Source organism: Levilactobacillus senmaizukei DSM 21775 = NBRC 103853, assembly GCF_001592085.1.
In the GTDB taxonomy this organism is placed as follows: Bacteria; Bacillota; Bacilli; order Lactobacillales; family Lactobacillaceae; genus Levilactobacillus; species Levilactobacillus senmaizukei.
The window spans coordinates 1-40,820 of the sequence record NZ_BCWD01000020.1 but is presented as its reverse complement, the minus strand read 5'-3'; the positions used below and the strand labels follow the sequence as shown (position 1 = coordinate 40,820).

Here is a 40,820-nt window from a genome sequence, read left to right as displayed (position 1 = left end):
CCGATTATTTCAGTAACTGACTGATGAGTTGTTCATAAATGGTGATGAAGCGGTGATACATGTCAAGATCCACGTATTCGTTGACTTGGTGGGCCGTAATGTTTCCCGGGCCGAAAATGATGACATCAATATTGGGATTGGCGGCCAGGAACGAAGAGGCATCGGTGCCACCAGGAACCCCGATGAGTGGTAGGACCTGCTCCAGGTTAGCCGAACCGATCGACTTAGCAGTTTGAACCAGTGGCGCGTCGGCTGCGGTGTGCATCGGACGTAGGTCGCTGTGGACTTCCAGAGAAAGTTCGGCGCCGTCGGCATTCAGGTCGGCAATGATCTTCTCGATAGCCGCTCGCATGTCGGCGTTTGATAGTTCGGGGATGGTTCGAATCTTGACGGCCATTTCAGCACTGGCCGGCACCGTGTTGATCTGTTCGCCACCGTTGATCAGTGTGACAACGGGCGTAATGGGTCCCAGAACCGGATTGCGGTAGTGTTTAATACTATCGAAGTAGGCTTCTTCCTTCTGGTAGAAGGCCATCAATGGGGTAATCGCGTTCCGGCCAATCTCTGGCATTGAACTATGGGCGGCCACGCCCTTGGAGTGAACCGTGTAGGTCAAAGATCCTTTATGAGCCAACTCGATGAAGTGTTGTTCCGTACTGTGGTTGGCAGCCAGGAGTTTTTCTGCCCCGGCGTTGTCAATTTGCAACATGGCTTGAATGGCGGGTTGCTTCAGTAATTGCTTATTAGCGCCGCTGGGTTCACCTACAATCAGGGTGTCTAGATCGTCGGCCAAGCCGGCCTCGGCTAGTTGTTTAGCGCCGTATTGGCCATATTCCTCGCCAACTGTGGCCATCAGACGGAGGGTGCCGTGAAGGGCCACGCCCTGTTCCTTCAAATGAATCATGGCCAGGACACCGGCCATGAGGCCGGACTTCATATCGGAAGTCCCGCGGCCAAACATGCGGTTATCATTGATTGCCGCAGAGAGGGCGGGAGCTTGCCATTTTGTTTCATCACCTAAGGCTACGATATCGGAATGGCCGTCGAAACCCACGACAGGACCGTTGCCGTCGCCAATTTCTGCAACAACGCTGATCCGATCGGGTGCATATTCAAAGGTCTTACTGGTAATGCCGTGTTTTTGTAAGAGGTCGACAAGGTAATTGGCCACCAGTTTTTCGTGGCCATTGACCGTGTTTAACTTGATGATATCATGCAACGCCTGTACAACTTCATCCATGTTGCTGTCACCTCAGTTAATATTTTTGGTCATTTAAATCAAAACTTTTCACTACTTAACCAACCTGATTACAGCACTTTTTATTCACCGACGCAAGAAGTTCGTGTGGTGAATTGCAGGACTAAAGGTCCTCGCCAATGACGTCAATGACTTTGTAGCTGGCCAATTCCTCCAGCCGTGCCAGAAACGTCGTGAGTTCGCTGCGGGTGGAGAATGCGCCTTCGATCAGGTAGCCACTTTCACCGGTGGTCCGGTAGTGGTGACGCAGGTCGTTACGGTAGTCTCTAATCAGGTGGTCATAGGCGGATCGCTTGTCGGCCTTTAAGGCGACCTGGATGAAGACTTGCCGGTCGAATCCCAGTTGTTCGAGATCGACTTCGATGGTGTATTTCTTGATGACCCCGTCGTCTTCCATCTTCTGAATGCGGGCAGCCACGGCCGGTGCGGTTAAATGGACGAGTTCTGCTAAGCGGTTAATTTTGATCCGACAGTTGCGGTTCAGGTGTTTGAGAATCTCTATATCAGTGGGATCAGTCACGGGTATCCCTTCTTTTCTAAATGTTTTGACGTTAAAGTCTTTATTTAAAATATTAACAGTTCTTGCGAAAAAAGGTACAGTGAATGGTATTGCCTTTTGCTGGCCGTAATTCATGAGGGCCTTTGATAGGAAATACCATTGAAGACAGTATAATTAATGGTTGAAAGCAATTCGGCTTGATTATGTTTGGGTTAAATTGGACTGCCTACGACAGCCAGACGCCGCCCGGTGAGGCAGACCTGAAGCCTGGGAAGCGGTCCTCAGGGCAACTTTAAGCTTCACTAAGACCGTGAGGTTTAAAGCTTGGCCAGTGGGCCTTAGTCGGGAAAGATCTCCGACTAAGGTCACATCCACGGGGCTCTGTCTGGCTGTCTCCGGCGTGAATTGTCGGAATTATTTAAATAGTTTAGCTATGAACTGGTTAATCCTGTGGTCGTTTGTAGCATTCAAATGGCGATTGCCAGGTCATAATAGCTGAGACTATTGGGAGCCATAATAAGTCGTCGAACTAAATATAGAGCATTGTTGACCAATAGATTGGGTCACAACCAGTGTTAGTCAGAGGCGGTTAGGACGGCGTTTCTAACCGCTATCGGCGGTAAAATTAGGAAAACAAAAGATACAAGAATAATTTGAAAATAACAAGTTGGAGGTTGTCATGATAGAATTCAAAAATGTCAGTAAGCGGTATACCACTAATCAGGCCATCGATGACCTCAATTTGACGATCCCAACCGGGGACTTTTTTGTGTTGGTTGGGCCTAGTGGGAGTGGTAAGACAACCACATTAAAGATGCTTAATCGACTGATTGAGCCCACCGATGGCAATATTTATTTCAATGATAAGCGGATTATTGATTATGATTTAAAGCAATTGCGGCTTCAAATGGGCTATGTTCTTCAAAACATTGCCCTATTCCCTAACTTGACGATTCAAGAAAATATTGCCATTCAGGCGGAATCTTTGGGCTGGCCGCGTAAGGAACGAATTGAGCGGGCGCGAGCCTTGTTGAAGCAGGTCGATTTGGACCCCGATAAATATGCCACGCGAATGCCTAGCGAACTTTCAGGTGGGGAACAACAACGGGTCGGGATTATTCGGGCCCTGGCTATCAAACCCAAGGTTGTTCTGATGGATGAACCTTTTAGTGCTTTGGACCCAATTTCACGAAAACAACTCCAAGACCTGGTCTTGCGGCTCCATCAGGAACTGTCGATGACCTTCGTTTTTGTGACCCACGATATGCACGAAGCCTTACGATTGGGGCAGCATATTGCGGTGATGCGCCTCGGCCATATTCAACAGGTGGGGACCAGTCAAGATATTATGGAACATCCTGCCAACGACTTTGTTCGAGGGTTCTTTGAAACGGAACAGGCGATTCAACCGGAAACCATTCAACGATTGTTAGACCAAGGCTACGGAACGGCCACAACAGCCACTCCCAGCCTGCCGGGAACATCAACGATTAATGAACTGGCCGCAGTGTTAAGGACGCCGACAGCGGCCGTAGTGGCGACTGAGAGCGGTTCTCGTGAGCTATCCACTACGGACCTGCTGGATTACTTGGCAACGAAGGAGGTGGACTAGCTTGCAAGATATTTTGCATGTTCTGAAGACGCAGGGGAGCGACATTATCCATTCGATTGGGCAACATATTGGGTTATCCTTAATCTCCTTGTTAATTGCGGCATTGATTGCCATTCCATTAGCTATCGTGTTGATGAATCACCAGCGATCCGCCAAGATTATGCTCCAGATTACGAGTATTCTCCAAACCATTCCGAGCCTGGCTCTGTTAGGGATTTTGATCCCGATCGTTGGGATTGGGACAGTGCCATCGATTATCGCGCTGGTAATTTATGCGGTCATGCCGATCTTTCAAAATACCTATGCCGGTTTGACCACCATCGATCCCAACTTGGAAGAGGCGGCGACGGCTTTTGGACTATCCCGACGGATGAAACTATTTCGAATCGAGTTGCCTCTGGCCCTGCCAATGATTATTTCTGGTATTCGGATCGCCATGGTCCTGATTATCGGAACGGCAACCCTGGCGGCACTAATTGGTGCCGGTGGTTTGGGGACCTATATTCTGTTAGGAATTGAAACCAATAACAATGCTTTACTGATTATTGGGGCGGTCTTGTCCGCCATCTTGGCGCTGGTCTTTGGGGCCGGTATCGACTGGCTGGGTCGGTTGTCTTTCAAGAAAGCGGGGATTGTTTTGGCCACGTTGGTGGTCTTGATCGGCGGCTTTGCCGGCTACCGTAAGATTGCTAGCCCGGAAACCACGATCACGGTTGCCGGAAAGATGGGCAGTGAACCCGAACTTTTAATTAATATGTATAAGGACCTAATCGAGCACGATCATCCACGGATGAAGGTTGCCACGAAGGCGAACTTTGGGGGAACCTCATTTCTATTCAAGGCACTGAAATCGGGCTCAGTTGACATTTATCCCGAGTTTACCGGGACGGTGTTAGAGTCACTGGTTAAGGGAGAAAAGTCCGCTAGTCATGATCCAGCTAAGACCTATCAGGTTGCCAAGTCGGCCTTGAAGTCACAATATCAGATGGCCTATCTGAAACCCATGGCCTACCAAAATGGGTATGACTTGGCGGTGTCGAAGTCCTTCGCGGCTAAGTATCACTTGAGGACCGTTTCCGATCTGGTGGCGGTTGAAGGCAAGATCCATGCGGGTTTTGATCCCGATTTCTATCAACTGAAGGACGGCTATCCGGGTCTGAGCAAGACCTACAACTTGAAGTTTGCCAGCGTCAAGACGATGGAACCTTCGATTAGATACAAGGCGATTGCCAATGGCAAGGTTAACCTAGTCGATGGCTACACGACCGATCCCGAGGTTCAGGAATATCATTTGGTCACTTTGAAAGATGATAAGAATTTCTTCCCACCGTATCAAGGGGCACCATTGATGACGGAAAAACTCCTGACGGCCCATCCGGAACTTCGGCCCACGTTGAATAAATTAGCCGGCAAGGTTACGACAACCGATATGCAGAAGATGAATTATCGCGTCACGGTTAAGCACGAGAAGGCGGCGACGGTTGCTCGCGAATATCTGAAGAATCATGGACTATTAGATTAAATGGGAGTGAGTATGATGAAAGCCATTGTGGTGCGTCATCCAGGAGGACCAGCGGTTCTTGAATGCACGGAAGTGCCTCGTCCGACCGTTAAATCGGGGTGGTCATTGATCGAAGTGAAGGGTCGCGGCGTCAATCATTCGGAAATATTTACGCGGGAGGGGGAGTCCCCTAGCGTTAAGTTTCCGCGAATCTTAGGGATTGAGGCCGTTGGTGTCATCGCTGAGACGACGAATGTCGAGCGCTTACCGGTTGGTCAGAAAGTGGTGACTTTCATGGGCGAAATGGGCCGGGCCTATGACGGCGGGTACGCCGAGTACGCTTTAATTCCCAACGCTCAACTTTTTCCGGTAACGACCACCTTATCTTGGCCGGACCTGGCGGCGGTCCCCGAAACGTATTATACGGCCTACGGGGCGCTGGAAGGCCTACAACTTCATGACGGCGATACGATGCTGGTTCGCGGTGGTACGAGTGGTGTCGGAGTCGCGGCAGCTAAGCTGGCCCATGCCATGGCAGCGGTGACGGTTACCGGTAGTACGCGATCCTTGGCGAAGCGCGACCAATTATTGGCAGCCGGGTTCGATCGAGTCATTCTCGACCAAGACGGCCAGTTACCGACGGACCAATGCTACGATAAGATTCTTGAATTAATCGGTGCCGCAACGGTTCCCGAATCGCTGCAACATTTAAATCCAGCAGGGATTGTGAGTGCCACCGGTGAGTTGGGTGGCCAGTGGGGACTGCAGGATTTCGAACCCGTTGAAAAGATTCCTAGCAATACCTATCTGACGGCCTTTCAATCGGGAAATATTGATGAGCACCGGATTCGGGCACTATTTCAGTTGATCGCCGATCACGACATCGACGTCAGCCCGGTGAAGACCTTTGCGCTGAAGGACATGCAAGCGGCCCACGAGTATTTAGCTAGCCATCAGAGTTTTGGCAAGGTGGTCGTTCTTTCCTAAACTAGCGCTTGACAATTATGAGATATAAGCATAGTGTTATCACTAATTTCTAACCAATCTGTCATAAATCAGCTAGGAGAAGAGTAATGACAACGCCATTGTCCAGTGAGCCCAGTCAAGTGAAAACGGGTCGGTGGTTAGTCATGAAGATGAGCTCCCAGTAGCTATCAAGTGGTTGACGCTACTTGGTCGGTAGGAACCGTTAGCTTTCCGGGTATCAATAGGTACCGTTGAGGCAAAGCCTGTGAGGACTTTGTGAATTAGGGTGGTAAAACGACGCGTTCGTCCCTTGAACTAAGTAAATTAGTTCAAGGGATGGGCGCGTTTTTTTCCGGTTGACGATGGATTGATGGGAAGGTGGGTTAGGTGCCGGTGATCGCTGCTTCGCTGGACTGACAACGGTCAGATCGAGGGTGGCAATGGTCCGACGCTCTGAGTCGTTTGGCGGTGCACGCTAATCGACTGAGAAGAGTTGGCGCATTCCGGCTATGCGGTGAGGATCGCTGCCAGTCGAACGTGGGCAGGGATCGTCGGTTCATCCCAATTGGTGGTCTAAGTTCATGTGATGATATAGGAGGAATGATTAATGACGACAACAACTAAGACTCAGTACCCTTACCGTTATGATGTTGTGGGTAGCTTATTACGACCGGCAGCCTTGAAGGTGGCTCGGACCCAATTTACCCAGGGGAAGCTCACCGCCGAACAGCTTCAGGCCGTTCAGTACCGTGAGACTCAGCGAGTAGTTAACGAACAGGTTCAGATTGGTCTGCGCGACGTCACCGATGGCGAGTTTAATCGGAGCTGGTGGCACCTCGACTTCCTTTGGGGACTGACCGGGGTTGGCCACTATGATTATCAGCAGAGCTATAAATTTCATGGGAGTCAAACGCGAACGGACAATGCCGATCTAGTGGGTAAGATCGCCTGTAATCCGGATCATCCGTTCTTCAAGAGCTTCCAGTACTTGCAAGCCCTGGTGCCAGATGATGTCCTGGTCAAGCAGACGATTCCGTCACCGACGATGCTTTTTCGCGACAATCGGAGCGATAACTGGCCCGACTTCTACCCAACCTGGGATGCCTACCTAGATGACCTGGCTGTGGCCTATCATGACACGATTCAACATTTCTATGACCTCGGATGTCGTTACCTCCAACTGGATGATACGACCTGGGCCTTCCTGATTAGCCAATTGAATGCCACGAAGGATGACGTGGTCGCTCACCAAAAGTTTGTCGATTTGGCGACGGATGCCGTGCGGGTGATCAACCAATTACTGACCGGATTGCCGGCTGATTTAACCGTCACCACCCACATTTGTCGGGGAAACTTCAAGTCGACCTATCTCTTCTCCGGGGGGTATGACGATATTGCTGATTACTTGGGTCAATTGCACTACGACGGCTTATTTCTAGAGTATGATAGTGACCGTTCTGGCGACTTCAGTCCGCTGAAACGGATTTGGAACGGCGATACCAACAAGCGCCTAATTTTAGGCTTGATCACGTCTAAATTCCCCGAACTAGAGGACGTGGCCGATGTGGAGGCCCGGATTCGGGATGCTGCCAAACAGGTTCCGCTAGCTAACCTAGGCTTGTCAACGCAATGTGGTTTCGCCTCAACCGAAGAAGGCAACCAATTAACTGAGGAACAACAATGGGCCAAGCTGAGACTTGTTAAGCAGATCGCCGACGATGTTTGGTCAGACTAAGCCGAAGGGAGTGGCGCACACCTTTCGAGCACATGAAATGGCCTAACAAAAGCAGCTAATCTTTTCCCCAGGTTCTTTTATAGTTGCTAGATTTACGACAACTTTACACAGACTAAATGACTTCGATACGGGAGACGGGTAGACTGGAAGTAATCTTAGGCGTGTGGCAGAATGACTTGTCCACATGTCAGTTAGGCAGGAGCGGGAATCATGACAGGAAAGACGTTAGTGTTTGGACATCGAGGTTATCCAGAAAAGTTTCCAGAGAATTCAATGGCGGGGTTTACCTATGCCGTTGAACACGGGATCGAGGGCATCGAGTTTGATGTCCATTTGACAAAGGATTTGGTTCCCATCATCATGCATGATGAACGAATCAACCGAACAACGGATGGTCGTGGCCGTATTATGGACTACACGTTAGCAGAGTTACGACAATTTCACTTGGCTAATCAGGCGTCGGTGCCAACATTAGCGGAGTTTCTGCAGCTCGTTAGCCATCGCGATGTCCAACTTAATCTGGAATTGAAGACGGATAAACTCCAGTATCCTGGCATCGAGAAGATTGTTCTAGCCATGGTTCATGCCACGCCGTTGGAACACCCCGTCATCTTTTCGTCGTTTCATCTACCTACCCTCAAACGTTGCCAAGCACTAGCGCCTGATGAGAGCTATTGTTGGCTAACGGATAAGCCCGTGGTGAATGCGGCCGCATTGGTCGAGAATGAGCATCTCGCGGGGTTACATCTGAGCCAGTATCAAGACGATGTGCCGGTTGCCGAACGGATTTGGACGGTTGACGATCCACAGCTGGCACAACAGTTGTTTGAAAAGCATATCGCCGGGATCTTTACCGATGATTTCGTCACCATGACGGCATTGCGGGATCGAGTGTTGAAGGCATAAAAAGAAGCCGTTGCGGTAGCCGCAACGGCTTTTAAAATGAGTTATTTAGTCACCGAGTCGATGAATAAATTCAGCGCCCAATTGGTGGGCGTCAAATTCGTAAGGGGCCAGTGCGGTGGCTGGATCGATGAATTGGCCGGCCTCATCCAGGTCAGGCTTTTTCAAGTCAATCCGCAGGTTATTGGTCATGATTGGCATTTTTAAACCTCGAACGACGAGTTGCATGCCAAGTGCCGCTTGAAAGCCACCATGACCGCCGTAAGAAACCAGGCTAACGGGTTTACCACGCCATTCGGCATACAGGGTATCGAGGGCATTCTTTAAAGGCGCGGGGTAGCCCCAGTTATATTGGGGGAACAATAGGATGAAACCATCATATCCTTGGATTAAGGTGCTCCAGGCCTTGGTGTGGTCCAGTTGATAGTTGCCGTCAGAGGGCATGGCTTCCTCGTCTAGAAATGGCAGGTTAACGGTCTTTAGGTCGATGAGATCGATAGTTAGTCCGGGCTGCGCCACATGCGCTTGCAACCAGCTAGCGATGCTGGGACTGATGCGGCTGGGGCGGGTGGACCCAATGATTAAGCCAATTTTCTTTGTCATAAGAGTGCTCCTTTTTAAATTTATTTATTCGTGCAACATGCACACATTATAGCCGGGATCTGGTATAATAACAACTATGGATAATGAAATCTTTGAAGCTTTATTTGAAATTGTGACGTTTTTCAATCAGCCCCAACAGGACCGTGACTTGTTGAAGCGTGCGGAAATCTCTCTCGAACCCGCCGCCTTACCCATTATTGTTCGGGTGGGTCGGCAACCGGAGATCAGCATCGGTGAGCTGGCCAATCAGATTGGTCGGAATCATTCGTCCGTCAGTCGTCAAGTTGATAAGCTGGTCAAAGCAGGCTGGCTCACGGAGGTAGAGCGGCGTGATCAGCGAATTCGACGAGTGACGTTAAGTCCACAGGGACAGCGCGCCTTATTACAAGTGAAAGTCGCCAGGGAGGCCGCTTTCCGACAACGATTAGCGGGTTACTCTGATGTGGACCGTTCGGAATTGGCGCATGTTTTACAGCGATTGGCGGCAACTTTAAATGAACAGGATTAATTAAAGCAGGGTTGAGGAGTTTCCTCGGCCCTGCTTTTTTGGTGTGTTCAGCAACAAAAAAATTAACCCGATTGAATCGAACTGGGATTTAGTCTGATTCAATCGGGTTAATTTATATATTTTGAGGACAGGCCAAGTTAAGGCATTTTCCGGGTACCCTAACGGCGGTCATCAAAAAAGCTTTAGTTTGTCGTCTGTTTGTTAAGCAATTGTTTTACGACACCTTTACTATAACAAAGAAATCAAGACCGATGGGCGATTCTGACGATTTGTAATATTACAAATTGACTGGGTCGGCGGATTCGTTAGTTGGTGATTCAGGCCGATGATTACTTTGGAAAAGAGGTGCAGCGTTAACGGAAAGTTTGGTAGGCTTACTATTTCGAAATTTAACGACTAGCTTAACCATTGAAAAAAGTTCTTAAACTAACTCATGAAAAAGTTTTCAACTGAAAACAGATTTGCATTGGCTTTGTTTCAACAATTGGTATAGTTTTTTCACGCGGAGGAAACTGCTTGGCTACTTAAAGTTATATATAATGGATGAATGGCAAATATCTAATTGGATAAAAATTTTATCGTTTAGGTTTTACGGTTTACCTGGCGGTGTAATAGCAAAACATAAATTATAAATATTCTAATTGCGAACTTTAACCGAAATACTTGTTGTAAAAGTTCTTTTTCCTGCTAGAATTGTAATTGTTCGTGAGAGTACAATACATATACCTGAGGAGTGAACTTGATGCATTTACGAGGCAAGTGGAAGTTGCTTTTTACCGTAACAGCGTTATTGGTATTGCCGGCCTTACTGGTTGGCTGTGGGAAGAAAGATAGTAGTAAAGCGAAGGGCTATACCCCTAAGAAACTAACTGTCGAATTTGTTCCGTCATCTAATGCAGGCACGATTGAAGCAAAAGCTAAGCCACTTGAAGGCTTACTGAAGAAAGAATTAGGAATTCCAGTTAAGGTGAGCGTTTCAACCGACTACAACACGATTGTTGAAGCAATGGGTTCGAAGAAAGTTGATGTGGGTTATTTACCACCTGACGCTTACGTCTTAGCCCACAAGCAATATGGCGATAAGGTTCTGTTGCAGGCCCAACGATTCGGTATCAAGGAACCTAATGATGAGAACACCAAGAAGTTGGTTGATTACTACCGGGCACAAATCTTAGTTCGGGCCGACAGTGGAATTAAATCCATTAAGGACTTGAAGGGTAAGAAGATTGCTGTTCAAGACACGACTTCAACTGCCGGATGGGTTTACCCCGCCGTTGAAATGTTGGACCACGGGGTCAACATCAACAAGAACGGGATTAAGACCGTTCAAGTGAAGGGGCATGACCAAGGGGTTCTGTCCGTTTACAACAAGAACACGGATGCTGCCTTCGTCTTCCAAGGTGCCCGTAAGCTGGTTATGAACGACCAAAAGGACATCATGAAGAAGGTTGTCCCAATCTACACGACCGCTAAGATTCCTAACGATACGATTACCGTACGGGGAGACATGAGTGCTAAGTGGCAAAAGAAGATTGCTTCAGCATTCAAGGATATTGCGAAGACCAAGAAGGGTCATGACATTATCTCTAGCGTTTACTCACATGAAGGTTACACGGACTCCAAGGATAGTAACTTTGATATTATCCGGAAGTACGACAAGGAAGCAGCAAAGCTCGATAAATAATTAGAAAAAACGGACGATATCTGAAAGTAGCGGGGCAAGCTTGGATGAGCACCTGGCTACTTTTTTACGGGGGGCCTACGAAATGGAACAAGCACCAATTATTAGTTTTAAACATGTTAGCAAAGTCTACAGTAACGGGACGGTTGGTCTGAAGGATATCGACTTTAGTATTCCCAAAGGGCAATTCTTAGTGGTGGTTGGTTTGTCTGGCTCCGGTAAGAGTACCTTGATGCGAACCATTAATCGGATGCATGAGGTCACTGAAGGTGAAGTTTACGTGGAAAATGAGGCGGTTAGCGCCTACAAGGGTCGTTCACTCCGGACCTTGCGGCGGCGCATCGGCATGATTTTTCAAAATTTTAACCTGATCAACCGTTCCAGTGTTGAAAAGAATGTGTTATCCGGTCGGGTCAGTTACTATCCAACCTGGAAAAGTGTGATGGGTTTGTTTAGTGCGGAGGATAAGCAAAAAGCAGTCGCCTCATTGAATCGGGTTAATATGTCCGAAAAGATTTATGCCCGGGCCGATGAATTGTCCGGTGGACAGCAACAACGGGTAGCCATTGCGCGGACGCTGATGCAAGACCCCAAGATTATCTTAGCCGATGAACCCATCGCGTCCTTGGATCCACTGACGACCAAAACGGTTATGGATATTCTGAAGCGACTGAATCAAGAAGATGGGCTCACGGTCATTGTGAACTTACACTCGGTGGAATTAGCCCGTGAATATGCCGACCGTATCGTTGGTCTGCGTGCTGGTGAGCTGGTTTATGACGAACCAATTAGCGCCGTGACCGAGGCTGATCTGAACAAGATCTACCAGGCAATTTAAGGGGGGCCAACGATGACAAATGCTAATCTACCCCGTCGCTCGTGGGTGCAACGTTGGCATGTTAAAGGGATCGGTTGGACGGCGCTGATGGTGCTGTTGCTCATCGGTTCCTCGAAGATGACCGATGTGAATGTTGGAATGTTTTTCAGCAACTTGGACCAATTTGCCGACCTGATTGTTCGGATGTCTAATCCTGCTTGGGATTACTTGAGTGTGATTATTCAACCGTTAATTGAAACGATTCAGATGGCAATCCTTGGGACGACAATTGGGACGGTCTTTGCTATTCCATTCGCCCTGCTGGCCGCCGGGAACTTAGTGCACAATAAATTCTTACGCGGGTTTGACCGCTTGGTCTTAGACCTTGTCCGCACGTTGCCTGATCTGCTACTAGCTGCCATCTTTGTGGCGATCTTCGGGATTGGGTCGACGGCCGGGGTCATTACCTTAGCTATCTTCTCGTTTGGGATGATTTCGAAATTATTTTATGAAGTGATCGAAACGATTGATATGGGACCGCTGGAAGCCATGGAATCCGTGGGTGCCAGTAAAATTACCATTATTTGGTATGCCGTCCTACCGCAAATCATGAATCAATTCGTGAGTTATTTTCTCTACACGTTGGAAATTAACGTGCGAGCTTCAACCGTCTTAGGGTACCTGGGTGCCGGTGGTATCGGGGTTTACCTGCAACGGTCACTGAACGAGTTCAATTACGGGGCGACCGCCGTCATTATCCTGGCAACCATCGTGGTGGTCTTGATCATTGATGGTATCAGTAATCACTTAAGGAGGGTGCTACTCTAATATGCAAGCAATGATGTCGAATAATAAACCCCATCTTTCCCTCTGGCGGCGGTGGAACTGGCTGGTATGGTTAATCATCGTCGCGGTCGTCTATGTTTGGGCAATCGGAGGTCTTCAATTCACCGGGCTTCAAGAGTCTGCCGGTTCCGTCTCCAAGTCCATCGTTCACGGCCTAGTGAACCCGGACTGGAAGTATGTCTATAACGGTAGTGGTGAAGACCTGGTCTCCTTAATCTTACAAACGTTAGCGATTGCGTTTTTGGGGACGATTATTTCCTCACTGATCAGTGTCCCCTTTGCCTTTTGGGCCGCCCGGAGTGAGAAGGAACACTACCGTCTGCGTTCTGGGAGTGGGAAGGTTGTCTTAACCTTGATCCGGACATTCCCAGAAATTGTGTTGGCTATCATGTTTATCAAAGCCGTTGGACCTGGTTCTTACGCCGGGGTCCTGGCCGTCAGCATTCACTCGATTGGGATGCTGGGCAAATTATTTAGTGAAGCCATTGAAAACATGGACCGGGGCGCTGAAGAAGCTATTGTCAGTGCCGGTGGGAATAGTCCACAGGTCTTTATGATGGCCACGCTGCCAACGATTATGCCGGAATTTATTTCTTACACGTTGTATCGGTTTGAAATTGCCGTTCGTTCTGCCTCGATCTTAGGGATGGTGGGTGCCGGTGGTATCGGTACTCCCATGATCTTTGCTATCCAAACGCGGAACTGGCCACGAGTGGGAATTATCCTTCTGGGAATTGTGGTCATGGTGCTCCTGATTGATTCTTTGTCAGAACAATTACGAAAGAGGCTCATTTAATGATGCGGGTTAAAATTCTATCGACCAGCGACGTTCATGGTCACGTTTATCCCACGAGTTATAGTAGTCGGGATGACTCTCAACCGTATGGGATGTTGAAGGCGGCCACGATTATTCGCCAGATTCAGCAGCATGCCGGCCCGGATGACGTGGTCATTGCGATTGAGAACGGCGATTGGATTCAAGGAGCCCCGTTTGCTGGTTACTTGGCTAAACAAGCTCCTGACGACCAACCACTCTTTTCCAAATTAACCTCAATTATTAATTATGATGCTGGGGTTCTAGGTAACCATGAATTTAATTATGGACTCGACTACATTCGCAATTGTGAATGCCAGCGAACCTATCCGATTTTAGGGGCCAATATCGGCGGAGCCGAGGACCAAAAGATCGTTGATGCCCCATATCGAATCGTGAAAAAAAAGGGCCTGAAGATCGCCATTCTGGGTCTGACTACCGCCTACGTCCCAACCTGGGAAAAGGCCGAACACATTGCCGGCCTGACATTTGAATCCGCTGTTGCTACGGCGAAGCGCTGGGTGCCTAAACTTAAGGCCCAGGCCGATCTGGTTGTTGTGGCGTATCATGGCGGTTTCGAAGCTGATCTGGAAACGGGTAAGCCCACCGAACGTTTGACTGGTGAGAATGAAGGCTACCAATTAATGACTGCCGTGCCGGGAATTGATGCTCTAGTGACAGGCCACCAACATCGCCAATTGGCGGGGGTCTATCACGGGGTGGCAACCACTCAACCCGGTGAGAAGGGCGTTGTGGTTGGCCAGATTGAGTTACGATTAGATACGAATCGGCAGGTGGTTGAGCGGCAGGCTAAGTTATTGCCGGTGGTCGATGCCGCGCCCGATCCCGAGCTTCAAGCATTGACGGACCCAATCCAGGAACGGGTTCAAACCTGGCTCGACCAGCCAACTGGCCACATCTCTGGGGCAAGTTTGACTGTGACCGACCATATGGCTGCCCGGTTAACCGGGCACCCGTATCTTCAGTTCATTAATCAGGTTGAAATGGCGGCCTGTGATACCGACGTTGCGGCAACGGCGTTGTTTAACGATGGGGTACGGGGCTTTGCCCATGACGTGACGCTTCGTCAGGTCTTGAATAGTTATCCGTATCCCAATACGCTGGTCGTTGAGCGACTAACGGGTCAGGATGTTCGTGAGGCGTTAGAACGGTGTGCTAGCTTCTTTGAGTTGGCCGCTGATGGAACCGTTCAAATTTCCGCAGCGTTCACTTACCCCAAGGTCGAGCTCTATAACTACGATATTTATAGTGGAATTGACTATACATTCGACCTTCACCAGCCGGTGGGCCAACGAGTGACTGAGTTGCGCTATCATGGGGAAGCCTTGTTAGCCGATCAGCCAATCGATGTGGCGATGAATCAGTACCGAGGCAATGGTGGGGGCGAGTACCCCATGTTTACCACGGAAAAGGTGATTCGCGAGGTCAATCGTGACATGGCCGAACTGATTCAAGACTACTTTGAAGGCCATCCGGACGTTCAAGGAACGCCGCAGACCAACTTTAAGGTTGAGTATTAACCTAAGCTAAACATTAACGCGAAAGCGGTCCTCACCAGCGTGGTTGACATGAGAGCAACCACGGTGGTGAGGACCGCTTTTAATTTGGTTAAAGGGTGCCGATGAGATTGTCGGCCCTTGGTTTGAGGACTATGAGACCTGCCTGGGCTCGTTCGATTGACAGAAGCATCCCAATCATTGGGTAAAACTGACTGGTCACAATCTGTTGATCAGTGGTGGTCGCTACTCGTTTACGGGGAATCTTTGGAAATCCAAGACGTTTGTTTGATTTCACCTGTTTTTGGTTCACCCCATAATTAAAAATTTCTTCAATTAAGTCGCTAATAGATGCAATTTGAGGGGGGACTTGGTAAAATGAACTAACTTAATCTTAGATAGGAAGGTGGACGCCTTGGACCGACGTCACGTGACGTTACCCATACCCGATCGCTAATACCCAGAAGCATTTATATTGAAAGGAAGATTTATTTATATGGCGCAAGAACCAGACTTAACCAGCTCTACCCCAACTGAAGCAGAAACCACTGACCCTGGACCCAGCCAGCCGCCGTTATGGCAGCGTTCGACTGAGTCCTTACTTGTCGATTATGCCACGGACCAAGAGTCCGGGTTGACGACCACCGAGGCCCAGAAGCGGCTCCGGCAAAATGGCCCGAATGAATTGACGGCGAAGAAGCAGTCCAACCTGCTACGGTTTCTGAAACAGTTTAACAACAGCATCATTTATATTTTGGCCGCCGCTGCTCTGATTACGTTTCTGATGCACCACTACTCCGATTCCATTGTTATTGGTTTGGTGATTGTGGCCAATGCTTTTATCGGGTATTTTCAGGAACGCTCAGCCGACAACGCACTGGACCGGATCAAGGCGTTACTAGTTTCCGAGGCCGTGGTCATTCGAGACGGTCAAAAGGTAACCCTGCCGGCGCGCGAGCTGGTGATCGGGGATATCGTACAGTTGGAAGCCGGGGATACGGTTCCCGCCGATCTACGACTCATCGATGCCGACAACTTGAAGATTCAAGAATCTGCATTGACCGGTGAAACCGACTCCGTGGAAAAGGGGGAAGATCCCTTATCTGTCGCGAACCTGGCGTTGGCCGAACGGACGAACCAAGCCTTTGCCTCCATGGCCGTGACCAATGGGTCCGGCCGGGGAATCGTGACGGTGACCGGTGCCCAAACCGAGATTGGTCACATCCAGCAAAACGTGGCCGAGGTTAAGCAACAGGCCACGCCATTGATGAAGAACCTGAACCGTTTGGGATTAGGTCTGTCGATTGCTATTTTGATTGCTGCAGTTCTGTTGTTCATCTTAGGGATGATTACCCACGTCTACAGTCTGCCCGTTCTACTGGTGGCTGTCATTACCATGGTCGTAGGTTCCATGCCCGAAGGCTTGCCAGCCAGTACGTCGGTGGTTCTGGCCATGGGGACCCAGCAGATGACCAAGCAAAATGTGATCGTGAAGACCCTGCCCGCCGTGGAGACTCTAGGGGCCGTGGATATCGTGAACACCGATAAGACGGGGACCTTAACCAAGAACGAAATGACGGTGACCGATGTTTTAACCGCCAAGGATACCTATACCGTGTCCGGGGTGGGTTATGATGCCACCGGCCAAGTCGAAACTGACGAGGGTCAGACGGTTGCCTGGCAAACCGACCCCGACCTGGAGTGGTTGGTGCAGATTGCCGGTCAGACCTCCGATGCCGAATTTCATGAAGAAGATGGGCAATGGGTGCTGACGGGTGAGCCAACCGATGGGGCGTTGACCGCGCTTTACCACAAACTAGTGGGGGCCGATCCAGCTCCGGTGGAAATCGATTCACGTCCATTTGATTCGGCGATTCGTTATTCGGCTCGACTGGTCGACCACGCTGGCCAGCGGTACCTGTTGGTTAAAGGGGCGCCACAGACATTGATGCAGAAGATGGCTGCGCAGGGCGAAACGATCGATCAAGCAGCCTGGCAAGAGCGATTATCGCAGCTGACCCGTCAAGGAAAGCGGGTCGTGGCCTTGGGCTATCAACCCGTTGCGGCCGAGGTCACCGAGGTTGATAATCTGGCGATTGGCCGCGACTTTCATCTAGCCGGGATGGCTGGGATCATTGATCCACCACGTCCGGGGGTGGCTGACGCCGTTCGCCAATTACGTTATGCCGGTATTAAAGTTAAAATGATTACGGGGGACGACCCCGAAACCGCCGCGGCGATTGCCCGGCAGTTAAATCTTTCGGAGCAGGCTAAAGCAATCACCGGGCCGGAGCTGGCAAAGCTGTCCGATGAAGAATTGACGGAACAGATTGACCGATATACGGTCTTTGCTCGAACGACACCTGCCGACAAGTTACGAATTGTGAAGGCCCAGCAACAACGGGGGCACGTGGTGTCCATGACGGGTGACGGGGTGAACGACGCGCCAGCGCTGAAGCAGGCCGATATTGGGGTGGCCATGGGGATTCGGGGAACCGACGTTGCCAAGGACTCCGCCGATATGGTCTTAGCCGATGATGACTTTACGTCAATCCTGGGTGCCGTCCGCGAGGGTCGCCACGTCTTCGACAATATTCGCAAGACGATTCGTTTCTTGTTACCAACCAGTTTTGCCGAGGGTCTGATTGTCGTGATGAGTATCCTGATGGACCAACCGTTACCGTTGTTTCCAACGCAATTGTTGTGGATCAACATGGTCTCGGCCCTGACGATTCAGTTTGCGTTTATCTTTGAGCCCGCCGAGAGTGGGATCATGCGTCGAGGACCCCGGGATGTCAGCCAGGGAATCCTGTCCAAGCTGGACATCTTTGAAATCACTTACGTGTCCCTATTAATCTCGGGACTCGGGATGATTGCCTACGATGTTCTGACGGCGCAGGGGCTGTCGGCCGTGGTCGGCAGTACCATGACGCTGAACGTGATTATCTTTGGGAAGGTCTTCTATCTATTTAATTTACAGAATGACCATCCGGTATTCTCGAAATACTTTTTCCGTAACAAGATGAGCTTCGTGATTGTGGGAATCCTGTTGATTCTACAGGCCGGCATTATTTATTGGCCCGCGATGCAGGGAGTTTTCCACACCACCGATGTAAACTTCCACTATGGTTGGGGAATTCCAATTGTCGCCGGAATCATCGTGTTATTGATTACCGAGCTGGCCAAGTGGATTCGTCATCGTTGGGATGCCAACACGATGAATCGTGAACGTCGTCGTTTCTAAAGGTAATGAGCTAAATCCCCGCGTGACACCGTTTAGGTGTGACGGGGGATTTTTATTTGCCGCGAATTATTCTAACCGTTAAGCATTTCACTGAACATTCGGTAGGGCCAAGATCGGCGGAGCCTCAGGGTGGTGAGTCCAGATAATTGAGTGGGATGAATATTTTAAACGTGAATTTTTAAAAAAGGTGGCCCTTAGCACCCGATAATCCTATACTGGAAACAAAGGGGGCGGAACATAAATATGTTGAAGAAAAGTTCCGATTGTACCGAAATTTTAATGGGTAAAGCCGCCAGTATGGATGGCTCCACGATTGTTGCGCGTAACGAGGATGGCTATGGGCCAGTAAATCCGATTAAGGTCGTCGCTCATCCAGCGACGGACCACAAGAACGCAACCTTTACGTCAGGTGTCACTGGCGTTACGGTCCCCTTACCCGATCATGCTTACCGCTACACGGGTACCCCACAAGCCGATCAAAGTGACGGCCTGTATGAAGAAGCCGGCATCAATGAATTGAATGTCGGGATGAGTGCCACCGAAACCACTGCCACGAATGCCCGGGTCTTGGGTTACGATCCACTGGTCGATGACGGGGTCAATGAAGAGGCCATGGTCACGTTAGTCTTGCCATATATCAAGACTGCCAAGGAAGGGGCCCAACGTTTGGGTGCCCTCTTGGAAAAATATGGGACGGGCGAATGTAATAGTATCGCTTTTAACGACCAAGATGAAATCTGGTATTTGGAAACGGCCGGTGGTCATCACTGGGCAGCCATGCGTTTACCAGACAACACCTACGCGGTGGCACCTAACCAAACGGTGATGGAAGAAGTCGATGTCAATGATACCGATAACTTCTTGGTGGCCACGGATTTGGTCGACTTCGTTAACCAAAATCATTTGAATCCCAAGCCGGGCACTTTTAATTTCCGGGATATCTTTGGGACCCACGATGAAAGCGATGCTTACTACAACACGCCCCGGACGTGGTATGGCCAAAAGATGTTTAACCCATCCATTACCGACCAAACCCCAACGGACCAAGATATGCCATTCGCTCGCGTACCCGAAAAGAAGATTGCGATCGAAGACGTTGAATTCTTCCTATCTTCACACTACAATGGCACGCCATACGATCCATTTGGGACGTTTGCCTCAGGTTCTGCCGATGATCAGAAGAAGTATCGGTCAATTGCGATGGACCGGAATCAATGTTCCTCGATCCTGCAAATTCGCAACGATGTGCCGGCCGACCATGCAGCGATCCAATGGATTGCGATGGGCTTCTTCGCCTATGCTCCTTACGTGCCCTTCTTTACCAACATCAACGACACGCCAGAAGATTACAAGAACACGACGATGACGGTTTCCGTCGACAACGTATACTGGTTATCGAAGACACTGTCCGTGATGATTGAGCCGCATTTCCACGAATTCGTAGCGACCATCAACGCCTATCGCGAAGGCTGCCAATCGTATGCACGGCAACGGGTTGCGGCTACGGATGCCGGAGTTACCGGCGATGTGACGGATTACTTGACCAAGAGTAATGCTGAAACAGCCGGTGAGGTTTCGCGCCGGACTCATGGGTTATTTGATGAATTAGTTAAGCAAGGACTCCTGCTTTCTGCCACGACTTGGGAGAAGGGTCAAAACCTTTAGTCTGTTGGGCAGAACACAATTTTGGGGGAGGAACAAACTCATGAAATGGGTCAAACTACTATTAGGGAGTAGTCTTGGGCTGTTACTGTGGGGCACGGGGACCACGGCTCAGGCTGCGAAAAGGATGCAGATTCCCGCGTACCCCAAACAACGGTTATTTACGGCGAAGCACTTGCGAACCAAGGTCTACAGTTATCCACGAGGTTTGCACGCAAACAGTCGTTATTTGGGGAAGATGATGAGTACTAAGAAGAAATGGACCGTCGACAAGGTCGTAAAGGTCCATGGCAAACGGTACGTGCGTATCACGGCGGCCGTTCAGTTCCCGCTTCAACATGGGAACGTACTCAGAAGCTATCCCCAAGCAACGGCAATTGATGGCGGTTATGTGGCGCTGAGCAAGCTGAAGAGTCATCCGCAGATTAGCCGCATGCCGATGATACCGCGGACACCGTATTTTGAGGCCCGGCTGACCAGTGACTTCTGGTGGATGCCGTATGGCACGGTCGGCAGTAATTACGCCGACCATTATGGAACGACCTATGGTTACCGGACGATCTATGCTATTCAGTCGTTAACCACGGTTAAGGGCAAGCAGTACCTCTTGTTTGAGAATACCAAGGGTGAAGTCTTGGGCTGGCTGCCCAAGAGTGTGGTCGTCAAGGGCCAGTACCCCGATCTGATGCAACGTGAGCTCACGCGGGATACCCCGGTGGCCGCGGAATCGACCAAGATCCACGTCTTGGATAGTGGTCGGCACGTCAAGATTGGCATTGCCAAGACCGCCAGTCAGCTGCAACGGGTGGTCCTGTTGGATCAAGACAGTCAAACCACGGTTTACGACTATCAAGATGGTCGGGCGGTTAAGAAGACGGTCCGCAGTGCGGATGGCCGACTCAAGTCGTCACGGGCGTTGAAGCCAACCGGCACGATCAAGTTTGATTTGCAGGCCGACTACGATATCAGTGGGAAAATTTACGCGGGCACGATTGATGCTCACGGCAAGATTTCCATTCCTTACATGAGTGGCTGGATTGCTTAAAATTGAATTTGATGAGCGTTGTGGTTGTTAAGACCACAACGCTTTTTGATTAATAATAATTGGACTCGCTGATGATGGTGGACTTTAATTTGTTTGCTAAGCAAACTGGACCAGTAATTCATGTTTTTGGTGTCTAACCAGCTAGAATGTCCCATAGAGCCAAGGGAAACCCGACCCTCGACTTGGTTTTGCTCAGCTTTAATAATTAAAACGGATAATGTCGCGCGACTACCATCAGCGAAAGACAATTCGTGGCTGGGTCAGTGAGGCTTCCACTAGTTGGAAGCCTTTTTGTTAGGTCCTGAGAAGGGAGAATTGTATTCGGACGACTAGACCAATTTTTCGCGATGGTCGTTAATTTAGCGTAAGTTAATGGATCGATACCCATCATATTGCGAGACCAATTGGGGCCTTTTTAGAAAAACAGGTTAATCTAGCGCTATTTTTTGTTATAATGGCTAACATGTTATAAATTTTATGGATAAGAGGGATCGTATGGGATTTGAGGAAAACACTGATGGGAAGTGGCAAGGATGACGCAGGGACATCATTTACGAGGAATCATGTTGGCCAGTGTGGCCTGTATGCTTTGGGGTATCTCTGGCGTTGCCGCCAGCAGTCTTTTCGCCATGAACCCGGACGTTTCTCCGCTCTGGCTGACGCAGGTTCGGATGATTATTGCCGGGATTATCCTGCTCATCATGGCTCAGGGAGTGGGGGCCCAACCCCTGCAACTCTGGCAGAATAAGTATACGGCCACACGAATTGTGAGCTACGCCCTACTGGGGATGGTCCCCGTTCAGCTTTGTTATTTTGAAGCCGTGAAGTATGGTAACGCGCCGGTTGCAACGATTATCCAATTCTTGGGGCCCTTCATTATTAGCCTCTATTACTTGGTCTTCAAGCGCACCAAACCAACGCGTTCGGAAGCAATTGGCATGGTGGTAGCCTTTGTCGGGACACTACTAATTGTGACGCATGGACATCTAAACAGTTTGGCCATTTCACCGGCTGTACTGATCTGGGGACTCCTATCCGCAGTTGGGGTGGCAACGAACACGCTGATTCCCCGGCCTTTATTGACAAAGTTTGGGTCATTGTCGGTCACCGGTTGGGGGTTACTGGTGGCGGGGGTCTGTCTGAATGTGGTCAAACCCTTGTGGCAAGTTCATTTGACCCTTGATTGGGCACAGATTAGTATGCTCGGGATTATCATTATTTTTGGGACGGTCATTCCATTTCAAATGTTTGCGCACAGCCTAGGATATATTCTGCCAACAGAGGCCTCGTTACTGGATGCCTTTGAGCCGCTGGCAGCCACGGTATTTTCCGTGTTATTTTTAAGCGTGCAGTTGACGGGATTTGACCTGTTTGGTGGCGCGCTCATCATCTTTGCTGTCATGATTCTCTCATTGGATGCCCAGACGTTGGCGGTCTTGTTGCATCGTCGGCATTCACGGAATACAGATTAAGACTAAGTCAAACGAAAATCCCCCTGAACTCTCACATGAGTTCAGGGGGATTTATTATCTAATTGGTATGATTAACTTCTATTCTGCGATCGGCTTGATCTTCAGGGACATCGCATTAATGGCGACGATAATGGTACTCAGGGACATGATAACCGCCCCAACCATTGGGTCGAGCATGAAGCCAATCGGCGCCAGAACGCCGGCGGCCAAAGGAATGGCTAACAGGTTGTAGCCAGCCCCCCACCAGAGGTTTTCGGTCATCTTCCGGTTGGTGGCCCGAGCCAGGTCAAGGAATTGGATGACGTCGGCCGGGTCGCTGGCAACCAGGATGATGTCGGCGGATTCGATGGCCACATCGGTCCCAGATCCAATGGCCATTCCAATGTCAGCCCGTGCCAGACTTGGCGCATCGTTAACGCCATCACCGATGAAGAGTACCTTGCCATCGGCTTGGTACTTTTGTACGAGGCGTTCCTTGTCTTCAGGTAAGAGGTGTGCTTGGACGTCGTCAATTCCAACGGCCGCGGCGACCTTGTTGGCCGTTTCTTGGTTGTCACCGGTTAACATGACCGGCGTGATACCTTGGGACTTAAGCGACGTGACTAACATTTTGGCTGCGGGCTTGATTTCATCGCCTTCGGCTACGAGACCCAAGACTTTTTCGCCGGCTACCAAGAAACTAATCGAGTTGCCTTCAGCGGCAAAGGTCTTGAATTGGTCATGGTCGTAGTCTAAGTTGTGTTGGTCAAGGTAGGCTACGGAGACGACCCCATAAGTGGTCCCATCGATATCACCGAATTGACCTAACCCAGTCTCTTGATGCGTGTCGGTTGCTGGGGTAAAGTGAATGGCCTTACCCTTGGCATCGCTCAAGATCCCGGTCGCCAGTGGGTGGCTAGATCCACTTTCGAGGCCGGCCATCAGGGCCAACACGTCATCGTCGGAGTGATCGGCGTCGAGGCTGATTAAGTGGTTCACTTGGAAGTGACCCTTGGTTAAGGTGCCCGTCTTGTCCATCAAGGCGAACTTTAAGTGGTTAACTTGTTCCATGGCGTCCCGGTTCCGAATTAGCAACCCGTTTTGGGCGGCTAACGCAGTGCTCCGAGCAACGACCAGGGGAACGGCCAAGCCCAATGCGTGTGGGCAGGCGATAACGAAGACCGCCACGGCCACCGGTAAGGCAACGGCCAGGTTGGCCACAACCATCCAGATAATGAAGGCGAGAATCCCCGCGAATAGGGCGGCGTAGAACAACCAGCCGGCAACCCGGTTGGCCAAGTTTTCGGATTTGGACTTAGAGTTCTTGGCGTTTTGAATCAGATCCATCACCTTGGCCAGGTAGCCGGAGTCCCCGGTTCCTGTGACCTTAGCGGTGAAGGTCCCGGTACCGTTAACGGAACCACCAATGACGTCGTCACCTTCGGCCTTCTTAATGGCCTTGGATTCACCAGTGACTAGGGATTCGTTGACGTCGGACGTCCCGCTAATGATCTTGGCATCGGCGGGAATTTGTTCCCCGGCGCGAACAGCCACAGTTTGGCCCACTTGCAGGTCGCTCAGTTGGACATCGGTAGCCGTGCCATCATCGGCGATGACATGGGCGGTTTGTGGTAACAACTTGCCCAGGGCATCGACGGCGGACCCGGCATTCATCACGGTATTCATTTCAATCCAGTGGCCCAGTAACATGATGACGATCAAGGTGGATAATTCCCAGAAGAAGTTATTCACCATCGGGGTCACGTGGAAGACATCGTTGGCAATCACCGCATAGATACTGTAGATGTAGGCCACACTGATGCCCATTGAGATCAGGGTCATCATAGCGGGCCGCTTCAATTGAAGTTCTGCCTTGGCACCACTGATAAAGGGCATGCCACCGTAGAAGAAGAGAATTGACCCTAAGATAGCCACGACCCAGTCGCTACCCGGGAAGGCGATCTGAAAAGGCAGCTTGACGCCCATCATTGGGGACATCAGAATGACCGGAATCGTGAGAATTAAACTGACCCAAAACTTACGCTTCAAGTTTCCCATGTGCATCATGTGACCATCACCCATGTCCATATCCATGTGGGTCATGTCCATATTACTCATATCCATATCACCGTGGTCTCCGTCGCCAGCGGCCATCTTCATGTTGGCCATATCGTCATGGTCCATCTTCATGTTTGAATCCATCTTGTTATGATTCATTTCGCTGGCATTCATAACTAGCAGCTCCTTTCGCAGTCCTCCGGTAGGCAATCACAGGCAACCATGGTTGGAGCCGTAGGAAGTTTCTGTTGTAAGACATCGATTAAATTTTCTACGTCATCGTGGCTCAGTTCGAGTTGATCGAGGACGTGGGCCAAACTGGTTCCGCGGTGCATCGCACACATCTGATTCAGTTCGGAGATGAGGGCGGTATCCATCGCACTTTGTTCGTCAATCAAGGGGGTGTAGATAAATTGGCGACCATTCTTGGTAGTAGCCAATGCGCCCTTTTTGACGAGACGACCAATTAAGGTTTTGATGGTGGCAGGTTTCCAGTCGTGTTGTTGTTCGAGTAAATCGATAATGGTGCGGCTGTCGGCTTCTTTTAAAGTCCAGACAATCCGCATAACACGCCATTCAGCATCTGAAATGGTTATAGCTAATTCGGTTGTGGCCATGGTTATCGGCTCCTTCGTTTACGATTGTAATCTCTTTAGGATTAAACTGAGTTTACATCCGTAAACGAAAGAAGTCAAGCCAGTGGTCGGGCTTTTTTACAATTAGAATAATAAGAGATTAAAATTTGCGCAAGTTTGATTAATTTTGCCCCAAGTGACGGGGCTTTTTGTATAATAGGTTAAGTTAATTAGGCGTAAGTTAAGGTTGCTTATGCGAAAGGAGCGTCAATGCTTGTGGTCGATTTAAAACGTTGGGTGTGGCGGGGCCTATTATTAGGCTTCATGGCCGCCTTCTTAGGTGGAGGGGTTACCGCTCACGCTGATACGAATACAGTGACGAAGGTCCCGGCGCGGTCGGCCTATGTCATGGATGCCCAAAGTGGCCAGGTGCTTTATCAGCAGAATGCCGATCGGCGTTATCCCATTGCCTCACTATCAAAGTTGATGACTGTTTACCTGACGGTTAAGGCAATTAATGATGGCAAGATTGGCTGGGATGACCAGGTCACCATGTCCGAGGACCTCCTTAAATTGAGTCATAGTTATGCGTATTCCTCGCTTCGAATGAAGAGTGGGGATCAATTCACGGTTCGCCAATTGGTTGAGGCGGCCATGATTGCTTCATCAAATAGTGCCGCAACGGCACTGGGTGAATATGTGGCGGGGAGTAACGCCGATTTCATCAAGCTTATGAATCAGCAGAGTGCTGATTGGGGGATTGAAGCCCACTTCATTAGTTCTTCGGGATTGGATAACACCGATTTGAAGGATTACAACTTGGTCTTGCCGAACACGGGCAAGAAGGAAGAAAACTTGGTTTCGGCTAAGGCAATCACGATTGTTGCCCAACATTTGTTGGCTGCCGATCCGCAAATTACGCAGACATCGAATCGAACGGAAGCAACGATTAATGGCACCAAGATCTATAACGAAAATAGTTGTCTAAAGGGTAAAAGCCAGTATAAGAAGGAAAGTCAGATTGACGGTCTAAAGACCGGGTTTACGGAAAGCGCCAAGCTTTGCTATACCGCGACCTATAAGGTTAACGGCCAGCGCATGATTGCGACGATTGTCGGTGGTGATACGACCTTTTCGGCTATGAATAAATTGATTAAGCAGACGAAGCAAGCCTATCAATTGGAGACGACCCCGTTGACCAGTCAACGGATCGCGTTAGCCAATGGGTTAGCGACGACGGTTTCGGCCGCCCCCATTACTGGGCAGGCCGGGGTGTGGTATCAGAATCAGGCAGCCAGTCTAACGACGAAGGTTGAAACGAAGCTGACACCAGCTCAGTTGGCATCAGGTACCGTTGATGCCGGGGAACCCGTGGCGCAAGCCACGGTTACCGACGCGACGACGGGTGCTAAGCAGCGAATCACGTATCGGGCGCAACAAACAGCAACCTTGTTTGCTGACCGCGTGGTCTTTGCGGTACAAAATAGTGCCGATCAACTGCTTAAGGCTCTCAGCCAACCGGTGGTCAATGTTTTGAGTAAATAGGTAAGTTAAGTTAACGAAAAGACCCCAATTCACCGACCATCGTGGTCGGTGAATTGGGGTATTTTTTGGACTTAATCGACAGATTGTAGGGCATCGAGCATATTAATTCTTTTAAGCTTGCGATGCATAATGGCCATGACTAATAGGCTAAAAGCCAAGGTTAACAGCGCCGAGTAAACGTAACTAATCGGATGAATTCCGGGCGAGAACATCAGGTTGTTGGTTTCTGCCGTAGTTAAGATATAGTGATGGAGCCAGTTGCCAAAGAAACACCCGACAATGATCCCCAGTACGGTCAGGATCAAATTTTCCCGAAAGATATACATCGTGACTTCGCGGTCGTAGAATCCCAGGACCTTAATGGTTGAGAGCTCACGAATCCGTTCAGATACGTTGATGTTGGTCAGGTTGTACAGAACGACGAGGGCGAGGGCACCGGCAGCCACCACGAAAATGATCACCACCAGATTCATGGTATCGAGCATTTGGAAGTTGGTTTGCTTCTCGGTACTGAGCAAGGTGACGTTCAACAATCCCTTGTGCTTCAGCAGGTTGTTGGCGAACGCATCCTGTTGGCGCTTAGCATGGTGGTTAAACTGCACCAGGTTGCCATTGAACACGGGCTTGCCCCGGAAGACTTGGCGGTAGTAGGTTGGCGACAGATAGATAAAGTGGTTCACATAATTTTCGGCGACGGCGGCGATCCGCACGCTCTTTAACGGTTGATTACCGAGCTTGACGGGCAACCGGTCGCCGGCTTTGACGCCGTACAATTTGGCTAACTTTTCGTCGATGATGGCGCCGTGATTTCCAAGGGCTTGTCGTCGATGGGTTTTGCGGTCACGCAAAACGACGAACTGTTTGAGCCGATCGGGGTGTTGTGGCACACTCAATGAAGCCGTTTGGTTGGCGACGCCAGCCTTTTGCACGGTGACCTGAGACTGCTTCAAGACGAGGTCGTCTCGGTAAAGGGCCTCATGGTGTAGCGCTTGCTGTTGAGCAGCGGTTTGGCGACCAGTGCGGACCACGATCGCGTCGTAATGCCAGAGCTGATTGAACTGCTTCACGCTGATGTCACCAATCGAGTCCTTGAGGCCGAATCCCGTAATCATCATGGCCATACAACCGGCGATGCCGAGGACGGTCATCAGGAGTCGCTGTTTGTAGCGAAAGAGATTTCGCAACGTGACCTTGTGGTTGAAGCTGAGACGATTCCAGAGCGTGTGCCAGTGTTCCAACCATAACGTCTTACCGGCTTTGGGGGCCTTCGGCAACATCAAGGTTGCCGGTAAGCTGGTCAGGTCGACCCGTAAGGCAACCAGAGCGCTCCCAATGGTACAAGCGAGGGCAATCACCAGGGCAATCAGGATATCCGACCAGATGTATTGAACGTGAATGGCTGGTAGATTATACATATTGCCATAAGCCTGGGCGATGAATTGCGGGAAGAAGTTGACGCCAAAGGCAACGCCCAGCAGGGTGCCAATGAGACTCGCCAAGCCACCGTAGAACAGAAATTCACTACCGATAGCGGCGTTGCTGTAACCCAGTGCCTTCAGGGTCCCCATTTGAATCCGCAGCTCGGCCACCATTCGGGTCATGGTCGTTAGGCAAATTAAGGCCGCAATCGCAATAAAAAACAGTGGAAAGACGGTGGAAAGGGCTACGACCCGCTGAGTATTCTCATGATATTCACTATACCCAGGATTTGCCGAACGGCCGGTGACCAGGTAGTTGGGTTGGTCAATCGTGGCAATCTTGGCCTGGGCCTGTTTTATCCTAGTCTGAGCTTGTTGCAAAATTGGCGAACTGCTCGGAAGCTGTTGCCTAAGTAGGTTGACCTTTTGTTGTTCAGGAGCCAACTGCTGGCGAGCCTGGCGTTGTAACTGTTGCTGGCGCTTGGCGGCCTGGGGCCTAAACCAGTGTTTCAGCTTGGCCGTGTTGGTCTTAGACCGGCGATTATAGGCTGCAGTATAGGGCGTCACGCCCTTCAGATTGTCAAAGGCCACATCTACGCGACTGTAAAGTGACTGCTTCAACGTCCCAGGTTTGACGAGGGCAAAGTAGTCCAGGGTGCCTTTACCAACGGTGGTGACACCCCGATCTGTGGTTTCCAAGTAACGGGGCGAGTTGACGAAACCGACGATTTTAAATTGACGGCGCGTAAACTGGCGGTTGAAGCCCTTAGTCGTCGCGATTCGATAGGTGCCCCCCAGCCGTAACCTTGGTTGCAGAGTGCGAGCCTGTTGGTCCAAGACAATTTCGTTGGCTCGCTTGGGCAGGCGGCCACTGACAACTTTGACGCGGTTTAAGCGCTGGTGTGTGGGGATCTCTGCTACCCGAACCACCCGGTTGTTGTTCAGCTGGTTGATGTCCACGGACTTGGTAGCTTGCCAGGTCAGATTGTGGTCGTGTTGTTTGAGAATTTTTAGGTCGGCCGGGGTGATCCCCGCTGTCGATTGTACCGTTTGGGTGGCTAGTCGTTGCTTAGCATAGTAATTCGTGGCGGCTTGCAGCATATCCGGTCCGCTGGCCCGGATACCGGTATAAAAGGCGACCCCCATGAAGATGATTAGCATAATAGAAATGAAGCGAGCCTTCGAATGGCGAATTTCCCGAAATAACATCTTTAAGTAGACTTTAGTCATCCCGATCACCTACCATTTAATGTCGGCAATGGGCGTTGGCTGATCATTACGCCGGACCGATTGAACGCGGGCATCATTGATATGGATAATCAGGTCACCCATTTCGGCAATAGCACTGTTGTGGGTCACAATAATGACGGTCATATGGGTTTTTCGGGCCCCATCCTGGATGACCTGCAGCACCTGCTTGCCGGTTTGATAGTCGAGGGCGCCAGTGGGCTCATCACAGAGGAGCAACTTGGGATTCTTCGCGACGGCCCGGGCAATGGCCACCCGTTGTTGTTCACCACCAGAGAGTTGAGCCGGAAAGTTGCCCGCCCGGTTGGTCAGTCCCACTAAGGCCAGGGTTTCATCAACGTCGTGAGCGTCACTGGTAATTTGCGAGGCCAGTTCAACATTTTCTTTGGCCGTTAGATTTGGTACCAGGTTGTAGAATTGAAAAATAAAGCCGACGTCTTGGCGTCGATAGGTGGTGAGCTGTTTAGCAGTGAGTTGGGCGATGTCCTGGCCATCGATGATGACTTGGCCACTGGTTGGACTATCCATACCGCCCAAGATGTTCAACAGGGTCGACTTGCCGGCACCACTGGGCCCGAGGATGGTAACCACGTCACCCCGTTCAACATCGAACGAGATATCATGGTTGGCGATAGTTTCCTGATCGCCTTGTTTGAAACGCCGAAATTCATTTTTTACGGTTATGTAGGCCATATTCAGGGCTCCTGTTCTTATGAATTGAATTAGGTTAATTGTAGGCGGAACCACGATTGAACGCAATCGGAAACGGTTACAATTCCTGAATTGGGGCAAACAAGATGTTTGGGTTGCCTTCGAGTGGGCCTAAGGTCGTATACTAGTCCACATGATGTTTAAAGGAGGATGGTTATGCCAACAATTACGGATACATTTGACTTGAACAATGGGCTAAGGATGCCCAAGGTCGGTTTTGGTACTTGGCAAACGCGACCGGGTCAGGAGACCTACGATGCCATCAGCAAGGCTCTGAAGGCCGGCTATCGGTTCATCGATACCGCTGCGGCCTATGGCAACGAGGCGAGTGTCGGCGAAGCCATCGCCGATAGTGACGTGGCTCGGGAGGATATCTTTGTGCAGACCAAGCTTCCCGGCGAGACTAAGGATTATGAGGGCACCCTGGCGGACTTCGACCGGAGTCTGGCAGAGTTAAAACTTGATTATGTTGACTCTTATATTATCCACGCGCCATGGCCATGGAACCAAATGGGCGCCAACTATGACACTGAAAATCGTGACGTTTGGCGGGCAATGCAAGCCATCTATCACGGTGGCCGGGCCAAGGCCGTTGGTCTTTCTAACTTCAATTCGCACGATATCGAAAATCTGCTGAGTTGGGATGGTCTGACAGTCAAACCAACGGTCGATCAGATTCAGTACTACGTCGGTCATACTCAAGCCTCGATTGTTGAGACGGCTAAGGCCAATCAGATCTTGGTTCAGGCTTACTCACCATTGGCTACCGGTGGCCTAGTCGATAGTCCGGAGTTGGAACGAGTCGCCAGTAATTATGGGGTTTCGATTCCGCAGTTAGCGCTGCGATTTATCGTCCAGAATGACATTGCGCCGCTACCTAAAGCGCGATCAATGGCCCACGTGGAAGCCAATACCCAACTTGATTTTGCAATCAATGCCAAGGACATGGCGTTTCTCAGCCGCCTTAATGATGCTAACGGCTGGCATCCAGTTGGTGATTAATTTAGCGTTAAAAAAGGAATCGTCCTCATCCATTAATCGGATAGGGACGATTCCTTTTGCATTTTGCGAAAAAATCAGGTTAAATTTCGTTAGTAAGGGTAAGGGCGGCTGAACATCCGGCCAGGTCCAGGCCCCGCAGAATTGATGGATATAAATCTGGTTAAACCAGCCTTGACCCGCAGCCTTGCCAGGTTAAATACGTATCGCGATCCAGCACTAATAGACTTCGATGTTTAAAAAATTGCGGGAAATTACCAGTAATAAAGTTACACATGTAATTCAAGGGAATGAGGGACTTTCGGCCAACCGGTTGATCTCGAAGGTACAAAACCGTGATCTATCACAAGAAAAAAGCCCAGCGGTTCTAGTCACAAAGGCTAACTTATGCGGATGGGGATGATCACCAAGAATAACGGTGCAAGTTATGGACGATCTAAATGAAGCCGGAGAAGCTTTGACTACCGATCCTTTTGATGAAATCGATGCGAGCTTTATTTAAAGTTTCAGATAGAGTGGGTTATCAATCAACTTTAAGGAGCTTTGATCATAACGCGGAATTTACCAAGTTACGTACAAATAAAGGAGATTAGTACGCATGAACTATGTCTTTGATGTTGATGGAACGCTGAGCTTTAATGGGACAAGGATTGAACCGGATATTATTGCAAGCATAAAAGAGCTAGAAAGAATGGGTAATCAAATCATCTTCGCCTCTGCGCGGCCCATAAGAGATCTAGTACCAATCATTCCAGCATTTCAACATAATCTGTTAATTGGTGGCAACGGCGCGATAGTTTCCAAGGCAGACGCGATAGAGGTGATGTCGCCGATTTCTGACAATGATTTTAACTATTTGAAGCGGTTAATGAAGACCTATAATTTGGAACATATCGTGGATGGAAAATGGAATTATTCAGCACAAGTTTCTTCGGAAAATACCATTATTAGGCAACTTGATCCCGATGGATTAGCAAAGAATATCCCGATTGAAGGAATATCAAACCCGATTAAAGTCATTCTTTTAGGAATAGACGAGCAACGAATGTCACTGATTACCAATATGATCAGGGCAAATACCGAGTTAGAACTAGTCGAACATGTTGGTGAAAGAAATCTAGACATGACCGCAAAAGGCATCAATAAGAGTCGTACATTAGACTTGCTAGGTATCGATCAATATATTGCGTTTGGTAATGATATGAATGATATAAAAATGCTGTCGGGGGCTATAAAAAGTTTTTGGGTTAAAAGTAAACCTGATTTATCAGCACAAGCATCAACTTTCGACGCTATTTTAGAACCAGATCAAGTATCATCGGCAATTCAGAGTCTGTGTATTTAGTCTTCACAAGGTTTGACCAAACAAGCTTTTAACAAGTTTTCGTGTCTTGCGTCCAGAATAATTCGGATGAATGATCGGCTATACTGGTGGGTTGCCTGGAGGTAGATGATCCTATCATTAAAATGGTCATCCAAACTTCTAAGCGGTATGAGTCCGCTATCCTACCGGGGTCATGCCGCTTAGTGTTGGTTGGGAAAATAAGAAAAAAAGAAGTGACCACCTGAATTAGATTTTCCCAATTCAGGTGGTCACTTCACGACTAGATTATGCGCGGTTTGGTACCCGTGCCCCGCGGGTGTCGGTAATTATTTAAAGGTGCTATTCGTATAATCCTCGACGGTTCCCGTCTTGGCGCTGGCGTTGATCCGGCCGGTCAACTTGACTTGGTCGCCGGTCTTCATCAGGACGGCCTTAGGATAATCCGCCGATCCCACGGTCCAGAGGGTATCGTGGCCCTTGAGGGCGAACAACACATTCTGGTTATTACCGTTGGGGATGACGACCATTCGTTCCACGGTTCCCTTGACCTTGGTAATCTTGGAGTTGGTGGTGGAACTAGCCGTTGACCCGGCAGTTGCGAGTTGCACTCGATATTGGTCGAGGGCCTGCGTTGCCGTGGTGGCATACGCTTTCACACTTTGATCGGCCGCCTTGATGTAGGCGTAGCTGCGGAAGGCACCGGTTGAGTCTAAGAGGGATACGACCCAGGTTGGGGTGCCATCGATGTTGTACATGATAGGCATGGTGGCCGACCATTTCTGGGCGACGTATTCCTTCTCGGCAATCTTCTTGGCCCCATCGCTATCCATGACCCCGATATTCTTGCCGGTGTAGTAGGTCAATTCGCCGGTTCGGGCATTGATCATGGAGTAGCCCATGGTGGAGTCGGCGCTGGTCTTAGGTGAGGTGAAGTCGTTGAAGTAAGAAATGTTTCCGTGCTTGTCGACTACCGGAGTCACCCCATCCTCAGTCCCGTTGCTGTTGGGTTCCTTGACGCCGGTTTTATTGAAGTGAGCGTTGAAATAGCCATGACCATACCAGCCGAAGATATCATTCATTTCGGCGGCGGTCGACGAGGCGATTGATTCGTTAATAAAGGCTGGCGCCTTCGCTGCGGCGTATAGATTGGTTGCGCCGGTCTTGGCGTTTAGGACGACCACGTGCAGGGTCCGGTAGTTGATTCTGCTGGAAACACCGCGGGCCTTGTAGACGGTTTGAATGAAGTAGGGGTCGCCGTTATCCTTGATTTCCAACTGCGGCTGACCCTCCTGGACCCAACTGGGAAAACGATTGTAAATGACCCGTTGGGCATCGTCCATCAGGTAAGCACTCGGAGTGTATTTCATGGATTGCTTCACGAAATGGGGTTCGGCGTTCACGTTAGTGGCGTCAATGATGAAGTATCCCGGTGTGGCCCGGGCCCGTTGCCATCGCCAGAATCCGTCGAATTCAACCGGTGCGATGTAAACGGTCTTCCCCTTGACCACCTGAGTTTGTAGATCGCCGAGACGGTAATAGGAGGTATTGGGCACGGTACTCATCGCCTTGTTCATCTTGTTGCGCACCGTTTTCGGCGCAATGGCAATGGGGGTCGCGTCCTTATCCAACAAGGGTGCCGCCTTGGTCGTTTTGATTTTTAAGGAATTGTAAACGGGCTTGACCCCAAAGCGGGTCTGGGCGGCACCAAAGGCACTCGTGACGAAGAGCAGCCCCAAGATGAGAGCGGCAACGTTCAGCCCACGATTATTGCTGTGAAAGTGAGGCCGATGGGTTTCGTCCGGCCCCTCGATGGTGACCTTGGGACTACTGAAGGCCAGAAACGGTAGGTAGACCAAGCCACTGACGGCATTGATGATAATTAAATTGAAGAGGGCCTTGCTGGGCAAGCTGACGAAGACCGTTAGCAGGGCGATGAGATAGAAGACCATATAGACGCCAATGAGTAATTTGGCGTGGCTCGGACGCTGAATCACACCCATAATGACCATGATAAAGGCGGTGAGCGTACAGAAGAAGGCAACAAGTAACATAGATTAAACCCTTTCTTGGTTAGTCTTGGTTTCCGATATAGCTCTAGTTTAGCGTACTTAGGCGGTTAGCGATAGGGCGGGCAAGGTGCGGGGGGGTAAAACGGATAAAAAAAGAGGCGGTGACGTTAGTCACCGCCTCGAATGCATTTACTTAATGATTATTTGATAACGACCTTAGTCTTCGTTGGAACGTGGTTGTAGAACCAGATGGCATCGGAGACGGTTAAGCGGATGCAACCGTGGCTGGCACGGTGCCCGAGTTTGCGGCCTTCAGAGGCCAGGTATTGGCCGTGACCACCGGTTGGAACGGAGTGAAAGAGGTAAGTCCCGTGACCCTTGAAGGACTTCCAGTAACGAGCGCCGCCACCAATCGAGGCATTGTAGAAGGACTTACCCTTGTTTTGGATGTGGAACGTTCCCTTAGGGGTTGGCGTCCGCTTCTTACCGGTAGAGCATTTCATGGTGTACAGCACCGTTTTTCCACTGCGAATGTAGACCCGTTGCTTGGCAATTGACACCCGAATGTTAACCTTTTTATGTTTCTTCAGGTTAGGATAAGGCTTCTTTTCGGACGGCTTCTTCCAGGCAGGGGTTTTCTTCTTAGCTTTTTTGGTGGTCTTGGCCATCACCGTTGTTGGTTGCAGAACATAGTTGGCCGTAACAATTCCACCAAACAACCCTAAAGCGGATAAGAGCGTGATCACGAGTAACTTCGTCTTCTTCATGTGAATTCCTCCTCGGTAACTGGTTTCATTTTATTAGTCGTGAGGGAAGGTGTCAACGGGGATAACTGTGTTTGGTCTAAATTATTATTTAATTAATTGGCCGGACCAAAAAAAGGCCCAACCAGTTGGCCAGACCCACGTTAATTCAAATGACTAGTGACGGAACATAAATATTCCTCGGACGATTTCCGCCCCGATTAACAAGATCATAACAACCCAGGAAGTTAAAGCAAGAACACCCGTCATAACCAGGACCTCCTATTCGTGTTGACTCACGTTCATTGTACGATGAATGCCGTCATTACACAATGGAAAACGGTTTCAAATTCAGGACAAATTGGCGAATATTATTGATTGGTGACCTGAATCAGATCCGCAAAGGTGGTGGTACTCATTCCCGGCGTGATCCGCAATCGCGAGAGGTGGTAGCGGCCCTGTTTCATCTGGGCGAAGCCTTCCGTCGTGGTCAGGGCTAATTGATAACCGGTCGCCTTGGCCAGTCGCCGGGTAGTGGCATTGTTGCGCCCGGCGGGGTAGCAGAGCATTGTGGTGGATTGCTTGAGATGACGGTTAAGCCACACCTTTGAGTTAATCATCTCCTGGCGCTGTTGGGTAGCCGACAGGCTGGATAGATCCAGGTGTTGCACGGTGTGACTAGCAAAGTCTACTCGACCGGTGGCCTGCATCTGCTTCATCTCGGCTAATGACAGGTGGTTTTTCTTATGCGTGAACCCCGTGATTACGTTGATGGTTGCGTGGAGCTTGGTCGGTTCGAGTACCGGTAGCATGTGAGTTAGATTATCCTTGTAGGCATCATCCAACGTGACCCAGACGACCTTCTTTTGTGGGATCTGGTTGGTCGTCAAAGCCCGAATAGCCTCGGCGGTTGTCAGTGTGCGGTAATGATGGTCCTTTAGGTAGGCCATTTCTGCCGCAAATTGTTGCTTAGGCACGCGTAGTTGGTTACCCGATGAGATACTGTGATACATCAAGATTGGCAGTTTCAAGGGCTGCTTGAGTTTGATCCAGGGCTTAGCTGTCCGGACTTTCTTAGGTGTGGCCGACTTCTCCTTGATTTGGTTATGTTGGGCCGGTCGGCTCCGTTCATTGGTTGTGAGGGGGTGTGTTAGGAAAGCCAGACCCCCCAAAGTTACCAGGACAATTCCTAGTAGACTGATCATCCACCATTTTCGTCGCATATTTAATTCCCCCAAGGATTAAAGTGATCGCCTTTATGGCCAAATACACCCATTGTCATAAAGGTTCATTTGATTATTAGTATAGTGGGGTTAACTTAAAAATGCACTAATTTAATCAGCTCGTTGAGCTAACCGTCGATAATAGTCGATCGAGCCGGGTTCCAGGTGGAGGGCCTGAATGACGTCATGGTCGGATTGTTGGGGATGATGTCGGAGATAGTTAATTAAGTAGCCTTGGAGCAAAACCGATGGGCTGAGACTGAAGTCAGTGATGGCCTCATCGGGTCGCAAATATTTGTGGAGCCCAGGCAAGGTTAGGTGGGGATCATTGGCGTGGCGCTGCTTTAAGAACCAATCGCGGCATTGGAAGCGATCCTGCAAGGGGCCCACGAAGACCTGAAAGTCGGCCAGAAATTGACGTTCGGTTGCCGGCCAGTCATGAGTCGTCAGGTTGGCCGTGAAGTCGGGCTTGAGGCAGGTTTGAATGGCATAACCATGGCTAATCAGTAGCAGCGTGAGTCGGGTATACCAGTGAAGACGGTCGTTGGCCAGCCAGTCCGTTAGTTGGTCAGGCCAGTGGTAGTTAATGGGTCGTGCGGCCTGTTGCGGCTTACTCTTGATGTCGAGGGTGGGAAGATACGGGGTCCAGTTGTGAGAGAAGAGAAATTTAAAGTAGACGTTGAGGTGGGACAGTATTTTATTATAGGTTTGATTTTGAACCTGGCGAGCCGTGAGGAGCATGCTTAGATATTGTTCGACATCCGGTGTTTGTAGTTGATTGATCCGGTGGTCCCGTTGGTAGGTGGCGTTGAAGTGTTCCAGATAGTTGCAGAAATCTTTGAGGGTAGCGTTGTACTCGGCCACCGTGGCCTGGGCGATGTCGCGGGCTTCCAGGTCGCGGACAAAGGCGGTTTGGTAAGGATAGTCTTGTGACATGAGAGTCATCCCTTCGCGAGTTTTTAAAAATGTTACTTTAACCAGACATCATCAGTCACAGTATAGCACGGGTCGTTCAGATTAATTTCACGGTTAGCGCTTCTAAAAGTTTGTCGAGCAAACAAACCGATAAATGGTCCTCGCCAAAATCACCGGGCTAACTAATTTTTTCAGCGGTTAGATGACAAATTTTACAAATCAGCGAAATAAAGAAAAAACGTTGTTTCGACGGGATAAACATTATATGATAGGGATAATCATCGGCAGAATTTCAATCACCGGAAAGGGTTACTGATGAGTGCGTCTGAGATCTTTGATTAGTAAATTCTCGTAACAAATATCAATAATATTAATAATCGCGACTTGAAAACTTGTGTCACTGCCGGTAGGGGGAGCTTGACCAGTCAATAGTTACTGGTTTTATAAAGAGAAGGAGTAATGAACAATGGATCAATCGTACACGCGAATGACTCGCGAAATTTTACGGGGTCGGCGTGCGGGTAAACGGCGTTATATCACCGGATTTGATGGTATTCGGACGTTAGCCGTTTTGGGGGTCATCATCTATCATTTGGCACCATCGACACTTCAAGGTGGGTACCTAGGCGTGCCGATCTTCTTCGTGGTGTCGGGTTATCTGATTACATATCTGCTCATTCAAGAGTGGGATACTACCCACAGTATTAATATCCTGAGTTTTTATGGTCGACGACTGAAGCGACTGTATCCGGCTTTGGTCACGATGTTGTTGGGCACCACCGCCTATATTACATTATTTCAGCAAAGCCTATTGGTTAACATCCGTAAGACGGTGCTGACAAATCTAATTTATGGGTATAATTGGTTTGAAATCGGCCATGGCCAGTCATACTTTGACCGCTTCAGTGGGGAGTCACCGTTCACGCATCTCTGGTCACTTTCAATTGAAGGTCAATTCTATCTCGTGTGGCCGCTGGCCGTCTTGGGCTTGTTGCTGATCTTTCGTAAGCGTGCGCGGGCGGTTTTCCCATTGCTGGCGCTGGCCATCGTGTCGGCCCTAGCCATGGCGTTTCTGTACGATCCTAAGAATCCCAACCGAGTTTATTATGGGACCGACACCCGGATGTTTGCGATTCTGGTGGGGGCGGCGATCGCTTTCGTCTGGCCCGCTCATCGTCTGAATGCCAACATTGAACCGGCCCAACGCTGGTTCCTGGATGGTGTTGGTGGGGCCTCGTTAATCACGTTGGTCTGGATGTTCTTCACCATGAATGGTCAAGCAGCATTAACCTACAAGGGCGGCATGTTTTGGTTCACCGTTCTGGCGGGCATCTTGGTGGCTACCGTGGCCCATCCCGGTAGCGATATGAATCGGATTCTTTCGAACCCCGTCTTTAGTTACGTGGGTCAACGTAGCTACGGGATCTATCTTTACCAATTCCCCGTGATGATCTTTTATGAAGCCCGAGTGAATATTGGCAATCATCCACTGTTTCATGCCCTGGTTGAAGTTTGCTTAATCATGGTTGTGACGGAACTTAGTTACCGTTGGATTGAAAATCCGATGCGACATTATCAGTACGGTCAGTTAACCAATGACGTCCGGGCTTACCTGCAACAACCCGGCGCTCATCGGTTAGCTAGCAGTTTGGGTGTCGTTGCAGCCCTCCTGTTTGGACTGACCGCCGTTGGTTTTGTCCAACAACCAGCGGGTGCCAAGCCCACAGCGCTGCAACGGACCATCACTGAACGTCAAGCCGCAACGAAGAAGAAGAATGCCGCGGCCATTAAGAAACAAAAGGCGTTAGATGCGGCTTCTTCGAAACGAAAGCATGAAAAGGTGGCCTTCTCGAAGTTATCGAAGAAGGACCAAAAGACGGCCAAAAAGTATTTCTTGACCGCCGATGAACTGGAAAATAGTAAACAAACCGCATTGACGGCGGTCGGGGACTCCGTGCTCCTGGACGATTCTGGCGCCCTGCAGGAGGTCTTTCCGGGGGCCATCGTGGATGGGGCCGTCGGTCGACAGGCCAATGCGCTACCGGGGGTTATTAATGGTTTAGCCCAACGGGGGCAGTTAGCTAAAACGGTTCTGGTCAACATTGGGACCAATGGCTACGTGACGCCTGATCAAGCCGATCAAATCGTTCATGCTATCGGGCCTAAGCGCGAAATCTTTTGGGTAACGGCCCACGTTCCAACGCGGGAATGGCAGAACTCAGTGAATACACGGATTACCAAGACGGCGAAGAAATATGCAAATGTTCATGTGGTGGACTGGCATGCGGCCGCCAAGGGCCACAGTGACTGGTTTATCAACGATCATGTGCATCCAAACGATCATGGTAATCGGTACTACACGTCATTAATTGCCAAGGCGATTGCCAAAGAAAATCAATAATGTTACCAGCTCAATCGTTGTGGTTACACCGATTGGGCTTTTTTGTTGGACAATTAATTTTGACCCGTAACGTTAGTTGAAATAATTTACCACGGCGGGCAACTTTTTTATGGTTTTAGGGATAAATGGGGGCGTTAATGAGCCCGCAAAATTTTGATCATGTTATGATATCTTCGAATTCAGGGATGAGTTCATCACATTAATCTACGGGGGGTAATTGTTATGATGAAAAAAGTTGCTATGATTGCTGCGGCTGCAGCTATGGTATTACCATTGGGGATTGGCACGATTGCACCTATGGATGCTGGCGTAACTGCATTTGCCGCGACTAAAGCCGCCGCTAAAGCGGTCACTTACAATTTGATTAGTAGCAAATCACTTAAAAAGACCGCTTATCATGTTAAGAGTGGTAAACCGGCCCTCTACAATGCTAAATTCGCTGCGGACAAGGCTAAAGTTACCTTGACTAAGAAGGGTTCCTTAGCGGGTGGCGCGACTTATTATGCAACCAAGAAGATTGTGATTAAGGCCAATGGCAAGAACGTTAGCCGGGTTTACGTCACTTCTGCTAACGGCAAGGTAAAGGGCTGGGTAGCTCTGTCAACCTTGACTGCGGGTAAGTTCATGGCGGCCGATGGTAACAAGAAGGGGAACAGCTTTACCTTGGTCAGCGCTGCTAACATTAAGAAGAGCGCTTATCATTTCAAGAGCGGTGACCCGGTTTACTATGCCGGCAAATTCGCTGCTGACAAGTCCAAAGTTTCTTTAGTTAAGAAGGGCAAGTTGGCCAACAGCAAGACCTACTATGCAACTAAGAAGATCACCATTAAGAAGGCCAAGAAGAACGTTAAGTACCTCTACGTTACGAGTGGCAAGATTAAGGGCTGGGTCTTAGCATCACACTTGACTGCGGGCAAGTTCATGGCCGCTGACTAAACATCCCACATCGGATTAATGTAGAGCCCGGAAGATCCTGCTTCCGGGCTTTT

31 protein-coding genes are annotated in these 40,820 nt (G+C 49.7%); 20 read left to right on the top strand and 11 right to left on the bottom strand.

Going from position 1 to position 40,820, the window contains the following annotated elements; genetic code table 11:
- Window positions 1–4 precede the first annotated feature (4 nt).
- Window positions 5–1,240 carry an ArgE/DapE family deacylase gene (locus LSE01S_RS08065; protein WP_061777126.1) on the bottom strand — a complete coding sequence of 412 codons (1,236 nt, stop codon included), beginning with the start codon at window positions 1,238–1,240 and terminating at the stop codon, window positions 5–7.
- 121 nt (window positions 1,241–1,361) lie between these two features.
- Complete coding sequence (locus LSE01S_RS08060) at window positions 1,362–1,778, bottom strand: Lrp/AsnC family transcriptional regulator (RefSeq protein WP_061777125.1); 417 nt, start codon at window positions 1,776–1,778, stop codon at window positions 1,362–1,364.
- Between the two features lie 658 nt (window positions 1,779–2,436).
- Between LSE01S_RS08060 and LSE01S_RS08055 the strand changes: the two genes are divergently transcribed.
- The 5 genes from LSE01S_RS08055 to LSE01S_RS08035 all read left to right on the top strand — a co-directional run bounded on the left by LSE01S_RS08055 (window position 2,437) and on the right by LSE01S_RS08035 (window position 8,477).
- Complete coding sequence (locus LSE01S_RS08055) at window positions 2,437–3,369, top strand: ABC transporter ATP-binding protein (RefSeq protein WP_061777124.1); 933 nt, start codon at window positions 2,437–2,439, stop codon at window positions 3,367–3,369.
- A 1-nt stretch (window position 3,370) separates the two neighbouring features.
- Window positions 3,371–4,891, top strand: coding sequence for an ABC transporter permease/substrate-binding protein (locus LSE01S_RS08050; protein WP_061777123.1), 1,521 nt, complete (start codon window positions 3,371–3,373; stop codon window positions 4,889–4,891).
- Between the two features lie 15 nt (window positions 4,892–4,906).
- Window positions 4,907–5,857 carry a zinc-binding dehydrogenase gene (locus tag LSE01S_RS08045; RefSeq protein ID WP_061777122.1) on the top strand — a complete coding sequence of 317 codons (951 nt, stop codon included), beginning with the start codon at window positions 4,907–4,909 and terminating at the stop codon, window positions 5,855–5,857.
- Between the two features lie 586 nt (window positions 5,858–6,443).
- Entirely contained in the window at window positions 6,444–7,571 is a 1,128-nt protein-coding gene (locus tag LSE01S_RS08040) for a vitamin B12 independent methionine synthase (protein WP_061777121.1), read from the top strand.
- Window positions 7,572–7,781: 210 nt separating this feature from the next.
- Window positions 7,782–8,477 (top strand): glycerophosphodiester phosphodiesterase family protein, encoded by a 696-nt coding sequence (locus LSE01S_RS08035; protein ID WP_061777120.1) that lies wholly within the window; start codon window positions 7,782–7,784, stop codon window positions 8,475–8,477.
- A 45-nt stretch (window positions 8,478–8,522) separates the two neighbouring features.
- Here the strand turns inward: LSE01S_RS08035 and LSE01S_RS08030 are convergent, their stop codons facing one another.
- Window positions 8,523–9,077, bottom strand: a complete 555-nt coding sequence (locus LSE01S_RS08030) for an NADPH-dependent FMN reductase (protein WP_061777119.1) — start codon at window positions 9,075–9,077, stop codon at window positions 8,523–8,525.
- A gap of 76 nt (window positions 9,078–9,153) precedes the next feature.
- Between LSE01S_RS08030 and LSE01S_RS08025 the strand changes: the two genes are divergently transcribed.
- From LSE01S_RS08025 to LSE01S_RS07980, 10 genes are all read left to right on the top strand, one after another.
- Window positions 9,154–9,585: a MarR family winged helix-turn-helix transcriptional regulator gene (locus LSE01S_RS08025; RefSeq protein ID WP_061777118.1), complete on the top strand. Its 432-nt coding sequence runs from the start codon at window positions 9,154–9,156 to the stop codon at window positions 9,583–9,585.
- 742 nt (window positions 9,586–10,327) lie between these two features.
- Window positions 10,328–11,269: a phosphate/phosphite/phosphonate ABC transporter substrate-binding protein gene (locus tag LSE01S_RS08020; protein WP_061777117.1), complete on the top strand. Its 942-nt coding sequence runs from the start codon at window positions 10,328–10,330 to the stop codon at window positions 11,267–11,269.
- An 82-nt stretch (window positions 11,270–11,351) separates the two neighbouring features.
- Window positions 11,352–12,104 (top strand): phosphonate ABC transporter ATP-binding protein, encoded by a 753-nt coding sequence (gene phnC, locus LSE01S_RS08015; RefSeq protein WP_061777116.1) that lies wholly within the window; start codon window positions 11,352–11,354, stop codon window positions 12,102–12,104.
- A gap of 12 nt (window positions 12,105–12,116) precedes the next feature.
- Window positions 12,117–12,911 carry a phosphonate ABC transporter, permease protein PhnE gene (gene phnE / locus LSE01S_RS08010; RefSeq protein ID WP_061777115.1) on the top strand — a complete coding sequence of 265 codons (795 nt, stop codon included), beginning with the start codon at window positions 12,117–12,119 and terminating at the stop codon, window positions 12,909–12,911.
- Between the two features lies 1 nt (window position 12,912).
- On the top strand, window positions 12,913–13,725 hold the full coding sequence (gene phnE, locus LSE01S_RS08005) for a phosphonate ABC transporter, permease protein PhnE (RefSeq protein WP_420843299.1): 813 nt from the start codon (window positions 12,913–12,915) through the stop codon (window positions 13,723–13,725).
- A gap of 2 nt (window positions 13,726–13,727) precedes the next feature.
- Window positions 13,728–15,284: a bifunctional metallophosphatase/5'-nucleotidase gene (locus LSE01S_RS08000; RefSeq protein WP_061777129.1), complete on the top strand. Its 1,557-nt coding sequence runs from the start codon at window positions 13,728–13,730 to the stop codon at window positions 15,282–15,284.
- A gap of 472 nt (window positions 15,285–15,756) precedes the next feature.
- Window positions 15,757–18,504 (top strand): HAD-IC family P-type ATPase, encoded by a 2,748-nt coding sequence (locus tag LSE01S_RS07995; protein ID WP_061777114.1) that lies wholly within the window; start codon window positions 15,757–15,759, stop codon window positions 18,502–18,504.
- A 246-nt stretch (window positions 18,505–18,750) separates the two neighbouring features.
- Window positions 18,751–20,169: a C69 family dipeptidase gene (locus LSE01S_RS07990; protein WP_156470500.1), complete on the top strand. Its 1,419-nt coding sequence runs from the start codon at window positions 18,751–18,753 to the stop codon at window positions 20,167–20,169.
- Between the two features lie 40 nt (window positions 20,170–20,209).
- Window positions 20,210–21,211, top strand: a complete 1,002-nt coding sequence (locus tag LSE01S_RS07985) for a hypothetical protein (protein ID WP_061777112.1) — start codon at window positions 20,210–20,212, stop codon at window positions 21,209–21,211.
- A gap of 533 nt (window positions 21,212–21,744) precedes the next feature.
- Complete coding sequence (locus LSE01S_RS07980) at window positions 21,745–22,683, top strand: DMT family transporter (RefSeq protein ID WP_061777111.1); 939 nt, start codon at window positions 21,745–21,747, stop codon at window positions 22,681–22,683.
- Between the two features lie 78 nt (window positions 22,684–22,761).
- On the opposite strand, the gene LSE01S_RS07975 is transcribed toward LSE01S_RS07980, so the two are convergent.
- Window positions 22,762–24,780 (bottom strand): heavy metal translocating P-type ATPase, encoded by a 2,019-nt coding sequence (locus LSE01S_RS07975; RefSeq protein ID WP_420843300.1) that lies wholly within the window; start codon window positions 24,778–24,780, stop codon window positions 22,762–22,764.
- Between the two features lie 116 nt (window positions 24,781–24,896).
- Window positions 24,897–25,337 (bottom strand): CopY/TcrY family copper transport repressor, encoded by a 441-nt coding sequence (locus LSE01S_RS07970; RefSeq protein ID WP_061777110.1) that lies wholly within the window; start codon window positions 25,335–25,337, stop codon window positions 24,897–24,899.
- A gap of 234 nt (window positions 25,338–25,571) precedes the next feature.
- On the opposite strand from LSE01S_RS07970, the gene LSE01S_RS07965 reads away from it, so the two are divergent.
- Window positions 25,572–26,840: a D-alanyl-D-alanine carboxypeptidase family protein gene (locus LSE01S_RS07965; protein ID WP_156470497.1), complete on the top strand. Its 1,269-nt coding sequence runs from the start codon at window positions 25,572–25,574 to the stop codon at window positions 26,838–26,840.
- A 71-nt stretch (window positions 26,841–26,911) separates the two neighbouring features.
- Here LSE01S_RS07965 and LSE01S_RS07960 read toward each other — a convergent pair whose 3' ends face one another.
- The gene (locus LSE01S_RS07960; RefSeq protein WP_082622374.1) at window positions 26,912–29,488 is read right to left on the bottom strand and encodes an ABC transporter permease; all 2,577 of its coding nucleotides are present in this window, start codon (window positions 29,486–29,488) and stop codon (window positions 26,912–26,914) included.
- Window positions 29,489–29,497: 9 nt separating this feature from the next.
- Complete coding sequence (locus LSE01S_RS07955; protein WP_061777107.1) at window positions 29,498–30,199, bottom strand: ABC transporter ATP-binding protein; 702 nt, start codon at window positions 30,197–30,199, stop codon at window positions 29,498–29,500.
- Between the two features lie 174 nt (window positions 30,200–30,373).
- Here LSE01S_RS07955 and LSE01S_RS07950 point away from each other — a divergent pair, with 174 nt between their 5' ends.
- Together LSE01S_RS07950 and LSE01S_RS07945 are read left to right on the top strand one after the other, a co-directional pair.
- Window positions 30,374–31,219, top strand: a complete 846-nt coding sequence (locus LSE01S_RS07950; protein ID WP_061777106.1) for an aldo/keto reductase — start codon at window positions 30,374–30,376, stop codon at window positions 31,217–31,219.
- A gap of 595 nt (window positions 31,220–31,814) precedes the next feature.
- A complete protein-coding gene (locus LSE01S_RS07945) occupies window positions 31,815–32,561 on the top strand; it encodes an HAD hydrolase family protein (protein WP_061777105.1) in 747 nt (248 codons plus the stop codon).
- A gap of 305 nt (window positions 32,562–32,866) precedes the next feature.
- On the opposite strand, the gene LSE01S_RS07940 is transcribed toward LSE01S_RS07945, so the two are convergent.
- The 4 genes from LSE01S_RS07940 to LSE01S_RS07925 form a co-directional block, all read right to left on the bottom strand.
- On the bottom strand, window positions 32,867–34,591 hold the full coding sequence (locus tag LSE01S_RS07940; RefSeq protein WP_061777104.1) for a hypothetical protein: 1,725 nt from the start codon (window positions 34,589–34,591) through the stop codon (window positions 32,867–32,869).
- Window positions 34,592–34,749: 158 nt separating this feature from the next.
- Window positions 34,750–35,316: a L,D-transpeptidase gene (locus LSE01S_RS07935; protein WP_061777103.1), complete on the bottom strand. Its 567-nt coding sequence runs from the start codon at window positions 35,314–35,316 to the stop codon at window positions 34,750–34,752.
- Between the two features lie 347 nt (window positions 35,317–35,663).
- The gene (locus LSE01S_RS07930) at window positions 35,664–36,515 is read right to left on the bottom strand and encodes a polysaccharide deacetylase family protein (protein WP_061777102.1); all 852 of its coding nucleotides are present in this window, start codon (window positions 36,513–36,515) and stop codon (window positions 35,664–35,666) included.
- 111 nt (window positions 36,516–36,626) lie between these two features.
- Window positions 36,627–37,451 (bottom strand): site-specific integrase, encoded by an 825-nt coding sequence (locus LSE01S_RS07925; RefSeq protein WP_061777101.1) that lies wholly within the window; start codon window positions 37,449–37,451, stop codon window positions 36,627–36,629.
- 445 nt (window positions 37,452–37,896) lie between these two features.
- On the opposite strand from LSE01S_RS07925, the gene LSE01S_RS07920 reads away from it, so the two are divergent.
- Both LSE01S_RS07920 and LSE01S_RS07915 read left to right on the top strand, forming a co-directional pair.
- Window positions 37,897–39,831 carry an acyltransferase family protein gene (locus LSE01S_RS07920; RefSeq protein ID WP_061777100.1) on the top strand — a complete coding sequence of 645 codons (1,935 nt, stop codon included), beginning with the start codon at window positions 37,897–37,899 and terminating at the stop codon, window positions 39,829–39,831.
- 222 nt (window positions 39,832–40,053) lie between these two features.
- A complete protein-coding gene (locus LSE01S_RS07915) occupies window positions 40,054–40,767 on the top strand; it encodes a hypothetical protein (protein WP_061777099.1) in 714 nt (237 codons plus the stop codon).
- Window positions 40,768–40,820 lie beyond the last annotated feature (53 nt).

Bases quoted from the DNA above. Each gene is read 5' to 3' on its own strand.
- LSE01S_RS07935 (WP_061777103.1), bottom strand. From the start codon at position 35,316: ATGAAGAAGACGAAGTTACTCGTGATCACGCTCTTATCCGCTTTAGGG.
- LSE01S_RS07930 (WP_061777102.1), bottom strand. From the start codon at position 36,515: ATGCGACGAAAATGGTGGATGATCAGTCTACTAGGAATTGTCCTGGTA.
- LSE01S_RS08045 (WP_061777122.1), top strand. From the start codon at position 4,907: ATGAAAGCCATTGTGGTGCGTCATCCAGGAGGACCAGCGGTTCTTGAA.
- LSE01S_RS07920 (WP_061777100.1), top strand. From the start codon at position 37,897: ATGGATCAATCGTACACGCGAATGACTCGCGAAATTTTACGGGGTCGG.
- phnC (WP_061777116.1), top strand. From the start codon at position 11,352: ATGGAACAAGCACCAATTATTAGTTTTAAACATGTTAGCAAAGTCTAC.
- LSE01S_RS07995 (WP_061777114.1), top strand. From the start codon at position 15,757: ATGGCGCAAGAACCAGACTTAACCAGCTCTACCCCAACTGAAGCAGAA.
- LSE01S_RS08030 (WP_061777119.1), bottom strand. From the start codon at position 9,077: ATGACAAAGAAAATTGGCTTAATCATTGGGTCCACCCGCCCCAGCCGC.
- LSE01S_RS07955 (WP_061777107.1), bottom strand. From the start codon at position 30,199: ATGGCCTACATAACCGTAAAAAATGAATTTCGGCGTTTCAAACAAGGC.
- phnE (WP_061777115.1), top strand. From the start codon at position 12,117: ATGACAAATGCTAATCTACCCCGTCGCTCGTGGGTGCAACGTTGGCAT.
- LSE01S_RS07985 (WP_061777112.1), top strand. From the start codon at position 20,210: ATGAAATGGGTCAAACTACTATTAGGGAGTAGTCTTGGGCTGTTACTG.
- LSE01S_RS07925 (WP_061777101.1), bottom strand. From the start codon at position 37,451: ATGTCACAAGACTATCCTTACCAAACCGCCTTTGTCCGCGACCTGGAA.
- LSE01S_RS07915 (WP_061777099.1), top strand. From the start codon at position 40,054: ATGATGAAAAAAGTTGCTATGATTGCTGCGGCTGCAGCTATGGTATTA.
- LSE01S_RS08065 (WP_061777126.1), bottom strand. From the start codon at position 1,240: ATGGATGAAGTTGTACAGGCGTTGCATGATATCATCAAGTTAAACACG.
- LSE01S_RS07940 (WP_061777104.1), bottom strand. From the start codon at position 34,591: ATGTTACTTGTTGCCTTCTTCTGTACGCTCACCGCCTTTATCATGGTC.
- LSE01S_RS08035 (WP_061777120.1), top strand. From the start codon at position 7,782: ATGACAGGAAAGACGTTAGTGTTTGGACATCGAGGTTATCCAGAAAAG.
- LSE01S_RS07970 (WP_061777110.1), bottom strand. From the start codon at position 25,337: ATGGCCACAACCGAATTAGCTATAACCATTTCAGATGCTGAATGGCGT.
- LSE01S_RS08025 (WP_061777118.1), top strand. From the start codon at position 9,154: ATGGATAATGAAATCTTTGAAGCTTTATTTGAAATTGTGACGTTTTTC.
- phnE (WP_420843299.1), top strand. From the start codon at position 12,913: ATGCAAGCAATGATGTCGAATAATAAACCCCATCTTTCCCTCTGGCGG.
- LSE01S_RS08055 (WP_061777124.1), top strand. From the start codon at position 2,437: ATGATAGAATTCAAAAATGTCAGTAAGCGGTATACCACTAATCAGGCC.
- LSE01S_RS07975 (WP_420843300.1), bottom strand. From the start codon at position 24,780: ATGAGTAATATGGACATGACCCACATGGATATGGACATGGGTGATGGT.
- LSE01S_RS07960 (WP_082622374.1), bottom strand. From the start codon at position 29,488: ATGACTAAAGTCTACTTAAAGATGTTATTTCGGGAAATTCGCCATTCG.
- LSE01S_RS08040 (WP_061777121.1), top strand. From the start codon at position 6,444: ATGACGACAACAACTAAGACTCAGTACCCTTACCGTTATGATGTTGTG.
- LSE01S_RS08000 (WP_061777129.1), top strand. From the start codon at position 13,728: ATGCGGGTTAAAATTCTATCGACCAGCGACGTTCATGGTCACGTTTAT.
- LSE01S_RS07980 (WP_061777111.1), top strand. From the start codon at position 21,745: ATGACGCAGGGACATCATTTACGAGGAATCATGTTGGCCAGTGTGGCC.
- LSE01S_RS08020 (WP_061777117.1), top strand. From the start codon at position 10,328: ATGCATTTACGAGGCAAGTGGAAGTTGCTTTTTACCGTAACAGCGTTA.
- LSE01S_RS07950 (WP_061777106.1), top strand. From the start codon at position 30,374: ATGCCAACAATTACGGATACATTTGACTTGAACAATGGGCTAAGGATG.
- LSE01S_RS07945 (WP_061777105.1), top strand. From the start codon at position 31,815: ATGAACTATGTCTTTGATGTTGATGGAACGCTGAGCTTTAATGGGACA.